Annotated in this window: 46 protein-coding genes and 1 pseudogene (2 of these 47 only partly in view); 28 read left to right on the top strand and 19 right to left on the bottom strand. The window is 66.0% G+C overall.

Annotated features, from left to right (window positions below; all coding sequences use genetic code 11):
• A protein-coding gene (locus BFD71_RS29100) for a mannose-1-phosphate guanylyltransferase/mannose-6-phosphate isomerase (protein WP_069267765.1) crosses the window boundary here: on the bottom strand, positions 1–510 show its 5' end (the start). 1,029 nt of this gene lie to the left of the window's left edge; 510 of the gene's 1,539 nt are visible here — the first part of the coding sequence; it begins with the start codon at positions 508–510; its stop codon lies off the left edge, out of view.
• A gap of 743 nt (positions 511–1,253) precedes the next feature.
• Here BFD71_RS29100 and BFD71_RS29105 point away from each other — a divergent pair.
• Positions 1,254–1,988, top strand: a complete 735-nt coding sequence (locus BFD71_RS29105; RefSeq protein WP_069267766.1) for a Crp/Fnr family transcriptional regulator — start codon at positions 1,254–1,256, stop codon at positions 1,986–1,988.
• Positions 1,989–2,078: 90 nt separating this feature from the next.
• On the opposite strand, the gene tcdA is transcribed toward BFD71_RS29105, so the two are convergent.
• Positions 2,079–2,951 carry a tRNA cyclic N6-threonylcarbamoyladenosine(37) synthase TcdA gene (gene tcdA, locus BFD71_RS29110; protein ID WP_069267767.1) on the bottom strand — a complete coding sequence of 291 codons (873 nt, stop codon included), beginning with the start codon at positions 2,949–2,951 and terminating at the stop codon, positions 2,079–2,081.
• A gap of 175 nt (positions 2,952–3,126) precedes the next feature.
• On the opposite strand from tcdA, the gene pdxH reads away from it, so the two are divergent.
• The 3 genes from pdxH to BFD71_RS29125 all read left to right on the top strand — a co-directional run bounded on the left by pdxH (position 3,127) and on the right by BFD71_RS29125 (position 6,699).
• Entirely contained in the window at positions 3,127–3,768 is a 642-nt protein-coding gene (pdxH, locus tag BFD71_RS29115) for a pyridoxamine 5'-phosphate oxidase (protein ID WP_069267768.1), read from the top strand.
• Positions 3,769–3,951: 183 nt separating this feature from the next.
• Positions 3,952–5,166, top strand: a complete 1,215-nt coding sequence (locus BFD71_RS29120; RefSeq protein ID WP_069267769.1) for an SAM-dependent methyltransferase — start codon at positions 3,952–3,954, stop codon at positions 5,164–5,166.
• 120 nt (positions 5,167–5,286) lie between these two features.
• Entirely contained in the window at positions 5,287–6,699 is a 1,413-nt protein-coding gene (locus BFD71_RS29125; protein ID WP_083245530.1) for a DUF72 domain-containing protein, read from the top strand.
• Positions 6,700–6,740: 41 nt separating this feature from the next.
• Here BFD71_RS29125 and msrA read toward each other — a convergent pair whose 3' ends face one another.
• Positions 6,741–7,289, bottom strand: a complete 549-nt coding sequence (gene msrA / locus BFD71_RS29130) for a peptide-methionine (S)-S-oxide reductase MsrA (protein ID WP_069267770.1) — start codon at positions 7,287–7,289, stop codon at positions 6,741–6,743.
• A 192-nt stretch (positions 7,290–7,481) separates the two neighbouring features.
• Between msrA and BFD71_RS29135 the strand changes: the two genes are divergently transcribed.
• Positions 7,482–7,994 (top strand): flavin reductase family protein, encoded by a 513-nt coding sequence (locus BFD71_RS29135; RefSeq protein ID WP_069267771.1) that lies wholly within the window; start codon positions 7,482–7,484, stop codon positions 7,992–7,994.
• Between the two features lie 31 nt (positions 7,995–8,025).
• Here BFD71_RS29135 and BFD71_RS29140 read toward each other — a convergent pair whose 3' ends face one another.
• Positions 8,026–8,532: an Lrp/AsnC family transcriptional regulator gene (locus BFD71_RS29140; RefSeq protein WP_069267772.1), complete on the bottom strand. Its 507-nt coding sequence runs from the start codon at positions 8,530–8,532 to the stop codon at positions 8,026–8,028.
• 129 nt (positions 8,533–8,661) lie between these two features.
• On the opposite strand from BFD71_RS29140, the gene kynB reads away from it, so the two are divergent.
• The 3 genes from kynB to kynA are packed head-to-tail and all read left to right on the top strand — an operon-like array spanning position 8,662 to position 11,573.
• Positions 8,662–9,303 carry an arylformamidase gene (kynB, locus tag BFD71_RS29145; RefSeq protein ID WP_069267773.1) on the top strand — a complete coding sequence of 214 codons (642 nt, stop codon included), beginning with the start codon at positions 8,662–8,664 and terminating at the stop codon, positions 9,301–9,303.
• A 34-nt stretch (positions 9,304–9,337) separates the two neighbouring features.
• Positions 9,338–10,588: a kynureninase gene (kynU, locus tag BFD71_RS29150; RefSeq protein ID WP_069267774.1), complete on the top strand. Its 1,251-nt coding sequence runs from the start codon at positions 9,338–9,340 to the stop codon at positions 10,586–10,588.
• A gap of 10 nt (positions 10,589–10,598) precedes the next feature.
• Entirely contained in the window at positions 10,599–11,573 is a 975-nt protein-coding gene (gene kynA / locus BFD71_RS29155; RefSeq protein WP_069267775.1) for a tryptophan 2,3-dioxygenase, read from the top strand.
• Between the two features lie 77 nt (positions 11,574–11,650).
• Here the strand turns inward: kynA and purM are convergent, their stop codons facing one another.
• Positions 11,651–12,724, bottom strand: a complete 1,074-nt coding sequence (gene purM / locus BFD71_RS29160) for a phosphoribosylformylglycinamidine cyclo-ligase (RefSeq protein ID WP_069267776.1) — start codon at positions 12,722–12,724, stop codon at positions 11,651–11,653.
• A 283-nt stretch (positions 12,725–13,007) separates the two neighbouring features.
• Here purM and hda point away from each other — a divergent pair.
• The 6 genes and pseudogenes from hda to panB all read left to right on the top strand — a co-directional run.
• Positions 13,008–13,709 (top strand): annotated as a pseudogene (gene hda / locus BFD71_RS29165) (DnaA regulatory inactivator Hda); the annotation flags it as partial.
• 626 nt (positions 13,710–14,335) lie between these two features.
• Positions 14,336–15,022, top strand: a complete 687-nt coding sequence (locus BFD71_RS29170) for an HAD family hydrolase (protein WP_069267777.1) — start codon at positions 14,336–14,338, stop codon at positions 15,020–15,022.
• A complete protein-coding gene (gene pcnB, locus BFD71_RS29175) occupies positions 15,019–16,653 on the top strand; it encodes a polynucleotide adenylyltransferase PcnB (RefSeq protein WP_069267778.1) in 1,635 nt (544 codons plus the stop codon). The genes BFD71_RS29170 and pcnB overlap by 4 nt, the downstream gene beginning before the upstream one ends.
• Positions 16,654–16,725: 72 nt before the next feature.
• On the top strand, positions 16,726–17,271 hold the full coding sequence (gene folK, locus BFD71_RS29180; RefSeq protein WP_069267779.1) for a 2-amino-4-hydroxy-6-hydroxymethyldihydropteridine diphosphokinase: 546 nt from the start codon (positions 16,726–16,728) through the stop codon (positions 17,269–17,271).
• The gene (locus BFD71_RS29185; RefSeq protein ID WP_069267780.1) at positions 17,268–17,960 is read left to right on the top strand and encodes a deoxynucleoside kinase; all 693 of its coding nucleotides are present in this window, start codon (positions 17,268–17,270) and stop codon (positions 17,958–17,960) included. Before folK ends, BFD71_RS29185 begins: the two co-directional genes overlap by 4 nt.
• Before the next feature lie 66 nt (positions 17,961–18,026).
• A complete protein-coding gene (panB, locus tag BFD71_RS29190; protein ID WP_069267781.1) occupies positions 18,027–18,842 on the top strand; it encodes a 3-methyl-2-oxobutanoate hydroxymethyltransferase in 816 nt (271 codons plus the stop codon).
• A gap of 92 nt (positions 18,843–18,934) precedes the next feature.
• Here panB and pabB read toward each other — a convergent pair whose 3' ends face one another.
• The 7 genes from pabB to hrcA all read right to left on the bottom strand — a co-directional run bounded on the left by pabB (position 18,935) and on the right by hrcA (position 28,382).
• A complete protein-coding gene (gene pabB, locus BFD71_RS29195) occupies positions 18,935–20,818 on the bottom strand; it encodes an aminodeoxychorismate synthase component I (RefSeq protein WP_069267782.1) in 1,884 nt (627 codons plus the stop codon).
• Between the two features lie 53 nt (positions 20,819–20,871).
• Positions 20,872–22,008: a molecular chaperone DnaJ gene (gene dnaJ, locus BFD71_RS29200; RefSeq protein ID WP_069267783.1), complete on the bottom strand. Its 1,137-nt coding sequence runs from the start codon at positions 22,006–22,008 to the stop codon at positions 20,872–20,874.
• 294 nt (positions 22,009–22,302) lie between these two features.
• Positions 22,303–24,261, bottom strand: coding sequence for a molecular chaperone DnaK (gene dnaK, locus BFD71_RS29205; protein ID WP_069267784.1), 1,959 nt, complete (start codon positions 24,259–24,261; stop codon positions 22,303–22,305).
• Positions 24,262–24,510: 249 nt separating this feature from the next.
• The gene (gene grpE, locus BFD71_RS29210; RefSeq protein ID WP_069267785.1) at positions 24,511–25,098 is read right to left on the bottom strand and encodes a nucleotide exchange factor GrpE; all 588 of its coding nucleotides are present in this window, start codon (positions 25,096–25,098) and stop codon (positions 24,511–24,513) included.
• A 548-nt stretch (positions 25,099–25,646) separates the two neighbouring features.
• Complete coding sequence (locus BFD71_RS29220) at positions 25,647–26,054, bottom strand: RNA-binding S4 domain-containing protein (protein WP_069267787.1); 408 nt, start codon at positions 26,052–26,054, stop codon at positions 25,647–25,649.
• A 47-nt stretch (positions 26,055–26,101) separates the two neighbouring features.
• Entirely contained in the window at positions 26,102–27,169 is a 1,068-nt protein-coding gene (hemH, locus tag BFD71_RS29225) for a ferrochelatase (RefSeq protein ID WP_069267788.1), read from the bottom strand.
• Between the two features lie 193 nt (positions 27,170–27,362).
• On the bottom strand, positions 27,363–28,382 hold the full coding sequence (gene hrcA / locus BFD71_RS29230) for a heat-inducible transcriptional repressor HrcA (protein ID WP_069267789.1): 1,020 nt from the start codon (positions 28,380–28,382) through the stop codon (positions 27,363–27,365).
• 260 nt (positions 28,383–28,642) lie between these two features.
• On the opposite strand from hrcA, the gene BFD71_RS29235 reads away from it, so the two are divergent.
• The 4 genes from BFD71_RS29235 to BFD71_RS29250 all read left to right on the top strand — a co-directional run bounded on the left by BFD71_RS29235 (position 28,643) and on the right by BFD71_RS29250 (position 32,028).
• Positions 28,643–29,554 carry an NAD kinase gene (locus BFD71_RS29235; RefSeq protein ID WP_069267790.1) on the top strand — a complete coding sequence of 304 codons (912 nt, stop codon included), beginning with the start codon at positions 28,643–28,645 and terminating at the stop codon, positions 29,552–29,554.
• 95 nt (positions 29,555–29,649) lie between these two features.
• Entirely contained in the window at positions 29,650–31,329 is a 1,680-nt protein-coding gene (gene recN, locus BFD71_RS29240; RefSeq protein WP_069267791.1) for a DNA repair protein RecN, read from the top strand.
• A 100-nt stretch (positions 31,330–31,429) separates the two neighbouring features.
• Positions 31,430–31,711: a type II toxin-antitoxin system Phd/YefM family antitoxin gene (locus BFD71_RS29245; protein ID WP_069267792.1), complete on the top strand. Its 282-nt coding sequence runs from the start codon at positions 31,430–31,432 to the stop codon at positions 31,709–31,711.
• The gene (locus BFD71_RS29250) at positions 31,708–32,028 is read left to right on the top strand and encodes a type II toxin-antitoxin system RelE/ParE family toxin (protein WP_069267793.1); all 321 of its coding nucleotides are present in this window, start codon (positions 31,708–31,710) and stop codon (positions 32,026–32,028) included. Before BFD71_RS29245 ends, BFD71_RS29250 begins: the two co-directional genes overlap by 4 nt.
• Here the strand turns inward: BFD71_RS29250 and glnE are convergent.
• Positions 32,025–34,844, bottom strand: coding sequence for a bifunctional [glutamate--ammonia ligase]-adenylyl-L-tyrosine phosphorylase/[glutamate--ammonia-ligase] adenylyltransferase (gene glnE, locus BFD71_RS29255; protein WP_069267794.1), 2,820 nt, complete (start codon positions 34,842–34,844; stop codon positions 32,025–32,027). The genes BFD71_RS29250 and glnE overlap by 4 nt on opposite strands.
• A 319-nt stretch (positions 34,845–35,163) precedes the next feature.
• Here glnE and BFD71_RS29260 point away from each other — a divergent pair, with 319 nt between their 5' ends.
• The 3 genes from BFD71_RS29260 to tldD all read left to right on the top strand — a co-directional run bounded on the left by BFD71_RS29260 (position 35,164) and on the right by tldD (position 42,174).
• Positions 35,164–39,642: a YhdP family phospholipid transporter gene (locus BFD71_RS29260; protein WP_069267795.1), complete on the top strand. Its 4,479-nt coding sequence runs from the start codon at positions 35,164–35,166 to the stop codon at positions 39,640–39,642.
• Positions 39,643–39,730: 88 nt separating this feature from the next.
• Entirely contained in the window at positions 39,731–40,558 is an 828-nt protein-coding gene (locus BFD71_RS29265; protein ID WP_069267796.1) for a carbon-nitrogen hydrolase family protein, read from the top strand.
• A 149-nt stretch (positions 40,559–40,707) separates the two neighbouring features.
• Positions 40,708–42,174 (top strand): metalloprotease TldD, encoded by a 1,467-nt coding sequence (gene tldD / locus BFD71_RS29270; RefSeq protein ID WP_069267797.1) that lies wholly within the window; start codon positions 40,708–40,710, stop codon positions 42,172–42,174.
• A gap of 78 nt (positions 42,175–42,252) precedes the next feature.
• Here tldD and BFD71_RS40835 read toward each other — a convergent pair whose 3' ends face one another.
• Complete coding sequence (locus tag BFD71_RS40835) at positions 42,253–42,537, bottom strand: hypothetical protein (RefSeq protein WP_141710835.1); 285 nt, start codon at positions 42,535–42,537, stop codon at positions 42,253–42,255.
• 64 nt (positions 42,538–42,601) lie between these two features.
• Here BFD71_RS40835 and aroG point away from each other — a divergent pair, with 64 nt between their 5' ends.
• Positions 42,602–43,675, top strand: coding sequence for a 3-deoxy-7-phosphoheptulonate synthase AroG (gene aroG / locus BFD71_RS29275; RefSeq protein WP_069267830.1), 1,074 nt, complete (start codon positions 42,602–42,604; stop codon positions 43,673–43,675).
• A 56-nt stretch (positions 43,676–43,731) separates the two neighbouring features.
• On the opposite strand, the gene BFD71_RS29280 is transcribed toward aroG, so the two are convergent.
• Positions 43,732–44,667 carry a glycosyltransferase family 2 protein gene (locus BFD71_RS29280; RefSeq protein ID WP_256094967.1) on the bottom strand — a complete coding sequence of 312 codons (936 nt, stop codon included), beginning with the start codon at positions 44,665–44,667 and terminating at the stop codon, positions 43,732–43,734.
• Positions 44,668–45,071: 404 nt separating this feature from the next.
• On the opposite strand from BFD71_RS29280, the gene BFD71_RS29285 reads away from it, so the two are divergent.
• Positions 45,072–46,268, top strand: coding sequence for a glycosyltransferase (locus tag BFD71_RS29285; RefSeq protein WP_069267798.1), 1,197 nt, complete (start codon positions 45,072–45,074; stop codon positions 46,266–46,268).
• Between the two features lie 29 nt (positions 46,269–46,297).
• On the opposite strand, the gene BFD71_RS29290 is transcribed toward BFD71_RS29285, so the two are convergent.
• Complete coding sequence (locus BFD71_RS29290; protein WP_069267799.1) at positions 46,298–47,545, bottom strand: oligosaccharide flippase family protein; 1,248 nt, start codon at positions 47,543–47,545, stop codon at positions 46,298–46,300.
• 415 nt (positions 47,546–47,960) lie between these two features.
• Between BFD71_RS29290 and BFD71_RS29295 the strand changes: the two genes are divergently transcribed.
• A complete protein-coding gene (locus BFD71_RS29295; RefSeq protein WP_256094968.1) occupies positions 47,961–49,265 on the top strand; it encodes a glycosyltransferase in 1,305 nt (434 codons plus the stop codon).
• Between the two features lie 63 nt (positions 49,266–49,328).
• On the opposite strand, the gene BFD71_RS29300 is transcribed toward BFD71_RS29295, so the two are convergent.
• Positions 49,329–50,492 (bottom strand): acyltransferase family protein, encoded by a 1,164-nt coding sequence (locus BFD71_RS29300; RefSeq protein WP_069267800.1) that lies wholly within the window; start codon positions 50,490–50,492, stop codon positions 49,329–49,331.
• A 313-nt stretch (positions 50,493–50,805) separates the two neighbouring features.
• Between BFD71_RS29300 and BFD71_RS29305 the strand changes: the two genes are divergently transcribed.
• The 3 genes from BFD71_RS29305 (at position 50,806) to BFD71_RS29315 (ending at position 54,857) form a co-directional block, all read left to right on the top strand.
• Positions 50,806–52,203: a sulfite exporter TauE/SafE family protein gene (locus BFD71_RS29305; RefSeq protein ID WP_069267801.1), complete on the top strand. Its 1,398-nt coding sequence runs from the start codon at positions 50,806–50,808 to the stop codon at positions 52,201–52,203.
• Positions 52,200–53,429: a glycosyltransferase gene (locus tag BFD71_RS29310; RefSeq protein ID WP_176732974.1), complete on the top strand. Its 1,230-nt coding sequence runs from the start codon at positions 52,200–52,202 to the stop codon at positions 53,427–53,429. The genes BFD71_RS29305 and BFD71_RS29310 overlap by 4 nt, the downstream gene beginning before the upstream one ends.
• A gap of 285 nt (positions 53,430–53,714) precedes the next feature.
• Complete coding sequence (locus BFD71_RS29315; RefSeq protein ID WP_256094969.1) at positions 53,715–54,857, top strand: polysaccharide biosynthesis/export family protein; 1,143 nt, start codon at positions 53,715–53,717, stop codon at positions 54,855–54,857.
• A gap of 96 nt (positions 54,858–54,953) precedes the next feature.
• Here the strand turns inward: BFD71_RS29315 and BFD71_RS29320 are convergent, their stop codons facing one another.
• Complete coding sequence (locus BFD71_RS29320) at positions 54,954–55,655, bottom strand: DapH/DapD/GlmU-related protein (RefSeq protein WP_256094970.1); 702 nt, start codon at positions 55,653–55,655, stop codon at positions 54,954–54,956.
• Positions 55,656–55,880: 225 nt separating this feature from the next.
• Between BFD71_RS29320 and BFD71_RS29325 the strand changes: the two genes are divergently transcribed.
• The gene (locus BFD71_RS29325) at positions 55,881–56,522 is read left to right on the top strand and encodes a hypothetical protein (RefSeq protein ID WP_069267803.1); all 642 of its coding nucleotides are present in this window, start codon (positions 55,881–55,883) and stop codon (positions 56,520–56,522) included.
• A gap of 62 nt (positions 56,523–56,584) precedes the next feature.
• On the opposite strand, the gene BFD71_RS29330 is transcribed toward BFD71_RS29325, so the two are convergent.
• Positions 56,585–57,671, bottom strand: partial view of a glycosyltransferase WbuB gene (locus BFD71_RS29330; protein WP_069267804.1) — the 3' portion only. Its footprint extends 278 nt past the window's final position; 1,087 of the gene's 1,365 nt are visible here — the last part of the coding sequence; its start codon lies off the right edge, out of view — the gene reads right to left on this strand; it ends in the stop codon at positions 56,585–56,587.

Below are 57,671 nucleotides of genomic sequence, written 5' to 3' on the forward strand. Positions count from 1 at the left end.
GCCGCGCGCCGCGTGTGCCACGGCTTCTTCGAGCGCGGCAGCAAACGCGGCGCCATCGGCGATCAGATGATCAGCGGGCATGGCAACGAGCACGGGGTCGCCGTCGCGGCTCGCGGCGAGTGCTACCGCCGTCAGCGCGGGCGCCGTGTTGCGCGCGAGCGGTTCGAGCACGAAGCGAGCGGCCAAGCCGCTGCGACCAAGACGGTCAGCGGTCAGATGGCGCAAGTCCTCGCTGCTCACGACGAATGGCGCAGCTTTGCGAACCGCTGTGTGCGCTTCAGGCAGCGGGGCGCCGGCGTGCAGGAACATGCCGTCGAGGCGCCGTACAGTCGCCTCGAGCAGCGACTCGCCATCGAGCAGATCGATCAGTTGCTTGGGACAGTGTTCGCGCGAAAGCGGCCATAACCGCGTGCCGGAACCGCCCGCCAGCACGACGGGCTGAACGACGAGTTCAGCGTCACCTTCGCTGATCGCGGCTATCAGGCTGGCAGATGTCACATCGTTGTTCATTTGTGTCACTCCCCCGAAGTCATGCACCGAGTCTCGTTATTGGTTGGCGTACGGGTGACATTTGAACAATACGTATCGCGCGAATCTGTACGCGCAGCCACATTGAGCGCTCAGTGCGCCAGGAATTTTTTCCTTGCAGCGCAGGTCTGGTCATCGCGTAGTCATCGCGCAGTCATCGTTATGTGCGGCAACGCACGAAGCGCGAAGATGGCCGCGCAAGGTGATGTTTCACATCCGAACGTTTTTGCGACAGTGTCGGTAGCCCCCCAACAGAAGTGGATCAACACCGCAGCGCAACAAAGGCAGGCGCACAACGCGTTCGCGGCGATGGCCCGACGATGTTTCAGCGAGGACTCATTTCCGCGCATCCGTCTGACGAGCGAAAGTCGCTATATAAATCAAGGCGTTGGCAACAACAAACTCTAGCGACTTCGCAAACGGCGCCGTGCGGGCGCAGTACAGAACTGAAACAATAATGCGGCTTTGCGTCGCCCTGGAAATAGCTGGCGCAACGCCAGGCCGCAAGCGTCCTCACTTTCGCGGCTGCTGGCACAACCCCTGCTAAGTAGAGTTCACCGCGCTGGCGTAGATGCCGACAAACGAGATCGCAAAACGCTAGTGGGGCTTATGGGGCCGGCGCAACGAACGTATAGCCGAACGGGTAGCGGCGATAACAAAAAATTCGGCAGCCGGAAGCAGAAAAAACAGGAGGCGGCACACGCCGCTTTACGCGAGGACCGATCATGTTGACCCTTCAATCCGATTTGCACGGCAATCATCTGCTTGGCGCACTTCCGTCAAACGAGTGGCAGGCGTTGGCGCCGCATCTTGAACTCGTTCAACTGCGCACTGAACAGCTGCTCTGCGATTGCGGCCAGCGTATTCATCACGTGTACTTTCCGACGACCGCCGTCATCTCGATGCTCACGACAATGGAAGACGGCAGTTCCGTCGAAATTGCAGCGGTGGGCCGGGAAGGCATGACCGGCGTGCCTGTGCTGACCGGCGGCGAAACGATGCCGAACCGCGTGCAGGTGCAAAGTTCGGGCTTCGCGTACCGCATCAGCGCACAGGCGCTCAAGCAGCAGTTTGCGCGCTCGGACCTCCTGCGTCGCGTTACGCTGCTTTACATGCACGCGCTGCTCACGCAGGTCGCACAGACGGCCGCCTGCAACCGCCACCACTCGCTGAGCAAGCAGCTGTGCCGGTGGCTGCTGATCGAAGTGGATCGCGTCGACTCCAACGATCTGAGCGTGACGCAGCAACTGATCGCCGACATGCTCGGCGTGCGCCGCGAAGGCGTCACGGAAGCAGCCGGCAAGCTGCATGACGAAGGTCTGATCCATCACAGCCGCGGCAAGATCCGCGTACTCGATCGCAAGCGCCTCGAAGCGCGCGCATGCGAGTGCTACGGTCTCGTGCGCCGCGAGTTCGATCGTCTGCTGCCGCGCCTGCACGAAGCGGAAGCGGTCGAATAAGGCGGCCGACGCGCGCGGTTCGTTCGCTTTCCACCTCGATACGAAAGCGTGCCTAAAAGGCACGCTTTCTTGCGTTCCAGGCGCTCGCCTTCAACGCCCGCTGGCTTGATGCGCCAACGCTCGCAGCACGTACGAAGCCGCCGCGAAACCAAAACTCGCCGTCACGCACACGCTCGAGCCGAAGCCCGCGCAGTTCAGCCCCACCGGACCGTGATGCCCCGGCGATGTGGTGACGTGCTCGGCCTCGGCGTCGATATCGCACACAGCCGCCTCGGGATAGATGAGCGGCTCGTCCGAATACACCGCGCTCACCTTGAATTTCGCCTTCGGCCCCCGCGGAAAGCCGTGCTGCTTGCGCAACTGGCCGCGCACCTTGGAGAGCAGCGGGTCCTGGATCGTGAGCGCGAGGTCGTCGATGCGAATCCGCGTGGGGTCGAGCTGCCCGCCCGCGCCGCCCACCGTAATGAGCGGCACGCTATGCTCCACGCACCAGGCGATCAGCGCGGTCTTGGTGCGCACGCTGTCGATGGCGTCGATCACGTAGTCGAAGCCGCCGCCCAGCAAAGCGGCAAAGTTCGACGGCTCGACGAAATCCTCGACGAGACGCACGTCGCAGGCCGGGTCGATGAGCTTGATGCGCTCGGCCATGGCCTCGACCTTGGGCTTGCCGTAGTTGCCGTCGAGCGCGTGGATCTGGCGGTTGGTGTTGCTCTCGGCCACGTTGTCGAGGTCGATCAGCGTGAGCGTGCCGATCGCGCTGCGCGCGAGCGCCTCGGCGGCCCACGAGCCCACGCCGCCAATGCCGATCACGGCAACGTGGGCGCGCTCGAACGCGTCGAGCGCGGGTGCGCCATAAAGCCGCGCGATTCCGCCGAATCGGCGGGCGCGGTCGGCAACATCGTCGGCGGGGCTCGGGGTAAGATCGACGGAGCCGGCGGCAGGGGAAATCGGGGTACTGGACATGACGGTAGCAATCGTAAGCGGACCGGTCGCACGCTGCTGTCGCGGTCCTCGCAAGACCCGTATTTTGCCTGATCGCGCCGAATGAGGCCCGGAGCCCCAGCCGGGCACCCCTGGCCGGGCCCCTGCTTCCTGTCTCTTCGATATACTTGTCCGCATTGAAGCGTCTGCCTAAAAGATGACCTCCCTCGCCGATCTCCGCAAGACCTACTCGCTCGGCTCGCTCGACGCCGCCGACGTCGATCCCGATCCGATCCGCCAGTTCCAGACCTGGTTCGCCCAGGCGCTCGACGCGAAGCTGCCCGAGCCCAACGCCATGACGGTCGCCACGGTCGACGCACAAGGCCGCCCCGCCGCGCGCATCCTGCTCATCAAGGGCGTGGACGAGCGCGGCTTCGTATTCTTCACGAACTACGAGAGCCGCAAGGGCCGCGAGTTGAGCGTGAATCCGCATGCGGCGCTGCTCTTTCACTGGATCGAGCTGGAGCGCCAGGTCCGCATCGAAGGCAAGGTCGAACTCACGAGCGCAGAGGAAAGCGACGCCTACTTCAACTCGCGCCCGCTCGGCTCGCGCATTGGCGCCTGGGCCTCGGAGCAAAGCACGGTGATCGCGAACCGCCAGACGCTCGAAGCCCGCGAGCGCGAAATCGCCGCGCAGTATGGCGAGACGCCGCCGCGCCCGCCGCATTGGGGCGGTTACCGGCTCGTCCCGGAGGCCATCGAGTTCTGGCAAGGCCGCCCGTCGCGCCTGCACGACCGTATCCGCTACACGCGTGAGAGCGCGAATGTGGCCTGGCGCATCGAGCGTCTCGCGCCCTGAGCGCATGCGCGGCGTGACACGCTTACCGCACTTACGCCGCGCCCATCGGGTTTTCGTCTCACCGCTTTCGTTGTATGTCGTTCAGTACTTCGCTGTCGCCGTAACGCTGTTGCCAAAAAACCTGCATCGCAATTCGCTTTTGTCGTTGGGCTTCAATCGTTCATCTGACATGGAGAGAAACGCATGTTCTGGGAGAAAAAACTCGCACAGTGGGTAGAAGAAGTGCGCAGCAAGGCCGACTTGCCCGCCCGCCTCGTGCTCTGGAGCGGCCAGCAATACGACTTCGGCCACTTCGCCGCGCCTCGGGTCACGCTCAAGGTCAATAGCGCGTCGGCGCTGCCGCTTCTTCTCACGCCGAGCCTCGACAACCTGGGCGAGGCCTACGTCAAGGGCAAGATCGACATCGAAGGCAAGCTCGCCGACATCATCAACATCAGCTATTCGCTCGCGCGCAACACCGTCACCAGCGCCAGCAAGCTCGCACGCGTGCGCCGCTATTTCACGCACTCGAAGTCCACGGACAAGCAGGCCATCCAGTACCACTACGACGTCTCGAACGAGTTCTACCAGCTCTGGCTCGACGAGAACATGGTCTATTCGTGCGCGTACTTTGAAAACGGCGACGAAGACCTCGCCACCGCCCAGCTCAAGAAAATCGACCATATCCTCACCAAGATCCAGGTGAACGAAGGTCACACGCTGCTCGACATCGGCTGCGGATGGGGTGCGCTCGTGCTGCGCGCGGCGCAGAAGTTCGGCGCGCGCTGCGTGGGCGTAACGCTCTCGCAGAACCAGTTCGATCTCGCGACGGCGCGTGTGAAGGCGGCCGGCCTCGAAGACCGTATCGAGATCCGCCTGCAGGACTATCGCGACATCCAGGGCGAATTCGACCGCATCACGAGCGTGGGCATGTTCGAGCACGTCGGGCGCAAGAATCTGCCGGGCTATTTCCGCAAGGTCCACGACCTGCTCGCCGACGACGGCGTCGCCATGAACCACGGCATCACCTCGTCGGACGCCGAATCCGGCGAAACGGCGTTGGGCGGCGGCGAGTTCATCGACCGCTACGTGTTCCCCGACGGCGAGCTGCCGCACATCGGCCTTGCGCTCCAGGCGGCGCAGCACGGCGGCCTCGAAGCGGTTGACGTGGAAAGCCTGCGCCGTCACTATGCGCACACGCTCGATTTGTGGACGGAGAATTTCGAGGCGCGCGCCGAGGAAGCGAAACAGCTCGTCGACGACGAAAAGTTCCGCATCTGGCGCGTTTATCTGGCGGGTTGCGCGTACGCGTTCGAGCACGACGACGTGTCGATCTTCCAGATCGTCTGCCGCAAGGCCGGCCGCAGCGCGAGCACGCTGCCGTGGTCGCGCCGGTATATGTACGAGAAGCCGCTCTGACGCAGGCGGCGGCGCGGTTTGCCGCGCCGCCGGCATATCGACTGTTCCCGCAGTTGCGCACGGTCCGGGCGGCTTCGCCCCAACGACCGCCATCACGACGCCACAGCGCGACGCCACTGCATGAACGAACGCGACGAAGGCCACGACCTGTTTGGCGACAGCACACGCGGGTCGGCCAACGACCCCAGCCCCAACGCGGCCCAGGCGGGCGCGCATCAGGCCGTCCGCCCGGCTGCGCGCCGCAACACGCCGAAAGCCGAAGCCGCCGCCGAACCGCAGCCTGACTTGTTCGGCTTCGCGGCGCCGGCGAGCGCGCCTGCGACGAAGCCTGCTACCCAGCGCCCTGCCCGCGCCACGCGCGAGAACGACGGCGAAATCGAAGCGCGCGAAGATGGCCTGCCGCGCGAACAACGGCCGAAAAAGCCGACGCCCAACCCCGACGCTCCCAAACGCCGCGGCCGCGGCGTGCTGCCCGCCGTAGCCACGCAAGACACGCTCGACGTCGCCGCCGCGCTGCCTGCGAGCGTGCGCCTTGGCACCTCGTCGTGGTCGTTTCCGGGGTGGCGCGGCATCGTCTATGGAGAGGATTACAGCCAGTCGAAGCTTGCCCGTGACGGCCTCTCGGCCTACGGCGCGCATCCGCTGCTGCGCTCGGTGAGCATCGACCGCTCGTTCTATGCGCCGCTCACCGTCACCGATTACCTGCGCTACGCGCAGCAGGTGCCGGACCACTTCCGCTTCATCGTGAAGGCGCCGGCGCTCGTCACCGACGCCAGCGTGCGCGGCGAGCGTGGCGAACCTGTTTCCGCGAACCCGTGCTTTCTCAACGCGGAACTGGCCGCGCGCGAATTCGTCGAGCCTTGCCTTGCGGGCCTCGGCAGCAAGGCCGGCGCGCTCGTGTTCCAGTTCCCGCCGCTGCCCGATCAGCTGCTGGCCGACCCAGCGGCGTTCGTCGAGAGGCTAACCGCCTTCCTCGCCGCGCTGCCGCCGCTGCCCCGATCGTCCGATCCGGCCGCAGCCGGCGACGGTCCCTACTACGCCATCGAGATCCGCGACGCCATCCTGCTCACGCCGCGCTTCGTACGCACGCTGCGTGCCGCGGGCGTGCGCTACTGCGTAGGCCTGCACGCCCGCATGCCGGACCCGTTGCGCCAGGCCGCCGCGCTCGCGCTGATGGACGGCGAAACCCCGGCCGGCCCGCTGATCGTGCGCTGGAGCCTGCACAGCGGCTTCAGGTACGAGCAGGCGAAGGCGCGCTACGAGCCGTTCGACAAGCTGGTGGACGAAGACCCGCACACGCGCGTCACGCTCGCGGAACTGGCCGCGCGCTACGCGATGGCCGGCCAGCCCGTGCTGATCACGACGAACAACAAGGCGGAGGGATCGGCGCCGCTCACCTGCGCGAAGCTCGCGCGGGCGATTGCGGACGAGATGGAACGCTTGCGCGGGGAATTGGCGCCGCACGCCGCATGTGATGCGACGCCGGACGAAACGCCGCCCGGCGCGCAAACAGAAGAAGAAAAGGAAGACTGAGGCGCGCAACGGCAACGAAACCGCCGCGCGCCACTTGAAGCTTATTCAGCCTTGAGCCGGTGCGCGAACTTCTGGCGGAATTTCGCGACCTTCGGCGCCACCACGAACGAGCAATAGCCCTGGTTCGGGTGCTGCGCGAAGTAGTTCTGGTGATACGCCTCGGCGGGGAAATAGTTGCCGTCGAGCGGCAGCACCTGAGTGACGATCTTGCCGTCGTACACGCCTTCAGCGGCCAGCTCACGGATCGCCTGCTCGGCCGTCTCGCGCTGCGCCTCCGAGTGCGTGAAGATCGCCGAGCGGTACTGCGTGCCCACGTCGTTGCCCTGGCGGTTCAGCTGCGTCGGATCGTGAATCGCGAAGAAGATGTCGAGAATCTCGCGATACGCGATCTTCGCCGGATCGAAGTCCACCTTCACGACCTCGGCGTGGCCGGTGTCGCCGTCGCAGACCTGCTCGTAGCTCGGGTTCGCCACGTGGCCGCCGGCGTAGCCCGATTCCACCGCGCTCACACCCTCCACGCGCAGATACACCGCCTCCAGGCACCAGAAGCATCCGCCGCCCAGGGTGGCCGTTTCGACTGTCTGACTCATGCTGTTCGCTCCTTAGATCGTGACTGCGGACGCCATCGCGGACCTCATTGCGGACACCACTGCCCGGTGCCCCGCGCGACCCGCCATCCGCCGCTTCCGCTAAAATTGTGACAATTCGCCGAATTTCCACATGACGTTGATCCCGATTTCCGCTCCCGCCGCCACGCGCGCGGCCCGTGAAGGCCTGCACCGATGACCCGCCGCGCCAGCCCGCCCAATTTCGACGACGGCGCATTCCGCCGCGCGCTTGGCCAGTTCGCCACCGGCGTGACCGTGATCACGACGCGCGCGCCCGACGGCACGCTCATCGGCATCACGGCCAGCTCGTTCAACTCGGTTTCGCTCAATCCGCCGCTCGTGCTGTGGAGCCTCGCCACGCGCTCGGCATCCATGCCCGTGTTCCGCTCGAACAGCCATTATGTGATCAATGTGCTCGCCGCGTCGCAGCTCGACCTGTGCAAGCGCTTTGCGACGGTGAAGGGCGACCGTTTCGAGGGCGTCTCGCACGCGGCCGGCGACACCGGCATGCCCGTGCTGGACGGCGCGATCGCGTGGTTCGAGTGCCACAACCGCAGCCGCTACGACGAAGGCGACCACGTGATCTTCGTCGGGGAAGTGGAGCGCTGCGGCGTGCGCGAGGACGGCACGGACGCTTCGCCGCTCGTGTTCCACGGCGGCGCGTTCCACCAGCTCCAGTCGCTCTGATACGGCGGGGCGCGCGCCCCGTCTTTCCCGATTACGCCGACGCGCTCTTCGGCTCGCGCTGCGCGATCAGGTCCACCGGCACGCCCACTTCCACCTTGAGCGTCGTGAGCACGATGTTCGAGCGGATGTCCATCACGCCCGGCGCCTTGTACAGCTTGTTGAGCACGAAGTCCGAGTAGTGCTTGAGGTTGTGCGCGAGCACGCGCAGCAGGTAGTGCGTCTCGCCCGTCACCACATACGCCCCCACCACCTCCGGCCAGTCGCGCAGCGCCGTGACGAAGCGCTCGTGCCAGCTCTCCTGGTCGTTGCGCATCGACACCTGCACGAACGCCTCCATCTCGAAGCCGAGAATCTCCCGGTTCAGGCTCGCGCGGTAGCGCTCCACCACACCTTGCTCCTCGAGCAGCCGCAAACGGCGCAGGCACGCCGACGGCGAAAGCGAAATGCGCTCCGCCAGATCGAGATTACTGATCCGCCCCTCGTTCTGCAGCACGGCGAGAATACGGCAATCGGTAGCATCAAGCGAGATTGCGTTCATATTTGGTCTCCATTCCCGTCTTAAGCCAAATTATGTGCCAACAACCGAAGTTTGCGGCGTTTTTTTGCAAGCACATTTCGCGCAGGGTTGCCTATCATTCGAAGCATCAGGAGACGAGACAACTTTGAGATGAGACAGATCAAAGACATTTCCCCGCCGATTCACCCCGAAACGCCCGTCTGGCCCGGCGATACGCCCGTTGGCGTCGAGCGCGTGTGGCGCATGGAGGCGGGCTCGCCGGTCAACGTCGCGCGCGTGACGCTGTCGCCGCACACCGGCGCGCACACCGACGCCCCGCTGCACTACGACGCCCAAGGCGCGCCGATCGGCGAGGTGCCGCTCGACACGTATATCGGCGCGTGCCGCGTCATTCATTGCGTGGGCGCCGCGCCGCTCGTGCTGCCCGAACACGTGGAAGGCGCGTTGCCCGGCATCCCGCCGCGCGTGCTGCTGCGTACCTACGCGCACGCGCCGCAGGACCGCTGGGACAGCAAGTTTTGCGCCGTCGCGCCCGCAACGATCGATGTGCTCGCCGCGCATGGCGTGCGTCTCATCGGCATCGACACGCCTTCGCTCGACCCGCAGGAATCGAAGTCGATGGACGCGCATCATCGCATCCGCGCCCATGGCATGGCGATCCTCGAAGGCGTCGTGCTCGACGACATCGCGCCCGGCGACTACGAACTCATTGCACTGCCGCTGAAGTTCGCGACGCTCGACGCCAGCCCCGTGCGCGCCGTGCTACGCGAACTGCCTTCGGCCGCCGACTGAATCCCTTGAATTAGCCAAACCAAGAAACGTAGACATGAACGACCGCAACGAAGCCCTGGCAGCCGATCGCGCCGATCCGCTCGCCGCCCTGCGCGAGCAATTCACGCTCGCGGCCGGCACCATCTATCTCGACGGCAACTCGCTCGGCGTGCCGCCTTCGGCGTCGGCTGCGCGCGCGCAGGCCGTGATCGGCGGCGAATGGGGCGAAGGCCTGATCCGCAGCTGGAACACGGCGGGCTGGTTCGCCATGCCCAAGCGTCTGGGCAACAAGCTCGCGAAGCTGATCGGCGCGGCCGACGACGAAGTCGTCGTCACCGACACCATCTCCATCAACCTCTTCAAGGCGCTCTCCGCCGCGCTGCGCGTGCAGAACGCCCGCGACCCGAAGCGTCGCGTGATCGTTTCCGAGCGCTCGAACTTTCCGAGCGACCTGTACATCGCGCAAGGCCTCATCGAGCAGCTCGACCGCGGCTATGAACTGCGCCTCGTCGACGATCCGTCCGAGTTGCGTGCCGCGATCCGCGAAGATGTGGCCGTCGCGATGATCACGCACGTGAACTACCGCACGGGGGAGATGCACGACATGCGCGCGCTCACCGAGCATATTCACGCGCAGGGCGCGCTCGCGCTGTGGGATCTCGCGCATTCGGCAGGCGCCGTGCCCGTGGACCTGAACGGCGCGAACGCCGACTACGCGGTGGGCTGCACGTACAAGTACCTGAACGGCGGCCCCGGTTCACCCGGTTTCGTGTGGGTGCCCAAGCGCCATCAGGATGCGTTCTCGCAGCCGCTTTCGGGCTGGTGGGGCCACAAGTCGCCGTTCGAGATGAACCCTGTCTATCGTCCGGACAACGGCATCGGCCGCTATCTGTGCGGCACGCAGCCGATCGTTTCGATGGCGCTCGTCGAGTGCGGTCTCGACGTGTTCCTGCAAACCGACATGCAGGCGATCCGCCGCAAGTCGCTCGCGCTCACCGATCTCTTCATCGAACTGGTCGAGACGCGCTGCAAGGCATACGGCCTCACGCTCGTCACGCCGCGCGCTCACGCGGAGCGCGGCTCGCACGTGAGCTTCGAGCATCCGCACGGCTATGAGGTGATGCAGGCGTTGATCGCGCGCGGCGTGATCGGCGACTATCGCGAGCCACGCGTGCTGCGCTTCGGCTTCACGCCGCTGTATCTGCGTTACGTCGATGTGTGGGACGCCGTGGAAACGCTGCGTGACGTGCTCGCCACCGAGTCCTGGCGCAAGCCCGAATTCGCCGAGCGCGGCGCGGTGACCTGAGGAGCGGCAGATGAACGATCACATGCAAATCCCGGGCATGCCCGACGCGGGTGAAACCACGAGTGAGACCCACAGCGCAGCACGTGGCGGCTGCCCGTTCGGACACGGCGCCGCCGCGCCCGCTTCCGCTGCGCAAGCGCCCGCGGCACAAGGCGAAGGCGAAGGCGAAGGCTGGCACGACGCACAGCTCGACTTCTCGAAGTCGATGAGCTACGGCGACTACCTCGCGCTCGACGCGGTGCTGGGTGCGCAGCATCCGCTCTCGCCCGACCACAACGAGATGCTGTTCATCGTGCAGCATCAGACGAGCGAGCTGTGGATGAAGCTCGCGCTCTACGAGTTGCGCGCGGCGCTCGCCAACGTGCACCGCGACGCGCTGCCGCCCGCGTTCAAGCAACTCGCGCGCGTCTCGCGGATCATGGAGCAGCTCGTGCAGGCGTGGAGCGTTCTCTCGACGCTCACGCCCTCCGAATACACGGCCATGCGGCCGTATCTCGGTGCGTCGTCGGGCTTCCAGTCGTATCAATACCGGCAGATCGAGTTCCTGCTCGGCAACAAGAACGTGCAGATGCTCAAGCCGCACGAGCATCGGGGCGAGATTTTCGAGCAGGTGAAAGCGACGCTCGAAGCACCCTCGTTCTACGACGAAGTGATTCGCCTGCTCGCGCGGCGCGGCTTTGCGATCGCGCCCGAGCGCCTGAACCGCGACTGGACCCTGCCGACCGAACACGACGCGACGGTCGAGGCGGCGTGGCTGGAGGTGTACCGCAATCCTTCGGAGTACTGGGATTTGTACGAGATGGCCGAAGAACTCGTCGATCTCGAAGACGCGTTCCGTCAATGGCGTTTCCGCCACGTGACGACGGTCGAGCGCATCATCGGCTTCAAGCAGGGCACGGGCGGCACGAATGGCGCGCCGTATCTGCGCAAGATGCTCGATGTCGTGCTCTTTCCCGAGCTGTGGCACGTGCGCACGGTGCTGTAACGCCGAACGCGGCGCCGAAAAGCAAAAATGCCCGCCAGTCGATGGCGGGCATTTTTTTGCGCGGCAACGCGCGAGGTTTAGACCACCACGGTCTGTGCTTCGCCTTCCTTGCTTTCGCGCACCACGCCGATCTTCCACACCTGCTCGCCCGCGGCGGCCAGCAGCGAGGCAGCGGCGTCGGCTTGATCCGCCGCCACGACCACGGCCATGCCGATGCCGCAGTTGAACACGCGGTGCATTTCCGCATCGGCCACGCCGCCATGCTTTTGCAGCCACGTGAAGAGCGGCGGCAGCGGCCATGCCGCGTGGTTCAGTTCGGCCGTGAGGCCTTCGCGCAGCACGCGCGGAATGTTCTCGACGAGGCCGCCGCCCGTGATGTGCGCCATGCCCTTGACCGTGATGGTTTCCATCAGCTTGAGCAGCGGCTTCACGTAGATGCGCGTGGGCGCCATCAGCGCGTCGGCGAGCGAGCGGCCGTCGAAGTCGGCGGCGAGGTCCGGCTGCGCGCGCTCGATGATCTTGCGCACGAGCGAGAAGCCGTTGGAGTGGATGCCGCTCGAGGCGAGACCGAGCACCACGTCGCCCGGGGCGATCGTGCTGCCGTCGATGATCTTGCTCTTTTCGACCGCGCCCACCGCGAAGCCGGCGAGATCGTATTCGCCGTCGGGGTACATGCCCGGCATTTCGGCCGTCTCACCGCCGATCAGCGCGCAGCCCGACAGCTCGCAGCCTTGCGCGATGCCCTTCACGACCGTGGCCGCCGTATCGACGTCGAGCTTGCCGCAGGCGAAGTAGTCGAGGAAGAACAGCGGCTCGGCGCCCTGCACGAGGATGTCGTTCACGCTCATCGCGACGAGATCCTGGCCGACCGTGTCGTGTTTGTTCAGATGAAACGCGAGGCGCAGCTTGGTGCCCACGCCGTCGGTGCCCGAGACGAGCACGGGCTCCTTGTACCTCTTCGGTACTTCGAAGAGCGCGCCGAATCCGCCGATGCCGCCCATCACACCCTCGCGCAGGGTCTTCTTCGCAAACGGCTTGATGCGATCGACGAGCGCGTCGCCCGCGACCATGTCGACGCCAGCGTCGGCGTAGGAGAGGCCTTGGTCCTGCGACTGTGCCTGATTAGCGGGGCCGGATTTCGGTTGATTCATGGGGAAGCGCCAGAAGGTCGGTAAAATGCGATTTTAACCGATTGACGGCGCCCCGCCGCCGCGGGTGGAGCGAGATTTGGAACGCGCCTCGCCTGTGCCCCACAACCGGAAACCGAGTTTTGCCGCACAACACACCGTATTACGCACCGTACCAGCGTCGGGCCGTTATCGGGACCGGGATCGCGCTCGCCTTCGGCATCGTGCTGCGGCGGCCGCGGCCCAGTGACCTCCGTGGTTCTCACGAGAGCACGCTTTACTAGAACCGACTCCGTCCAGACACACCGTGCAGCGACAGTTAACGCTCGATCTCGGCACCCCGCCGCCATCGACCTTCGACAACTTCCATATCGGCGCCAACGCCGAGCTGGTCGCGCGCCTGCGCGGTCTGGACGCGGCGCTCATGGCGGGCCCGATCGCCGATCGCACGTTCTATGTCTGGGGCGAGCCCGGCAACGGGCGCAGCCACCTGCTGCACGCACTCGCCGACGAAGCGCCGCCGGGCCATGTGCGGTATCTGGGCCCGCAAAGCGCGCTGGCGGCGTTCACGTTCGATCCGCGCGTGACGATCTATGCGGTGGACGACTGCGATTCGCTCTCGGGCGCGCAGCAGATCGCGCTCTTCAACCTGTTCAACGAGGTGCGCTCTTACCCCGCCTGCGCGCTCGTGGCGACGGGCAACGCGCCGCCCATGGGTCTCGCCGTGCGCGAGGACCTGCGCACGCGCCTCGGCTGGGGCCTCGTGTTCCACCTTGCGCCGCTCTCCGACGAAGGCAAGGCGGCCATCCTCAAGCTCGCGGCGCGCGAGCGCGGCATTGCGCTCGCCGACGACGTGCCCGCCTACCTGCTCACGCATTTCCGGCGCGACATGCCGAGCCTGATGGGCTTGCTCGACGCGCTCGACCGCTTTTCACTCGAACAGAAGCGCGCGGTCACGCTGCCGCTGTTGCGCGCGATGCTCGCGAAGGGCGTGGGCGATCTGGTGAGCGTCGCGAGCGCATTGCCGACGGACGAAGAATTGTCCGCTGAAGAGCCGGCAGAAACGGACGACGCGAGTGACGCGCGCGAAGATGAGCCCAGCGGCAACGCGATGGCCCCCACGCCATCCGCAGAAGGCGAGGAGCCGTCGCTCTTCCCCAGCGAGCCGGAAGCCCCCGCCGCCGGGCCCGACGACGCCCAGCCCTACGAGGCGCCGAAACCGCCGGCGTTGCAGGCGCGCCCGCCAACGCCCGTGCCCTTCGACAAGCCGACCGACAACGTCGAAGGCGAATTGGGGGCCAAATATCGTCATGTCGTCCACAAGGAACTGGGCACTGAACTCAAGGGCGAAGTCGATGCCGACGTGAGCAACGAGATGACCGGCGAGTTGCGCGGCGACCTCGATCCGCCCGCCGGCACCGCTGCACCCGAGACAAACCCGGGCGAGACGCCGGGACAGCCACCGTCGACGCCCGATACGTCGGAGACGTCGGAGACGTCGCGATCGCAAGAGAACAAGGCGCCCGCCCAGAACGACGCGCCTGCAGGCCCCGAATCCCCCGCGGACCCCGCCGCGCCGACGCCGCCCGCCGGCGGCGGCAACGGCGTCTCCCGCTTCAAGTAAAATGAGCGCCCATGGCTAACCTTGCACTTTTTGATCTCGATCACACCCTGATCCCCACCGACAGCGACCACGAATGGGGCCGCTTCATGGTGAAGCTCGGCATTGTCGACGGCGAGCGCTTTGCGGAGCAAAACGACCGCTTCTACGCCGACTACAAGGCCGGCAAGCTCGACATCCACGCTTACCTCGTCGCCATGCTCACGCCGCTCGCGAAATATTCGCGCGCGCAGTTGAAGGAATGGCACGACCAGTACATGCACGAGGTGATCAAGCCGACCATCCTGCCAAGCGCAGTCGAGCTCGTGAAAAAGCACAAGGAAGCGGGCGACCTCTGCTGCGTGGTCACGGCCACCAACGAATTCATCACGGCGCCCATCGCCGAGGTGTTCGGCGTGGACAAGCTGATCGCGTGCGAAGTCGAAACCGTGGACGGCCATCCGGCCTCGGCCTTCACCGGCCGCCCGACGGGCACGCCGAGCTACCGCGAAGGCAAGATCGTGCGCGTCGAGCAATGGCTCGCCTCGCTCGGCAAGCGCTTTTCGGACTTCGAGCACAGCTACTTCTATAGCGACTCGCACAACGACATTCCGCTGCTCGAAAACGTCACCGACCCGATCGCCACCAACCCCGACGACACCCTGCGCGCTCACGCGCAACAAGCGGGCTGGCGCATTCTCGATTTGTTCCAAGCCCAGTGATCAAGAAACTCATCCGCAAGCTGTTCGGCCAGGACGACGCCGAAGCGGCGCAAGACACCGAAGCCCCCGCCGCAGATCCGGACACGGCCTCGCATGAAGGCGCAACCGCGCTCGCCGGCAGCACCCGCGCGCGCCGCAAGCCGGCCAGCGCGCAGAAGACTTCGAAGCCGCGCGCCGGCGAGGGCGCGCCCGATCCGGCCACGCCCGTCATCCTTTCCGCCGACGTCCACGGCATCAATCCCGCGCTCATCTCGCGCAACGCCGTGCGCGTGACCGAAGGTCTGCAGCAGGCGGGCTTCCGCGCGTTCATCGTGGGCGGCGCGGTGCGCGATCTGCTGCTCGGCGTGGCGCCCAAGGACTTCGACGTCGCCACCGACGCCACGCCCGACCAGGTGCAGAAGCTGTTCCGCCGCGCGCGCATCATCGGCCGGCGCTTCCAGATCGTGCACGTGCAGTTCGGCCAGGAGATCATCGAGGTCTCGACGTTCCGCGCGCTCGTGGATGCGCCGCCTGCGGACGCCGAAGCGCCCGCTCCGGCGCCCGCAAAGCGCATGCGCCGCGACGAGCTCGACCGCAAGACGCACCACGTCGATGCGAGCGGCCGCGTGCTGCGCGACAACGTCTGGGGCGAGCAGCACGAAGACGCCACGCGCCGCGACTTCACGATCAACGCGATGTACTACGATCCGGCCACGCAAACCGTGCTGGATTACCACAACGGCATGGCCGACATGCGCGCGCGCCTGCTGCGCATGATCGGCGACCCGGCCACGCGTTATCGCGAAGATCCGGTGCGCATGCTGCGCGTAGTGCGTTTCGCGGCGAAGCTCGGCTTCGAGATCGAGGAGCACACGCGCGACCCCATCGTGAAGCTCGCAGACCTCATCAACAACGTACCGGCCGCGCGTCTTTTCGACGAAATGCTCAAGCTGCTGCTCTCGGGCCACGCGCTCGAGTGCCTCAAGTGGTTGCGCAAGGAAGGGCTGCATCACGGCCTGCTGCCACTGCTCGACGTGGTGCTCGAACAGCCGCAAGGCGAGCGCTTCATCACGCTCGCGCTGTCGAACACCGACGCGCGCGTACGTGCAGGCAAGCCGGTCTCGCCGGGCTTCCTGTTCGCCACGCTGCTGTGGCACGACGTGCAGCAACGTTGGCAGCAATACACGGCCGAAGGCGAATTGCCCGTGCCGGCGCTGCATCGCGCGATGGACGACGTCATCGACGCGCAAACGGAAAAACTGGCGATTCACCGTCGTTTTTCGTCGGATATGCGCGAGATCTGGGGCCTGCAGCTGCGCCTCGAAAAACGTGGGCGCGGCGCGATCAAGCTGCTGGAACACCAAAGATTTAGAGCGGGGTATGATTTCCTCCTGCTGCGCTGCGAATCGGGCGAGCTGGACGCCGAAGTCGGCCAATGGTGGACGGACTTCATTTCCGGCGACAACGCCGAGCGCGAGACGCTTCTCGCGCAGGGCGGCAAGGAGCGCTCGCCGCGCAAACGCCGCCGCCGCGGCGGCGCGAAGAGCCGCAGAACGGGCGAAGGTGCTGTATCGGAAGCCGGCGCTGCCGGTGATGTGCATGAAGCCAGCAGTGCGGACTATGACGGCCACGCCGGTCCGCACGAGGACTGACGCCGTGCGGCGTCGCGGCTTGCCGCGGCGCACATGCGTCGAACCGCAACAAAAGTCGCAGGAAGTGAAGCCATGACGGTTGCCTGGCTGGGAATTGGCGCGAATCTGGGGGATGCGCGCCAAACCCTCAAAGACGCGGTGGTGTGCCTTGCACAACAGCACACCCTCACCGTCGTCGCCAAATCGAGTCTGTACCGCACCGCGCCCATCGACGCGGGCGGCGACGACTATTACAACTGCGTCGTGAAGATCGAGACGAGTCTCGACGTTCACGCGCTGCTCGGCCTGTGCCAGCGCGTCGAACATCATTTCGGCCGGGAGCGCCCCTTTCGCAACGCGCCCCGCACGCTCGACATCGATATCCTGCTTTACGGCGACGCCACCATCGACGAAACCGACCTCGTCGTGCCGCATCCGCGCATGACGGGCCGCGCATTCGCGCTCGTGCCGCTCGTCGAGGTCGATCCCGAACTCGTGATTCCGGGCCAGGGGCCCGCCAGCGCGTTCCTCGCCGCCGTGGCCGCCCAGCGCATCGAGAAGGTCAAGCCGTTGTGCCAGTGCATGGGTGTGGCGCCAGCACCGGACACGCCGCCCTCCGGCTCCGGCAACTGCCGATGAGCACGACACCCCTGCCCGTCGTCAGCGCGCGCGCCACGCGACCGGCCGCGCTCCAGTACATCGTGATCGAAGGGCCGATCGGCGCGGGCAAGACGACGCTCGCGACGCGTCTGGCCGAACGCTGGTCGATGCAGACGCTGTTCGAATCGAACGCCGAGAATCCGTTTCTCGAGCGCGTGTATCGCGATACCGCGCCCTCGTCGCATGCACTCGCGGCGCAGTTGCATATCGCCTTGCAGCGCGAGCAACTTTCGCGCGACGTCGCCGCGCGCCGCGAAGCGGGCGTGCCGCTCGTGACGAATTTCCTTGCCGAACGCAACGATCTGTTCGCACGTCTCACACTCGCCGAAGACGAACTGCCGCTCTACCGCGCGCTCGCCTCGCGTCTGACCTCATCGGCGCCCACGCCCGACCTCGTCGTCTATCTGCAGGCGAGCCCCGAGGCGCTGTACGCGCGCATCCAGAAGCGGGCATTGCCGCGCGAGCTGGCTATTTCGAGTGCGTTCCTGCGGGCGCTCTGCGACAGCTACAACGATTTTTTCTATCATTACGATCATGCGCCGGTGCTCACCGTCGGCGCGGAGCATCTGGATCTGCCAGGTTCCGATGCGGACCTCGCGCTCGTCGCCGAACGTATCGAGACGATGCGCGGCCGCAAGGAATCCTTCGTCAAGGGCACGTCGCTATAACCGCCTCATCGGCGCGATCGCGCGGCGCAGCCCCCCCCCCGTTTTCCCTTTCCCAACGGATTTCCCATGACTTACCTGCAGGAAACGAGCCGCAGCGCGGTCACCGTGCCCAAACTCCAGGCCATGCGCGATGCAGGCGAACGCATCGCGATGCTGACGTGCTATGACGCGAGCTTCTCGGCGCTGTGCGAGCGCGCGGGCGTCGATACGGTGCTGATCGGCGACTCGCTCGGCAACGTGCTCCAGGGGCACACCACGACGCTGCCCGTCACCATCGACGACATCGCCTATCACACGGCCTGCGTGGCGCGCGCGCAGACCAAGGCGCTGATCATCGCCGATCTGCCGTTCGGCACCTTCGGCACGCCCGAAGACGCGTTTGCGAACTCGGTGAAGCTCATGCGCGCCGGCGCGCAGATGGTGAAGATCGAGGGCGGCGAATGGCTCGCGCCCACGGTGAAGATGCTGGTGGAGCGCGCCGTGCCCGTGTGCGCGCACATCGGCCTCACGCCGCAATCGGTGCATGCGTTCGGTGGCTTCAAGGTGCAGGGCAAGAGCGATGCGGCCGCGACGCAGATGATTCGCGACGCGCTGGCGCTGCAGGATGCCGGCGCGCAGCTCGTGGTGATCGAAGCCGTGCCCGCGGCGCTCGGCGCGGAAGTGACGAAGCAGTTGCGCATTCCGACCATCGGCATCGGCGCGGGCGTGGACTGCTCGGGCCAGGTGCTCGTGCTGCACGACATGCTCGGCATTTTCCCCGGCAAGCGGCCGCGCTTCGTGAAGGACTTCATGACGGGCCAGCCCGATATCGAATCGGCCGTGCGCGCGTATGTGCAGGCCGTGAAGGAGGGCACGTTCCCGGGGCCCGAGCACGTGTTCTGATTGGGCAGCTTCGCTTCGCAGAATCAACAAAGCGCGCTCCGTTGGGAGCGCGCTTTGTTTTTGTGGTGCGCCGGTGGTGCGCTACGCGAGCTTCATCGAATCAAGCGCGCCGGCACCGCGCCGCGCAGCGCGTTCGTGAGCATCAAGGCCTCGGCGTCGAGCACATCGTCGCGCGTGAGCACGCGCTCCTGTGCGCCGAATGCATCGTCGTCGAGCAGCACGCCGCGCATCACGCCCGGCAGCACGCCCGAGGCGAGCGGTGGCGTGAACCACTTGCCGTCGCGCTTCACGAACACGTTCGAGCGGCCGCCTTCGGTCAGTTCGCCGCGCTCGTTGAAGAACAGCATGTCGAAGCCGCCCTGTGCTTCGGCCTCGCGCCACGCACGATCGAATTCTGCACGGCGCGTGGTCTTGCGCAGCAACAGCGCGTCGGCGGATTCGACCGGCGCAAAGCCGTAGTCCGATGCCAGCAGCACGCCTACGGTGTCTTGCGCGAGCGGCGCAAGCGGTGCGCTGGTAATCGTCGCTGCCCCGCTCTTGCCGAGCGCGAGACGCAAACGGTGTGGCGCGTTTTGGTCAGCAAATTTGGCCAAGGTTTCGTCGATGCGCGCTCGCAACGCTTGAACGTCGCACGGGAAGCCGAGCCACGCCGCGCTCGCAGCGAGCCGCGTGAGATGGCGCTCCACGTGCCGCACGCCACCAGCGCGCGTCGCGTACATCGTTTCGAAGCATTCGATACCCGGATCGGCATCGGTCAGAAAACGGGCTTTCAAGCGGCACTCCTCGTATTCGTCGGCGGCCACGCTGTCGAGCACAATGCCCGCGCCGACGCCCATTTCGCCGCGCCGAGTGGCGCCCGTGCCCCCGGACGGCGCGTCGAGCGTCAACGTGCGGATCACGACCGAAAGGCAAAAGTCGCCGCAAACCTCGCCTGCCGAGGGCGCCTCGAGCCAGCCTATCGTGCCTGTGTAAAGCCCGCGCGGCGCATGCTCGAGCGCTTCGATCAGCTCCATCGTCCGGTGCTTGGGCGCACCCGTGATCGAGCCGCACGGGAAAAGCGCGCGCATGACGCCGGCGAATGTCGTACCTTCGCGCAGCGTCGCTTCCACGGTCGAAGTCATCTGCCAGACGGACGCGTAGGGCTCGACACTGAAGAGCGCCGGGACGCGCACCGAGCCGGTTTGCGCGACGCGCGAGAGGTCGTTGCGCAGCAGGTCGACGATCATCACGTTCTCGGCGCGGTTCTTGGGGTCGTTCGCGAGAAAACGCGCGGCGGCGGCGTCCTGCTCCGCATCGGCGCTGCGCGCGGCCGTGCCCTTCATCGGTTTCGCGCGCAACGTTTGGCCGCGCTTCTCCACGAACAGCTCCGGCGAGCACGAGAGCACCCAGCGGTCGCCCGGCAACGCGATCAGCGCGCCGTAACGCACGCGCTGACGCTCGCGCAAGCGCCTGTAAAGCGCGAGCGGCGAACCGTACGCCTCGAAGCCGAGCCGGTAGGTGTAGTTGATCTGATACGAGTCGCCCGTGCGCAAGGCATCCTGCACGGCGGCGATGTCATGCTCGAAGCGCTCGCGATCGACACCGATCGTCACGCCCGCCACGCCTGCAGGCGCAGACGCTTCAGCGCCCTCTTGCGCCGCGAGCCAAGCATCGGCTTCCTCGCGCGAGAGCGTTTTGCAGCGTTCGAACAATAAAAAACGCAGCGCGGCGTGGCCGTGCTGCGTTTCGTCGGATGAGGTCGTGTCGCGCCTGGCGAATTCGAGCGTGCGTCCAAACTCGTAGTCGCCGATCACGAGGGCGTGAAGTCCCTTGCCCAGTTCGGCATTCGCCTGCGCGCACACCGCGTCGAGATCCGCCGCGCGTTGGCACGCAAGCTCGCGCACGAACCCCGTATAGAGGCGGCTCGAGCGGCTCACCGCCGTCGAGTCGCCATCGTCGAGCAGCGCGAAAGTCGCGCCGCCAGGATTGACTGCCATTGCTGATCACTACCTGCTGCTTACCTGCTGCATGGTGACGCCGGAAAAGCGCGTCAGTCGAAGAAGCTCTTCACGCGGTCGAACCAGCTCTTGCTTTGCGGGCTGTGGCGCGAACCGCCTTCCACGAGTGACTTCTCGAACTGCTGCAGCATCTCGCGCTGGTGTTCGGTGAGCTTGACCGGCGTTTCCACCTGAACATGCACATACAGATCGCCGGCGATGCTCGAACGCAGACCCTTGATGCCCTTGCCACGCAGACGGAAAGTCTTGCCCGACTGCGTGCCTTCGGGCACCGTGAACGAGGCGCGGCCCGCCAGCGTCGGCACTTCGATCTCGCCGCCCAGCGCCGCCGTGGTGAACGGAATCGGCATCTGGCAGTGCAGGTCGTCGCCGTCGCGCTCGAACACCGCGTGCTGCTTGATGTGGATCTCGACATACAGATCGCCCGACGGCCCGCCGTTGATGCCAGGCTCGCCGTTGCCGGCCGAACGGATGCGCATGCCGTCGTCGATGCCCGCCGGAATCTTCACTTCGAGCGTCTTGGTTTCCTTGACCTTGCCTGCGCCGTGGCAGTTCGTGCAGGGTTCAGGAATGTACGAGCCCGTGCCGTGGCACTTAGGGCAAGTCTGCTGGATGCTGAAGAAGCCTTGCGACATGCGCACCGAACCCGAACCATGGCAGGTCGGGCAGGTTTCGGGCTTCGTGCCGGGCTTCGCGCCCGAGCCGTGACAGACTTCACAGCCGGTCCAGCCCGGCACGCGGATCTGCGTCTCGTAGCCGTGCGCCGCCTGCTCCAGCGAGATTTCCATGCTGTAGCGCAGGTCCGCGCCACGATACACCTGCGGGCCGCTGCGCTGGCCACCGCGGCCGCCGCCAGCGGCCTGGCCGAAGATATCGCCGAAGATGTCGCCGAAAGCGTCCGCGAACCCGCCGAAGCCCTGCGCGCCCGCGCCGCCCATGTTGGGATCGACGCCGGCGTGGCCGTACTGGTCGTAAGCCGCGCGCTTTTGCGAGTCCGACAGCATTTCGTAGGCCTCTTTGGCCTCCTTGAAATGCTCTTCCGCATCCTTGTTGTCCGGATTGCGGTCGGGGTGATACTTCATCGCGAGCTTGCGATACGCCTTCTTGATTTCGTCGTCGCTCGCGTTCTTCGCGACGCCCAGAACCTCGTAGTAATCCCGTTTCGCCATATCGGTTCAACGCCGGCCTCGCGCTTCACGGCGCGCGCCGGCTCCTCTTGAATGCTGGATCTCGTGACCCGTTTGCCGTTCCCCTGAACATCCGCACAGGCGCTTCTCACGCCGCGGCGGCCCCTGAAAGAGAACGGCCTCCATAAAACAAATGTGCCCGGAGAGCCGGATGGCTCGCCAGGCGCTGCAATGCTGACACGCATCGTAACCGATGCGGCCGCTTTCGTAGTCGCTTTCATCGGATCACGACCGTTCGCTGATCAGGCAGAACGGTCATGACCGCCACGAACCGGCTTAGTCCTTCTTGACTTCCTTGAACTCGGCGTCGACCACGTCGTCGGCGTCGTTCTGCGCACCCTGCTCGGCCGCACCGGCACCTGCGGCACCCGCGCCGGCGGCACCGGCCGCGCCTGCCTGCTGCGCCTGCATGTCGGCGTACATCTTCTCGCCGAGCTTCTGCGACGCTGCCGACAGCGCCTCCACCTTCGCCTCGATCGTCGCCTTGTCGGCCGACGAGCTCTTCAGCGTTTCTTCGAGGTCCTTCAGCGCGGCTTCGATCGTTTCCTTTTCGCTGGCTTCGATCTTGTCGCCGTACTCGGCCACGGCCTTCTTCGTGCTGTGAACCAGCGCGTCGCCCTGGTTGCGCGCGTCGGCAATCTCGCGCAGACGGTGATCTTCTTCCGCGTTCGCTTCGGCGTCCTTCACCATCTTCTCGATTTCGGCTTCCGACAGACCCGAGTTCGCCTTGATGGTGATCTTGTTTTCCTTGCCGGTGGCCTTGTCCTTCGCGCCCACGTGCAGAATGCCGTTCGCGTCGATGTCGAAGGTCACTTCGATCTGCGGCACGCCGCGCGGTGCGGGCGGAATGCCTTCGAGGTTGAACTCGCCGAGCAGCTTGTTGCCCGCTGCCATTTCGCGCTCGCCCTGGAACACCTTGATCGTCACGGCCGACTGGCTGTCGTCCGCCGTCGAGTAGACCTGTGCGTGCTTGGTCGGGATCGTGGTGTTCTTGTTGATCATCTTCGTCATCACGCCGCCGAGCGTCTCGATACCGAGCGACAGCGGGGTCACGTCGAGAAGCAGCACGTCCTTGCGGTCGCCCGAGAGCACCTGGCCCTGGATCGCGGCGCCAACGGCCACGGCTTCGTCCGGGTTCACGTCACGGCGCGGGTCCTTGCCGAAGAACTCCTTCACCTTCTCCTGCACCTTCGGCATACGCGTCTGGCCGCCGACGAGAATCACGTCGTCGATGTCGCCGACTTTCACGCCTGCGTCCTTGATCGCCATGCGGCACGGCTCGATGGTGCGCTCGATCAGTTCCTCGACCAGCGCTTCCAGCTTGGCGCGCGTGAACTTGAGGTTCAAGTGCTTCGGACCCGACGCGTCTGCCGTGATGTACGGCAGGTTGATGTCGGTCTGCTGGCCCGACGACAGTTCGATCTTGGCCTTTTCAGCGGCTTCCTTCAGGCGTTGCAGCGCGAGCACGTCCTTCGAGAGGTCGACGCCCTGCTCTTTCTTGAACTCGCCGATGATGTAATCGATGATGCGCTGGTCGAAGTCTTCACCGCCGAGGAACGTGTCGCCGTTGGTCGAGAGCACTTCGAACTGCATTTCGCCGTCGACATCCGCGATTTCGATGATCGAGATATCGAACGTGCCGCCGCCCAGGTCGAACACGGCGATCTTGCGGTCGCCCTTTTCGGCCTTGTCCAGACCGAACGCGAGTGCGGCTGCCGTCGGCTCGTTGATGATGCGCTTGACTTCCAGGCCGGCGATGCGGCCGGCGTCCTTGGTGGCCTGACGCTGGCTGTCGTTGAAGTACGCGGGAACCGTGATCACGGCTTCGGTGACCGGCTCGCCGAGGTAGTCTTCAGCGGTCTTCTTCATCTTGCGCAGCACTTCAGCCGAAACCTGCGACGGCGCGAGCTTCGCGCCATGCGCTTCGACCCAGGCGTCGCCGTTGTCGTGCTTGACGATCTTGTAGGGCATCAGGCCGATGTCCTTCTGCACTTCCTTCTCTTCGAAGCGGCGGCCGATCAGGCGCTTGACTGCGTACAGCGTGTTCTTCGGGTTCGTGACCGACTGGCGCTTGGCCGGTGCGCCGACCAGCACTTCGTTGTCGTCCATGTAGGCGATGATCGAAGGCGTCGTACGGGCGCCTTCCGAGTTCTCGATCACCTTGACCTGATTGCCTTCCATCAGCGCCACGCACGAGTTGGTGGTGCCGAGGTCAATACCAATGATTTTGCCCATTTTTGTCAAATCTCCAGAATTTGGTCGCTGTGCGGACGCCGCTTTCGCGCTGCGCAGGTAACTACATGCTCGAGCCGCGTTTTCCCTTGTGCGCGGCTGGCGTCCACTTCAATACGGAACTACTGCCCAAATAAGTGCCGCTACGGCGATTTCAAGGGGTTTGGGCTATGCGTTCCATCATTTTTTTTAATCGCAGGGCCTTTGGGTTCCTTTGGGTTCCTTCAGGCCACCGCATTACTTACATCTTTCTTACTTCGGTGCCGAAACGGTCACGAGCGCCGGACGCAGCACGCGGTCGGCGATCACATAGCCCTTTTGCAGCACGCTGACCACCGTGTTCGCTTCCTGCTCGGACGGGACCATCGAGATGGCCTGGTGACGGTGCGGGTCGAACTTCTCGCCGACGGGGTTGATGGCGAGGACCTTGCCCTTCTCTAGCGCGCCGGTGAGCTGCTTGAGCGTGAGTTCGACGCCTTCGTTGACCTTGGCGAGGTCGTCGGAGTTATGGGCGAGAGCGGCTTCGAGGCTGTCCATCACCGGCAGCAAATGCTCGGCGAAGTTTTCGATCGCGAACTTGTGCGCCTTGGCGACGTCTTCCTGCGCGCGGCGGCGTACGTTCTCGGTCTCGGCCTTGGCGCGGACGAAGGCGTCCTGCAATTCGGCGACTTTCGCTTGGGCTTCGGCCAGTGCGGCCTCGGCAAGCGCCGCTGCGTTCTGGTCCACGCCGCCTTGGGCTGCCTGCTCGGCCGCTTCAGCCGTCTGGGGCTGGGCTGCCTGCGACGCCTCGTCCGCGGGCGTGGGGTTCTGGCTCGTCGGGTTCTCTTGCGTGTTTTCCATGTCGCTGAACGTCGTTGAATAGTGAAAAAGGGAACAAAGCTTCGGGCGCCATGACGCCGGCCGCTCTACTGCGCCTGGGCCGTTGCGCCGACGCGACAGAGGCTTCGGACATCGCGAGAGCACATGGGTGCCGGATCGCTTGTTTCAAGAGGCGCTTGCGGCTTTTTTATACAGAAAATCAAGCCACGCAATCGCCCGTAACAATCATTACTGCAGCGCCGCAAAAATGAAATTGAGTAAGGGACATCCCTGACCTACACTCAGGAACAGGTGCTGCTCATGACGCGTTTACCCTGAGCCCGGCACCGCACCGAATGGGCCCACGGACAGCACTTTTTTAGCAGCATCACCGCACATAAAAACGCTATCCGGGCCTCGAGACTGGCTGTTTTGCTGCGATCCCAAGGGGAGTACCGTGAAACTGACCTTTGCCATATCGGTGGTCGCGCTGGTACTCATCGCCGGGACTACGACCATCTGCATGTCGGGCGCCGTGAACGAAAACACGACGGAATACGGGGGCGTGCACGCTACGATGGAAGCGCTCTTCAACCCTCACGCGAAAATTTGTCGATAGTGCGGCGGTCGCGCTTGGTCGGCCTGCCCTGTAACACGGCAGCCGGTTCGCGAAAGAGCCGGCGCCGGTCCTGCTCCGCCGCGCGCCGCTCGCGCCCGGCTTCAGTTTCCGCATAGAGCGTCTGCGCGATGCTGGCGGGCCCGCGCATCTCGCAAATGCCCAATACCTGCACTTCCCAGACCACGTGATCGATCTCGATTTCGACGAGGTCGCCCACGCGCACGTCCTTCGATGCCTTCACGGCGTCGCCGCCAATGCGCACGCGCCCCTTGCCCACGGCGTCCGAGGCGAGCGAGCGCGTCTTGAAGAAACGCGCCGCCCATAACCATTTGTCGATGCGCAGCCGCGCGCCAGGTTCGGTCGAAATCTTGTAGTTCATCAGAAGCTTTCCGGATGCGCCGCGCAGTTCACGCTCAGTTCACTGGGTCAGGCCACTGCGCCAGCCGGCGCCGCGGCTTGCACGGGCCAGCCCTGCAGGTGCTGCGCAACAATCTCGCCCAGCGCCGCGATCCACGCCGGCGAGGCATTCAGGCATGCTATGCGGTGAAACTCCTTGCCGCCGCCGTGCAGGAACTCGTCGCGCACTTCCATGCCGATTTCCTCGATGGTTTCCAGGCAATCCGCCGTGAAACCAGGGCAGAACACGTCCGCACGGTGCACGCCGCCCGCGCCCAGTTCCCGCAGCGTGGGCGCCGTGTATGGCTGGAGCCATTGCGCCCGCCCAAAACGCGACTGGAAGGTCACCCGGCATTCGACCGGCGTTAGCTCCAGCGCGTGCATGAGGAGCGCGGCCGTTTGCTGGCACTGGTCGTGGTACGGGTCGCCCAGATCGAGCGTACGGCTCGGCACCCCGTGAAAACTCAGCACGAGGCGGTCGCCCGCCGCGAAATTGGGTTTGCCGTGCGCGTGCCAGTACTGGTGCACCTGCGCCGCGAGCGCCGCGATATACGCCGGATGGTCGTGATAGCCGCGCACCGTGCGGATTTCCGGCTGGTTGCGCATGCGGCGCAGCGCGGCGAAGGCCGCGTCGAACGCCGTGGCCGTGGTCGACGCCGAGTACTGCGGATACATCGGCATGAGCAGGATGCGTTCCGCGCCCGCGAGCTTGAGCTGGTTCAGCATCGCCGGGATGTCGGGCGTGCCGTAGCGCATCGCGTAATCGACGAGGACCGTGTAGTCGTTGATTTGCAGCAGATGGCGCAGGCCGTCGGTCTGCTTCTGCGTATGCACGCGCAGCGGCGAGCCTTCGGGCGTCCAGACCGCCGCGTACTTCTTCGCCGACGACCGGCCGCGAAACGGCAGGATCAGCGTGCGCAGGATGACCTGCCAGATCGGCGCCGGAATCTCGACCACGCGCGGATCGGACAGAAACTGCGCGAGATAGCGGCGCACGGCGCGCGGCGTGGGCGCGTCCGGCGTGCCCAGGTTGATGAGCAGCACGGCGACGCGATGCGCCGCGGCGGACTGCGAAGGCCGCTCCAGGTCGAAACGCATAGGCGATCTGTGGCGCCGCGCGAATGCGCAGCAACGGTTGCATGAAACAAGCATTATAGCGGGCGGTCCTGGCGGGCCAAACCGGACCCGCGACGCGGCGAGTGACCACCGCGCGTTGGCCATTCGGCCGATGGCGCGCACCACGCCTTTCGAGGGATGATCGTCGGAAAGGCCGGGGTGCCCGATGCGGCGCTCAGTTCTGGCTGAGCGTGAGCGAGAGCAGGCGCGCCGTGATGTCGACGATCGGAATCACGCGGTTGTACGCCATGCGCGTCGGTCCGATCACGCCGAGCGTGCCGACGATCTTGCCGTTCACCTCGTAGGGAGCCGTCACCACGCTCATTTCCTCGATCGGCACGAGTTGCGACTCGCCTCCGATGAAAATCTGCACACCCTGCGCGTGGCTCGAGACGTCGAGCAGCTGCAGCAGGCTGGTTTTCTGGTCGAATACGTCGAAGAGCTTGCGCAGGCGCGCCATGTCCGAGGAAAGGTCGGCCACTTCGAGCAGGTTGCGCTCGCCGGAAATGAGCAAGGTGTCGCCGCTTTCGGGCTCTTCGGTGCTCGCGGTCACCGCCGCGTGCATGAGCGAGGTCATGTCGCCGCGCAGCGCGTCGATTTCCTCGCGCAGGCGGCGGCGCACCTCGTCGAACGACAGGCCCGCGAAGTGCGCGTTGATGTAATTCGAGGCTTCGATGAGCTCGGAAGGCGTGAAGTCGCGCTGCGTCGCCATGATGCGGTTCTGCACGTCGCCTTCGGGCGTCACGATGATGAGCAGGATGCGCTTGTCGGACAGGCGCATGAACTCGATCTGCTTGAACACGTGGCTGCGCCGGGGCGTCAGCACCACGCCCGCGAACTGCGAGAGGTTCGAGAGCACGCTGGCCGCCGCCGCCACCACTTTCTGCGGCTCGCCGGGGCGCAGCGTGGTCTTTACCGCCCGCGTGAGCGCGTCGTCGTCCGAACTGGGCTCGACGGTGAGCATGGTGTCGACGAACAGGCGATAGCCGCGCGGCGTGGGCACACGCCCGGCCGAGGTATGCGGGCTGGACACGAGACCCAGCTCCTCGAGGTCCGACATGACGTTGCGGATCGTCGCCGGGCTCAGTTCCAGGCCGGAATAGCGCGACAGCGTGCGCGAGCCGACCGGCTGACCTTCGGCGATGTAGCGCTCGATCAGCGTCTTGAGGAGGGTTTGTGCGCGGGGATCTAGCATGACTCAAAATTTTAGCCTAATGGCGGGTTGGCCGCGAGTGCGCCGCCAGGTCGGGCCCGACGGGCAGGCCCGCAGCGCGGGGCGGCCCGGTTTCGGCCGTTACCGCCGGGCATGTTGCATGGCACATCGTCTGGCACATCGCGCGTTGTCATCGCCGTGTCACCGGCTTAGGGCGGGAGGGCGCGGCGCGCAAGGCCTGGCGGGCCGCGCCCGGCTTGCGCCAGGTTCTTTTCGTGACCTGACTATGGTGTAATGCCGGCATGCAGATCCAGAAGATCCAGAGCCAGTTCAAGACGGTTGCGCTCGTTGGGCGCAGCAATACGCCGGGCATTGCCGAGCCGCTGACGGCGCTCGCCCAGACCATTTCGAAGCGCGGCTTCGAGGTCGTGTTCGAAGCGCAAACCGCAGAGGAAATCGGCGCGCAAGGCTATCCCGCGCTGCAGCCGTCCGAAATCGGCGCGCGCGCGGACGTGGCCGTCGTGCTCGGCGGCGACGGCACGATGCTCGGCATCGGCCGCCAGCTCGCGCCCTACCGCACGCCGCTCATCGGCATCAACCACGGGCGGCTCGGCTTCATTACCGACATCGCGTTCTCCGAGATGCAGGAGGTCGTGCCGCAACTGCTCGCGGGCTCGTTCGAGCGCGAGGAGCGCTCGCTGCTGGAGTCGCGCATCACCCGCGACGGCGACCCGATCTACCACGCGCTCGCCTTCAACGACGTGGTCGTGAACCGTAGCGGCTTTTCGGGCATGGCCGAACTGCGCGTGAACGTGGATGGCCGCTTCATGTACAACCAGCGCTCAGACGGCTTGATCGTCGCGACGCCCACGGGCTCGACCGCCTACGCGCTCTCGTCGCAGGGGCCGATCCTGCATCCGCAGCTGCAAGGCATCGTGCTCGTACCGATCGCGCCGCACGCGCTCTCGAACCGCCCGATCGTGCTGCCCGACGACTGCAAGGTGAGCATCCAGATCGTGGCGGGCCGCGACGTCAACGTGAACTTCGACATGCAGTCGTTCACGGCGCTGGAGCTGAACGACGTGATCGAGGTGCGCCGCTCGCGCCACACGGTGCCTTTCCTGCACCCGGTCGGCTATAGCTACTACCGCACGCTGCGCAAGAAGCTGCACTGGAACGAGCACCCCTCGCTGCAGGGCGATCCGGAGGACTAAACCCGCGTCTTAGCGTGAAGCGCGCGCGTGCGTTGCCATGCAGCCAGCAGTCCCACGGTAGTCAAAGCCAACCCAAAAAAGCAGAACCAGACGCCATGCTTCGCCATCTCTCGATTCGCGACTTCGTGATCGTCGCCGCGCTCGACCTCGAATTCGATAGCGGTTTCACCGTGTTTTCCGGCGAAACCGGCGCGGGCAAGTCGATCCTGATCGATGCCCTCGCCCTCACGCTCGGCACGCGCGCCGACGCGAGCGTCGTGCGCACCGGCGAGGCCCGCGCCGACATCACCGCCGAGTTCGACGTGCCCGCGCATGCCGCGCTTTGGCTCGACGAGCAGGCGCTCACGAACGGCGACGGCGAGCACACGGTCATGATGCGCCGCGTGGTGGACAGCGGCGGGCGCTCGCGCGCCTTCATCAACGGGACGCCCGCCACGCTCGCGCAACTGCGCGAGCTGGGCGAAATGCTGGTGGACATCCACGGCCAGCATGCTCACCAACTGCTCATGCGCCCCGACGCGCAGCGCGAACTGTTCGACACGCACGCGGGCCTCACGGATCTCGCCGCCACCGTCACGCGCGCGTGGCGCGAGGCACGCGACGCGCGTCTCGCCCTGCAGAGCGCCATGTCGCGCGACCGCGAGCTGCAGCTCGAGCGCGAGCGCCTCGCGTGGCAGCTCGCCGAGCTCGACAAGCTCGCGCCGCAGCCGGGCGAATGGGAGGAAGTGAACGCGGAGCACGTGCGGCTTTCGAACTCGGCCAACCTGATCGAAGGCGTACAAGGCGCGCTCGCGGCGTTATCGGAATCCGACGAGGCGATGCTCTCGCAGCTGAACTCGATCGTCTCGAAGCTGCGCTCCCTCGCCGAAGTCGACGCCGAACTCAACGACGCCCTCGCCGCGCTCGAACCGGCCGCGATCCAGATCCAGGAAGCGGCGTACTCGCTCTCGCACTACGCGCAACGCCTCGATCTCGATCCGCAACATCTCGCGCAGGTCGAACGGCGCCTCGACGCGCTGCATTCGACGGCGCGCAAGTTCCGCCTGCCGGCCGAAACGCTACCTGAGGAACACGCGTCGCGCCGCCAGCAGCTCGCGGCACTCGACGCCGCATCCGATCTCGACGGCCTGCGCGCCGCCGAGCAGAAGGCGCAGGAAGCCTATCTCGCACAGGCACGCCAGCTCTCGAAGGCGCGCGCCAAGGCGGCGAAGGCGCTCGGCTCGGCGGTCACGCAAGGCATGCAGGAACTGTCGATGGCCGGCGGCAGCTTCGAAGTCGCGCTCGTGGCGCTCGGCAGCAGCTCGACCGGCGAGCCGATCGGCGGGGCCCATGGTCTGGAGCAGATCGAATTCCGCGTGGCGGGCCATGCCGGCGTGCCGCTGCGCCCGCTCGCGAAGATCGCTTCGGGCGGCGAGCTCGCACGTATCAGTCTCGCGCTTGCCGTGATCGCGAGCGCGGCGAGCCCCACGCCCACGCTGATCTTCGACGAAGTGGATACGGGCATTGGCGGCGGGGTCGCCGAAGTGGTGGGACGTTTGCTGCACCAGCTCGGTCGCGCGCGCCAGGTGCTGTGCGTGACGCACTTGCCGCAGGTCGCGGCACGCGGCGATCACCACTTCCAGGTGGCGAAGTCCGGCGACGGCAACGGCGGCACGGTCTCGGCCGTCACGCCGCTCGACAGGGGCGGCCGGGTGGAGGAAGTCGCGCGCATGCTAGGCGGGCTGGAGATTACCGCGACGACCAGGCGGCATGCGAAGGAGATGCTAGCGGCTTGAGCTTCCCTGCCTCGTTGATACAACCCTAAATATTGCCTCCAATCAGTCCGAATTTAGGTCTATATTTAGTCCTATTGACATGCCAGCCCGAGGAACGGAGATGAAGCCCAGCCAGGTGAAGCCCATTAGCTATCTGAAGAGCCACGCCGCTGAGATCGTCCGCGAGATCACGGAAAGTGGCGAGCCGATGCTGATCACCCAAAACGGTGAAGCTCGGGTCGTCGTGCAGGACGCACAATCCTACGAGGATATGCAACAAACGTTAGCACTTCTGAAGATTCTGACGCTGGGGCGCAAGGACATCGAAGCCGGTCGTTACATTCCGGCGAGTGATGTTTTCACTGAACTGGAGCAGATGGACAAGGACGACGGTATTGCATGAAGGCCGTCTTCCTCCAGTCGGCGCGGACCGACATGCAAGACATTCGACGTTACGTGATCGCCAAATTCGGCCCGAAGGCCTGGCGTGAAACATCGGCGAAGATTCGCGACGATATTGAACAACTCGAGGCATTTCCCCGAAATGGGCACGTTCCCCCTGAGCTCGCGGAACTGGGCTCTACGAACTATCGGCAGATAGTAAGCGGCATGAACCGCATCATCTACGAGATTGACGATCCGATGATCTATATCCATTTGATCGTCGACACCCGCAGAGACCTGAAGGACGTTCTGGCCAGGCTTTTGCTGCGGCCCTAAGCCTCCCCGCGCTCCCCGAACACGCGCTTCCACAACGCCAGCACGGCCTCGCGCTCGCGCTCCACACGCGCCGGATCGACACGCGCCTTCTCCATCCCGTCGAGCCGCAACTGATGCTGCAGCTTGCGATACAGCCGGTACGCCGAGCCTATCGTCTCGGCCTCCTCCTCACTCATGAGCCCGAAGCGCGACACCTCGCGCAGCAACGCGATATTGCCCGTGTTGCGGATCAGCTCGGGGTCCTGCGCCGCATGCAGCAGCACCCAGTACTGCACGAGAAACTCGATGTCCACCATGCCGCCGCGGTCATGCTTCAGGTCGAAGAGTTCGGTGCGGTTCGGGTGGCCGTCTTCCACGCGCTGGCGCATCTCCACGATTTCCTTCGCGAGCGGCGCGGCGTCGCGCGGCGTGGTCAGCACCTGCACGCGGATCGCCTCGAAGGCGCTGCCGATCGCCACGTCCCCGGCCGAGAAGCGCGCACGCGTGAGTGCCTGGTGCTCCCAGACCCACGCCGTGTTCGCGGCGTCGCCCTCGCGCAGCTGGTAGCGGCGGAACGCATCGAGGTCGGTCACGAGCAGCCCGGACTCGCCGTTCGGCCGCAGGCGCAGATCGACGTCGAACAACGTGCCCGCGCCGGTGGCCGTGGTGAGCCACGTGATGAGGCGGCGCGCGAAGGTCGCGTAGATCTCCGAGGCGCGCTCGTCCTCGTCTTCGTACAGAAAGATGATGTCGAGGTCCGACGCGTAGCCCAGCTCCTTGCCGCCCAGCTTGCCGTAAGCGATCGCCGCGAAGCGCGGCACCTCGCGATGGCGTTTGGCGAACTGCTTCCACACGGTCTCGATGGTCACGTCGAGCACGGCGTCGGCAAGCTCCGAGAGCCGGTCGCTCACGTGCTCCACCGAGAGCCGCCCCGCCAGGTCGTTGAGCAGGATGCGGAACACCTCGGCCTGGTGCGCGTGACGCAGCAGGTCCATCTGCTGTTCGACGTCGGCGGCAGCGGCGAGCCGTGCGCGCAACAGACGCGAGAATTCAGGCCAGTCGAAGGGCGATGCAACTGCCTCGTCGTCGAGCAGTTCGTCGAGCAGTTGCGGATGGCGGATCAGATAGCCCGCCGCCCAGCGAGAGCCGCCCAGCACCTTGAGCACGCGGCTGAGCGCATCCGGATATTCGCAGAGCAGCGCGAGATACGCGCCGCGCCGGATCACGGCTTCGAGCAGGTCGAACATGCGCGCGAGCGTGTCGCCGCGCCGCTCGCGCGGCTCGAGCGTGCGTGCAGCTTCGAGCGCGCGCTGCGCGACGCTATCGAAGCGCTCGCGGCTCTTCTCGGGCAGCCCCGCGTAACGCGCCGACTGCCAGAGTCCGCGCAGGCGCGCGAGCAGCGGCGCCGGGTCGTCGATACCCAGTTCCGTGAGACGTTCGAGCAACGAGTCTTCGGCGCCCTCTTCCATGAGCGCACCGCTCCAGACCCATGCCGCCGCGCCGTCTTCCGAGGCGCCGCAGCCGCCCTCGCCGCCCATCTTGTCGGAGAAAATCTGCACGAACTGGCGCTCGACGTTGTCGCGGTGGCCGTCGAGCGTCGTCATCAGCGCGGCGTAGTCGGCAAAGCCCATCGACTTCGCGAGCGCCGCGCGCTCCTCGGCGTCGACAGGCATGGCGTGCGTTTGCGCATCGTCGCGGTATTGCAGGCGATGCTCGAGGTCGCGCAGGAAGTTGTAGGCGCGCGCGAGCTCGCCGCACACCTCCGGCGCGATCAGTCCACGCGCGGCGGCGTAGCCGAGCACCGCGAGCGTCGGGCGCACGCGGAAACCCGCGTCCTGACCGCCGCGAATGAGCTGGAACACCTGGGCGCTGAACTCGATCTCACGAATCCCGCCGCGCCCGAGCTTGATGTCGTCGGCCTTGTCGGGGCGCATCATGGCGCGCCGCTGCGCTTCCTGGCGAATCTGCAAGTGCAGCGAGCGGATTGCGCTGATCACGCCAAAGTCCAGGTAGCGCCGGTAGACAAATGGCTTCACGAGCGAATCGAGCTGACGGGCAAGACGCAGCGCGCTGTCGCTCTCGTCCTCGGAAACGAGCCGCCCCTTGATCCACGCATAGCGCTCCCACTCGCGGCCCTGCACGTAGAAGTACTCTTCGAGCATGCCGAGGCTGCACACGAGCGGCCCGGAGTCGCCGTTCGGGCGCAGACGCATGTCCACGCGAAACACGAAGCCATCGGCCGTCACGTCGGAGAGCGCGGCGATCAGGCGTTTGCCCACGCGCGTGAAGAAGTCCTGCGTGGCGATGGGCGCGCGCTGGCCTCCCGTGGTTTCGCCGTCGTCCTCGTAGACGAAGATCAGGTCGATGTCGGACGAAACGTTCAGCTCGCGTCCGCCCAGCTTGCCCATCCCCACCACGCCGAGCGTGAGGCGCTCGCCGCCCGGGCCGCGCGGCTCGCCGAAGAGCGTTTCGAGGTCGGCGCTCACGCAGGCGAGCGCGCGCTGGATCGTGACTTCGGCGAGATCGGTCATGCTGCCGGTCACTTCGGCGACGTCGGCCACGCCGCCGAGATCGCGCTCCATCACCGCGCAGATCACTTCCACGCGCAACTGGCGCAGGACCTTCTTCAACTGCTCGTCGTTGAGCGCTGCGCCAGGTGCGGCGTTTGCTTCGGCGAGCAGTTCCCCGCTCAACGCGTCGAGCCGCGCGACGATGCGTTCGCGCGAGAGCGGTGCCGCGGCGAGCGCCTCGACCTGCGCCGCGAGGCCAGGGCGCGCGGCGTAAGCCCGTGCTGCATAGCGGGAATAGCTGGAACTCAGAAGAGGGATGTCAGTCATGAAGTGCTGCTTGCCGGGAAGGCTCGCTGTTCGCTGTTGTGTCGCTGCGCGCGCCTGGGTTGATGACGGTGTCGATGCGACGATGCCGATCTCGACGGTTCGACCGCGAGGGTTCGCCCCGCGCCACGCATGCACCGCCCACGGGCTCTCGAGGTCTGTCTCGCCGATGCGTCCGGCATAGCCGCCACTGCAGTGCAAAAAATCATGCGTGTCACGCGCCGAGCGGCCATCCCGGCTTCCCCGGATGGGCCTTCTGACGGCCCTCTGTGATACATTTCGTCGTTAGAACGCAACGCTACCATACCCCACCCGCCGCAGCATGTCCGAGCGAAACGATCACGCCGGCCTACCCCAATCTGGACATGCCAGCCAGGCTACCGAGCCAGGGGGTCCGCACCATCATCACCCGGTCCTGCGCCACACACTGCGCGTGCTGGCGATCATCGCGCTCGTCCTGTATTTCCTTGTCTCTGTCCTGCTGCTCGGTCTGCGCTATGTCGTGCTGCCATACGTGGACAACTTGCGTCCGCGCATCGAGCAGCTCGTCTCCTCGAAGATTCACGCCGAATTGCGCATCGGCAAGCTCGCGCCGCACTGGTCAGGCTTCCAGCCCGGCATCGACGTCACTGATCTGACGATTCGCGACCGCCACGGCAACATCGCGCTCGACGTGCCGCACGCCACGGCTTCGGTGTCGTGGCGCTCGGTCGTGCTGCTCGAACCGCTGCTCTCGAGCATTGTGGTCGAGCAGCCCGACGTGCACATCGCGCGCGAGGACGACGGCACGCTCACCGTGGCGGGCGTGCCGGTGCCCACCGCACACACGGGCAACGCCACCTTCACGACGTGGCTCATGCGCCAGCAGGCCGTCGTGCTGCGCGGCGGCACGCTGCGCTGGCACGACGCCACGCGCGACGTGCCCGACCTCGCGTTCTCGCACATCCGCCTCGCGATCCTCAACGACGGGTACGATCATCGCGTCGCGCTCCAGGCGCCGGCCGAGGGCACCGTGCTGCACGGCCCGCTCGACTTCCGCGCGCACTTCACGCACGCGCGCTACGCACAGGCCGGCAAGCCGATCAGCTGGACGGGCGACACCTATCTCTCGACCGGCCCCGTCGATCTGCCCACGCTCGCGCGCTACATCAACTTCCCGATCGCCACCTACGCGGGGCGCATCGACAACTCGATCTGGGCGCACTTTTCGAACGGACGCATCCTCGAAGCGAGCGGCGCGCTGGAAGGCGCAAACATCTCGCTGCGCACGCGGCCCACGCAGCCGCTGCTCGACATGCCGGTCGCGAGCTTCCACTGGAGCCTCGGCATCCAGCCCGACGACTACGCACTCAAGCTGCGCGACTTGCACGCGGAACTGGGCCAGCCGCCGCTCGACGACGGCACGCCGCTCACGCGCTCGCTCGCGCTCACGACGCTCGATGCGCGCTTTCGCCAGCAAACGCTCCAGCATGGCCAACTCATGAGCGTGCGCGGCGATCGCATCGATCTCGGCATCCTCGCCGAGTTCATGCGCGCGCTGCCGCTGCCCGGTCGCGTGCAGGGCGCGCTCGTGCGCTTCGACCCGCGCGGGCTGGTGGCAAACTACGACCTCTCCCTCGAGCGCGCGAAGCCCGAGTCGGGTGAAGCGGCTGCCGAGCAGCGCTCCACCAGCGTCGAGCCGGTCACCCACTATCGCTTCAGGGGCGACCTGCAGGGCATCAGCATGAATGCGCAGGAGCCGGGGCCGGGCCTCACGCCGCGCGGCCACCCGCGCGCGGGCCTGCCGGGGGTCGAGAATCTCTGGGGGCACATCGACGCCGACGAGTCGCACGGCACCATCGACCTCGACACGAACAGCGTCGCCATCACGCTGCCTGGCGTGTTCGACAATCCCCGCCTTACGTTCGACCGGCTCTCGGGCGCGGCCAGATGGACCGTGGCCGCTGAGCGCGAGCCCGGCAACCGGCTCAAGGCATTCACCGTCGATGTCGCGAACCTGGGCATCGAGAACGCCGACGCGCGCGCGAAGATGACCGCGCACTACACGAACCCCGGCAAGGGACGCGGCTCGCTCGACCTCGTCGCGCATTTCGACGAGGCCAAGGTCAAGGCCATCCCGCGTTACCTGCCCACCGCCATCAGCGAGAAGACGCGCATCTATCTCGGCCACGGCCTGCAGGCGGGCCTGTCGAAGGGTGCGACGATCGAGATCCACGGCGACCTCACCAAATTCCCCTACTCGCGCGACCCCGACGCGGGCCAGTTCCGCATCGTCGCGCCGTTCACGGGCGGCCGCTTCGACCCGTCGCCGTTCCCGCCGCGCACGATGCGCAACGGCGCGCCGAACGTCTGGCCGGCGTTCGACGGCATCGACGGCGTGTTCAAGCTGCATGAGAACAAGCTGCGCTTCGACGTCGATCGCGGCCACTACCGCAACTTCGTGCTGCGCAACGTGAGCGGGCGCATCGAGGAACTGGGCATCAAGGGCTCCGATATCGTGATCGAGGGCAGCGGGCGCGGGCCGCTCGCGGACCTGCTCGACTACGCGGACAACAGCTCGATCGGCTATATGTCGAAGCACGCCACCGCGAAGGTGCGTGCGCAAGGGCAGTCCACGCTCGCACTCAAACTCACGATCCCGCGCCATCCGATGCCGAAGGTGCTGCTCGCGGGCGCCATCGGCTTCGAGAACAACACGCTCACCGCGAAGAACGTGCCGCCGGTCTCGAAACTCACCGGGCAGGTGCGCTTCACGAACCACAGCGCCAATGTCGACCGGCTCACGGCGCGCTTTCTCGGCGGCGACCTGCGCGCGAGCGGCGGCATGCGCGACGACGGGCACTATAAGGTGGACGTGGCCGGCGACGTCGCGGTCGATGCGGCGCGTGGCCTGAACCTGCATGGCATGGCGGCGGCGGCGCTCGGACGCCTGTCGGGCGCGGCGCCCTACTCGCTTTCAGTAGCCGGCCAGCGCGGGCGCCTGCCCGACGTGAAGGCGAACGCCGATCTCACCGGCCTCGCACTCGACCTGCCCGCGCCGTTCGGCAAGGCCGCCGGCACGCCGATGCCGCTGAACTTCGAATTGCAGCCGGGCACGGGCACGCCCGCCGAATCCGCCGTCGGCGCCGATGCCAGGGCCGACGACGCCGCGTTCGAACATGCAGAACTCACACTCGGGCCGCTTGCCGCGCGCTACGTGATGCGCCGCCATCCGGGTCACGTACCGGAAGTCGTGCGCGGCGCGATCGGCATGAACCGCCCGGCCGATCTACCCTCGGAAGGCGTGGCCGCCGCCGTCGACCTGCCCACCTTCGACGCCGACGCCTGGCGCGCCGTGGTGCAGCAGCTGCGCGGGACCGCGGCGGCCCAGGCCCAGGGCGCGACGCCTGCGAGAGCGGCGGCAAGCGGCGCGCGGGCGGCGGTTCCCCCGCCGCGAACCGCCGCAGAAAGAGCGGCCGAGCGGATGGCTCAAAATCAAGACGCGGCCCCGGGCGCAACCTCCGAATCTGCCGTGCCCAGCGCCGCGGCTGCCGCGCCGCAAAGCCCGGCATCGGCCACTACGGCCACCACGGCGGCCGCGCCACCCGCCGCCTCGTCGCCGCTCGCCCCCAACGGCGCGGTCGGCCAGTTCCTGCCTTCGCGCTTCGCGGTCCACGTCGGCACGCTCACGCTGCTCAAGCGCCACTGGGAGAACGTCGTGCTCGGCGCATCGCGCACCGGCGAGCGCGGCAACGAATGGCAGGCCAACGTCGCCTCCAACCAGGTCTCGGGCCACGTCTCGTGGAAGCCCGGCGCCGTGCCGGGCGCACCGGGCACGCTCGAAGCGCGGCTCGCGCGCCTCACCGTGCCCGCTGCCACCGAAAACGACCTGCTCGGCCAGGCGATGTCGCAGCCCGCGCAGAACATGCCGTCGATCGACCTCGTCGTGAACCAGCTCATCGTGCGCGATCGCGACCTCGGCCGTCTCCAGGTCAACGCGCACAACTTCGACGACAACGGCGTGCCGGTCTGGCAGCTCGATCAGCTCGACATCAGCAACCCGGACGCGCACCTCACCGCCACGGAAAACTGGCGCGCGGTGGGCGACACGGCAGCCAGCGAGGATTCGGCCGCAGCCGGCATGTACACGGCGCGCCGCACGGCGCTCGATTTCCATCTCGACATCAAGGACGCCGGCGCCCTGCTCCAACGCGCCGGCCGGCCGCATGTGCTCAAGAACGGCTCGGGCACGCTCGCGGGCAACCTGGAATGGCAAGGCGGCCCCACGCGCATCGACTTCCCGTCGCTCAACGGCAACCTCGCCCTTGACCTGCGACACGGCCAGATCCTCAAGGTCGATCCGGGCGTGGCAAGGCTGCTCGGCGTGCTGAGCCTGCAAAGCCTCGCGCGCTTCCTCACGACGGACTTCCGCGACGTCATCGGCGAAGGCCTGCCCTTCACGAGCGCGACGGCCACCGCGCGGATCCAGAACGGCATTGGCAGCACCAACGATTTCAAGCTCGTCACCGCCCCCGGGCGCGCGACGATGGCGGGCAGCGTCGACCTCGCGCACGAAACCCAGGACCTGCACGTGCACGTGGTGCCGACGGTCAGCGCGGGCGCGGGCGTGGTCGCGGCGGCCATCATCAATCCGCTCTTCGGCCTCGGCGCGCTGATCGGCGACGTCGTGCTCTCGCAAACGCTCGAGCACGCCTTCGCGATGGACTTCGCGATTACGGGCCCGTGGGCCAAACCGCACATCGAGCGGCTGCATGGCGATCAGGGTAAGATGGACGCGCAGGCGCCGGCCGCAGTGCACTGATTTGCGCACTGAGTTGCCGCCAGGTGCGCCGCGTCGTGGGCACGCGGTATGCGTGCCATGCATCCCGAAACTCAATCAAGATCTGCCGATGAGCGCTCCCCCCCTCGACCCGTTTCGCGTCGCCGCGCTGCAGATGGTCAGCACGCCCGAGCGCGAGCGCAATCTCGCCGAAGCGGACCAGTTGATCGCCGAAGCCGCCGCCGCGGGCGCGCGCCTCGTGTTGCTGCCCGAATATTTCTGCTTCATGGGTCACAAGGACAGCGACAAACTGGCGATCCGCGAGCCCCACGGCGACGGCCCCATTCAGCGTTTTCTCGCCGATGCCGCGAGGCGCCATGACGTGTGGGTGATCGGCGGCACGTTGCCGCTGAATGCGCCCGAGGAAACCCGTGTGCTCAATACCACGCTCGTGTTCGACCCGAGCGGCGAGGAGCGCGCGCGTTACGACAAGATCCACCTCTTCAATTTCGAAAAAGGCGCCGAATCGTTCGACGAAGCGCGCACGATCCGGCCCGGCGCCGAGGTGCGCACGTTCGAGGCCCCGTTTGGCCGTGTCGGCCTGTCGGTCTGCTACGATCTGCGCTTTCCCGAGCTGTACCGGCGCATGGGGGACTGCGCACTGATGGTCGTGCCTTCAGCGTTCACTTACACCACCGGCCGCGCCCACTGGCAGCTCCTGCTGCGCGCCCGCGCGATCGAGAACCAGTGCTACGTGCTCGCCGCGGCGCAAGGCGGCACGCACGAGAACGGCCGCCGCACATGGGGCCACAGCATGCTGGTCGACCCGTGGGGCGAGATCGTCGACGTGCGCGACGAAGGCCCGGGCGTGGTGGCCGGCGACATCGACCTCGAGCGCATCGCCAGCGTGCGCGCGAGCCTTCCGGCGTGGCGTCACCGCGTGCTCGACTGCGCATGACGCACGTAACGCATGCAACGCACGCGACGACTGGCCCCGCGAATGAACCCCATCGAATTCCACGCGAGTTCTCCGTTTAAGGCGCTTGATTTAGCAGCACCGCGCCCGAATCTCCATTGACAGACTTTATCGTTGATCCCACAGAGCGCATGAACATCATCGAACCCGGCATCCGCAATCTGGCGACCGCGAAGGACCTGCTCCTCACGCCCTACGGCCTCGACGAGGCAGTGCTCACGCGCACGCTCGGCGAGATCTTCACGCATCGCATCGACTACGCCGATCTCTACTTCCAGACCACGCGCAGCGAGGCCTGGAGCCTCGAGGAAGGCATCGTCAAGTCGGGCAGCTTCAGCATCGACCAGGGCGTCGGCGTGCGCGCCGTGTCCGGCGAGCGCACCGCTTTCGCCTACTCCGACGACCTCTCGCCCGAAGCGATCCGCCAGGCCGCCATCGCCACGCGCTCGATCGCCAAGGCGGGCGGCGGCAAGCAGAAGATCCAGGTGGCGAAGTCGCTCACGGGCATTACGGGCCGCGACCTGTACCTGCCCTCCGACCCGTTGAGCTCGCTCGACGCCACCGAAAAAGTGAAGCTGCTCGAGCGCATCGAAGAGATGGCGCGCGGGCGCGATCCGCGCATCACGCAAGTCATGGCCGCGCTCGCGGGCGAGTACGACGTGGTGCTCGTGGCCCGCAGTGACGGTGCGCTCGCCGCCGACATCCGCCCGCTCGTGCGCGTCTCGGTCACGGTGATCGCCGAGCAGAACGGCCGCCGCGAGATCGGCAACGGCGGCGGCGGCGGCCGCTACGACTATGGCTATTTCACCGACGACCTCCTGTCGAAGTACGTGGACGACGCCGTGCATGCTGCGCTCGTGAACCTCGAAGCGCGCCCGGCACCCGCCGGCGCGATGACCGTCGTGCTCGGCCCGGGCTGGCCCGGCGTGCTGCTGCACGAGGCGATCGGCCACGGCCTCGAAGGCGACTTCAACCGCAAGGGCTCGTCGGCGTTCGCCGGGCGCATTGGCGAGCGGGTAGCCGCGAAGGGCGTGACCGTGGTCGACGACGGCACGCTGCCCAACCGCCGCGGCTCGCTCAATATCGACGACGAAGGCAACCCCACGCAGTGCACGACGCTGATCGAGGACGGCATTCTCAAGGGCTACATTCAGGACTCGCTGAACGCGCGCCTCATGAAGATGCCCGTGACGGGCAACGCGCGCCGCGAGTCGTACGCCGCGCTGCCCATGCCGCGCATGACCAACACGTACATGCTCAACGGCGACAAGGACCCGCAGGAAATCATCGGCTCGGTGAAGAACGGTCTGTATGCCGTGAACTTCGGCGGCGGTCAGGTGGACATCACGAACGGCAAGTTCGTGTTCTCGGCCTCCGAAGCCTACATGATCGAGAACGGCAAGATCACCTACCCCGTGAAGGGCGCGACGCTCATTGGCAGCGGCCCGGAATCGCTCAAGTACGTGAGCATGATCGGCAACGACATGCGCCTCGATTCGGGCGTGGGCGTGTGCGGCAAGGAGGGGCAGAGCGTGCCGGTGGGCGTGGGTCAGCCGACGCTGCGCATCGACCGCATGACGGTCGGCGGCACGGTTTAAGCGTTTGGCCTGCGCGCATTCCATGCACGGCGATGCGGGAATTCCGCATCGCTATGCGGATTTTCTGCACATGAGTCGTTATTTGCGCAGATAATCCGCTTTTTTACCGCACCCTGCTTGCCAGCCACGAGACGGCCGGGTTATAAAGGCAATCACCCTTTCGACGTAACGAACGTTCAGACAAGACCCGCCATGTTCGCCACGAAGTTTTATTTTTACTTCTTTTGGTATCTCAGACCGCTGGCGGATCGAGAGGGTTGATAGTACGCGCAGGACCCCGAACACACGAGAAACCGCCAGCCAAGCCTGGCGGTTTTTTTTTCGCCCCGCAGTTTCGACAACAGTTGCGAGCCGCACCTTCATCTAACCGAATTTGAAGCACCGTCCGAACGACGCACGCTACGCACAGGATCAGGAGAAAACGACCATGCCCCCGCACAACACCGACGATGTCCGCATTCGCGAACTCAAGGAACTCACGCCGCCCGCTCACCTGATCCGCGAATTCCCCTGCTCGGAAGCGGCCTCCACGCTGATCTTCGAATCGCGCCGCGCCATGCACCGCATCCTGCACGGCATGGACGACCGCCTGATCGTCATCATCGGGCCGTGCTCGATTCACGACACGAAGGCCGCGGTCGACTACGCGAAGAAGCTCGTCGAAGAGCGCAAGCGCTTCAAGAACGAACTCGAAATCGTGATGCGCGTGTACTTCGAGAAGCCGCGCACGACGGTGGGCTGGAAGGGCCTCATCAACGACCCGTTCCTCGACAACAGCTTCAAGATCAACGACGGTCTGCGCACCGCGCGCGAATTGCTCGTCTCGATCAACGAGCTGGGCCTGCCCGCCGGCACCGAATATCTCGATATGATCAGCCCGCAGTACATCGCCGACCTCATCTCGTGGGGCGCGATCGGTGCGCGCACAACGGAATCGCAGGTGCACCGCGAGCTGGCTTCGGGGTTGTCGTGCCCGGTCGGCTTCAAGAACGGCACGGACGGCAACGTGAAGATCGCCGTGGACGCGATCAAGGCCGCCTCGCAGCCGCATCATTTCCTTTCGGTGACGAAGGGCGGCCACTCGGCTATCGTCTCGACCGCGGGCAATGAGGACTGCCATGTGATTCTGCGCGGCGGCAAGACGCCGAACTACGACGCGGATAGCGTAAACGCCGCGTGCAGCGATATCGGCAAGGCGGGTCTCGCCGCGCGACTCATGATCGACGCGAGCCACGCAAACAGCTCGAAGAAGCACGAGAACCAGATTCCGGTGTGCGCCGACATCGGCCGCCAGGTGGCGGGGGGTGACGAGCGCATCGTCGGTGTGATGGTGGAGTCGCACCTCGTGGCGGGCCGCCAGGACCTGAAGGAAGGCTGCGAGCTGACCTATGGCCAGAGCATCACCGATGCGTGCATCGGCTGGGACGAAAGCGTGGGCGTGCTCGAAGGGCTCGCGCAAGCGGTGAAGCAGCGTCGCATTGCGCGCGGTTCGGGCAACTGAGCGCCGCACGCATCGGAGCGCGCGGTGCGGTCATTTAATGCCGCGCTGCGCGTGAATCAAAGCCGCTCTGCGCGCTCGGGCCGCACCGCGCCGATGCACAGATCGGCAATCCCGATCACGTTGCCGATGAGCCTGCCGCGCCGGTCGAGATGCGCCTCCGGGCGCACCGACTTCACGCAGTTCATGCTGAGCGCACGCAGGATGTTGCTGGTCGCTTCCTTGCGCGACATCACGCCCTTGTTGCACAGGTACATCGCGTTGACCACCTGCGAATAGCCGAAGCGGCGGCCCGAAACGCGCCCGCCTCGCAGCCCGAGGTGCACGCCGAGCAGATAGTCGCAGTACACGAGCCCGCCACGGCGCGCGAGGCGCCGCGAGAAGTCCTTGTCTTCCAGCCAGCCGTACAGCACGAGACGCTCGTCGAAGCGCAGATCGGCGATGGCCTGCGCGCGGCACGCCATGTTGCAGCCATACAGCTCCACGCAGGGCCGCAGCGGCGGACGCCGCATCACTTCGGCTTGCGCGCCATCCACGAGCGCGATGGCTTCTTCCCATGCGATCGGTTGCGTGTTCGCGCCGTCGCGCAGCGTGCGGCCCGAGACGCCCACGAGATTCGCGTCGCTCTCGAACAGCTCCACGCACAACTCGATCCAGTGACACTCGGGCGCGAAGTCGTCGTCGAGGAAAATCACGATGTCGATGTCCGGCGCAAGCGCGTCGAGCGCGCGATTGCGCTGCACGCTCGAACCCGCCGTGCCGATGATTTCGTCCACGCGCAGACCGTTGGCATCGTAAGGTCCGATATCGTCTGCGCTGCTGCCCGAAAGGATGATCTGATCCGGCCGCACGGTTTGCCGCGCGAGCAGGCGCACGACCCATGCGGTGGCGGTTGGACGGCCCTTGGTCGCGATCACCACCGCGGCACGCATGCGCGCCTTCGCGCCGTTCGCGGCCACGGAAGACGCGAGATCATCGGTAGCGAGCGTTGTCATCGGTTTCTCCGCATTCCGGTGGTCGTTTCGACTCGAACCGAGGTTAGCACGAGGCCCTCGCGCCGCCAGTCGGGCCGGATTCAAGTTGTCCGAAACGATCTATTCAACGACCGATTCCAACTGTTTGTGAACAAGCACGCATGCGGGGCGTAGTGCGCCGTGTCTGCATGGCCGCGTACGGGCGAACCTTTTACCGCTTCTTTTTTCGTCAATAAAATCCGCATTTATTGCACTTTTTCTGCGCATTTATCGATTACGCATCACCCATAGCGCAGCACCCCCCGGTAAATTCGTCCAATAGCAATTTTCGGATTCCTCTTTTGATAAGACTCGCCTACAACTGCTAAAAGAGATTCGCGCAAATATGACCGACTAACCCGCTCCACCGGAAAGATCCTCTCAACATGACTGCGTCGACACGTCAGAGCCAGCCAGTGGAACACGAGATCATCTCTTCCGGGACAACCGTTTGCGAAACCGAATCCGGCGCGCGGCTCAAACGCCCCGTGGTCTTCTACGTGCAGCCGTTGATCGCGCGCTATCGCATCGAAGTCATCGAGTCGCTCAACCGTCTTTTCTCCGTCAAGGTGTTCGCGTGCTCCGAGGGCGTGGAGGCCAACGGCTTTTCGCGTGAGAAGCCCGAGTGCGACGAATTCGTCGAAACGCATATCGCGAGTTTCGCGGGCCTGCCCTCGCGGCGGATTCGCCTGCAAAGCCGCGTGCTGAGCCGCATCGTTTTCGAACGTCCCGATGCAGTCCTGATCTTTGCAGACGTTCGCTATCTGTCGCTGTGGCTCGCGCTCCTCGCCGGACGCGTCATGCGCGTGCCTGTGCTCATTCACGGCCAGGGGCTCTACCGGCACGAGAGCGCAGGGCTCGTGCGCACGGTCTGCTACCGCCTCGCGGTCGCGCTCGCCGTGCGCTACGTATGCTATACCGAGGCTTCACGGCGCTCGCTCGTTGCCATCGGCTGCCCGCTCGCCAAGCTCGTCGTCGCGAACAATGCCCTCACGGTCTCGTGCGGCGTGGAGCCTGCCACCAAGACGGGCGCCGAGAGCGGCGTGCTGTTCATCGGCAGGCTGCGCGAAGGGTCGGAGATCGAACCGCTCATCGACGTGGTCGGGCAGCTTCATGCCGATGGCAACGACATCACGCTCCACGTGATCGGCGACGGCGAGCACGGCGAGCGCCTGAAACGCAAGTACAGCGATCGCAACTACGTGGTCTGGTATGGCGCGGTGTTCGACGACGACGCCATCGCGACCATCAGCCGGCGCTGCCGCGTGGGCTGCTATCCCGGCTCGGCGGGCTTGAGCGTCGTGCACATGTTCGCGTTGAGCCTGCCGCCCATCGTGCACGACCGGCTGCCGCTGCACATGGGCCCGGAGCCGGGTTATGTCGAGGACGGCCGCAGCGGCTTTTTCTTCGCGCGCGACGGCGGCAAAGGAGCGCTTGCCGCCACGCTGCGGCGCATCTGGTCCATGCCGCCCGACGAAATGCGCGCAGCCGCGACCGCCGCGCACGCGGTGTACTGCCAGCTCAACTCGCCTACGCTCGGACAACAGCTCGCGGAGATCGTCGAAGCGGCGCTGCGCGCCTGAATCCCGCTTGAGTCCCTCTGCGCTCAGGCTTATTTCTGCCGCGAGACGCGATACAGCATCCATGCCGCGCACGAGGCCAGCCCGACGGTCATCGACCATGCAACGCCCGTCACACCCCACAGGTGCAACGAAGGCGGCACGGACAGGACAAGCGCCACGACCTGAAGCAGCGACGCCACCGTGACAGCGCGCGCGTCGCCAACCGCGCGCAGATACGAAGCGAGCACCGAGTTGAGCGCGCTGATCGCCATGTTGATGACGAAGATGCGAAAGAGCGGCACGGCCGACAGCCACGCGGCGCCGAGCACGAGCGAAAAGAGCGGCTCGGCGGCGAAGCGCAGTACGATCACCACGCACGCCAGCCCCGCCACGGCGATCATGAGGTAGAGACGAAAAAGCCGTGCGGCCGATTGCGGACCGCCGCGATGATGCGCGGCGAACGTGGGGAAAAGATACTGCGACAGAGCGAGCGCGGCGTCGGCGAGCAGCATTTGCGCGAGCTTCGAGGACATCTGCCAGGCGCCCAGCTGCGTCGGCCCGAGCAGCTTGCCCACCACCACCTTGTCGAACTGGTTGGTGATGAGAATGATCACGCTGCTCGCCCAGATCCAGCGGCTGAAGCCCACGTAATGGCCGATGCCCGACCAGCGCAGCCGGATCGGCGGACGCGGCGAGAGCGCGATCCACGTGACGACACTCTTGAAGGCCTCGCCGATCATCATGCCGAGCAAGAGCGAGTACGGACCCGCCCCCGCGAGTGCGAGCCCGATGCCGAAAGCGCAGTCGAGACACGAGGACGAGATTTCGATCGCCGCAATGTGCTGGAAGTGGCGCTCGCGCTGCGTGATGAAATACGCGGGCGAGGCGAGCCCGCGCAGGAGCGGGAGCAGCGCGGCGAGTTGCACGAGGCCGATCGCGCCGCCCAGGTGGAACTGCGCGTCCATGAGCGGCGCGCTCGCGACGAGCAGCAAACCGATCAGCAGGCCCCGCGTGGCAAGCGTGGTCCAGACGGCGCCGGCCTCCGCGCGCGTGGGCGGCGACTGGCCCTGTATGACGGCCTGCGCGAGGCCGGTATCGGAGAGCGCTTCGGCAATCGCGACCGCGAGCAACGCGACGCTCGCGAGACCGATTGCGGACGGCCCAAGAATGCGCCCGATCACGAGGAACTTGACGGCCACGAGGCCGCGCACGACGACCTGCTGCAGCAACACCCAGGTTGCTGCGCCGGGTCCGAAGCCGGCCTTGATCGGTATGGCTGGCAGCCGCATTACGCGCAAAATGCCTCTCCTGTTGTCGATCTCTGAGTCGGAGCTTTCGCCCCTTTTCCCAGTTCCTTTAAACATGTTTGGGAACGCGTTTTTGCCACCCGTTCTGGACCTTACCGCGCGGCGGCGTACACGACGCGCCATCTACCAGGTGGAATCAGACGGGACGGCCATCCGTGGGACGGCCATCCGTGGGACGGCCATCCGCGGGACAGCCATCCGTGGGACGGCTATCCGCGGGGCGGCCAACCGCGGGGCGGCCTCTCATGGAAAGCCAATGCGCGCGGCAGCAATTCACGAGTTTTCAGGCAATCGGCATATCCCCAGGTTTTTTCGGCCACTCTGCCCCGCAATCTGGCGCATGCCGCTTGCGCACGGCTGCTATTTTGTTCGTAATAATGCTCATCGGGCCGCCCGCATGGAAAACGTGTCGATCGCCAGATATCGCAATGCCGCCCCTAACAGCCCGGACTCCGCCGCACTGTGCGACGTCGAGGCCGATACACTCGTGACGTCCGCGCCTGCGGACACCCGCGCGTCGGTTGGCGGCGACTGGATCGCCGTCATCGAGCCGAACTTCACGGGGCACCGCTGGCGCTACGTCGAGTGGATCGCGCAGGCGTGCGTGGAAGCCGGGCACCGCTGCCTCGTCGTGACTGATAACGAGTACGCGGACCATCCGCTCGCGCAGCGCATCGTGCGCGAAGCGCGGCCCGATCTGCGCCTCGTGCTGCTCGACCTGCATACGGTTCCGCCTGGCCCGCATTTCGCCGCGAGCGTGTACATGCGCTTTCGCAACTTCTATGCGCGCGCGTTGCGTGAGGTGAGCAAAACGATGCACGTGCGGCTCGTCATCGCGCCCTACGCCGACTACTTCTTCTACACGCTCGCGGGGTTCGACTCGCCATTCGGCGAGACGCCGTGGATCGCGATCGTCATGGGCATGACGTTTCATCAGGCGCGCATCGGCTTGCGCACGCCGCGCCGACGCTTCGTCGACCTGGCCAAGTCGGCGCTGTTTCGCCGTGCCATGCGCTCGCGCGGGCTGCGCGAACTCTTCACGATCGACCCGACGCTGCCCGACTGGTTCGCGACCACGAAGCCGCAGCGCGCGGCGCCGCTCAGCTACCTGGCCGACCCGTTTCCCGAAATCGAAGCGATGGACCCCGTGTTCGCGCGCGAGCAGCTGAAGCTCGGCGCGCATACGCGCTACCTGCTCGTGTACGGCGCGATCGGCGAACGCAAGGGCATTCGCGAACTGATGCTCGCGCTCGAGCACAAGCCCGACGCGCCGTGCCTCGTGATCGCGGGCCAGCAGGACGACGAAACGCGCGCGTTCATCGACGCTCACGCACCGCGGCTCGCGAGCGCGCCGGTGATCTACAACCAGTTCATCTCCGACGAGATGGAGCGCGAACTCTTTTCCGCCTGCGACGCCGTGTGGCTCGGCTACAAGCAGCACTACGGCATGAGCGGCGTGCTGGTGCAGGCGTACCGCTTCCGCAAGCCCGTGGTGGCGAGCGCTGACGGCCTGATCGGCTGGTATTGCCGCGACGGCGCGCTCGGCCCATTGCTCGACGACCTCGAGCCGGCCACGATCGCACGCGCGCTCGATGTACTCGCCGAGCGTTGGCGCGCAGGTGCGCACGCCGTGCAGCCCACCGGCGAACACCTCCTTTCGTGCAATACGCTCGAGCAGTTCAAGCGCACGCTTCAGGCCGCGATAGCGTGAACGCTCGCAGGAACGCCGTTAAATATTGAGCAACCCGAACCAGTCCGATCCAGTCACGAAGGATCACGCAATGCCTTCGACCTTGTTGTCGGCCGCGCTCGTGTCGGGCCGCTCGGCGGGGACGGCTCCGCGCATGTCGGGGAACATCGCGTCGCGCAGACGCAGGAACGGGAACTCGACGGCTCGCGTGGTGAGATAGCCCAGCACCGAGGCGATGAAGAACTGCGCGACGATCACGACGGGCCAGGCGGCGAGCGGCGGCACACCGAGCGCGCTGGCCTTGTGGATCAGATAGTCGCCGGGCGCGAGCGCGAGCGAGTGCCAGAGGTAGATGCCATAGGAGTACACGCCGAGCCACGCGAGCCCGCGATACACCCACGTCGTGCGCAATCCGCCCGAATGTTCGAGCACGAGCATGATGAGCGCGCAAAAGCCCACGGCCTGTATCGTGTAGCCCACGCTCTCGTCCAGCGCGACGTCGGGCGTCGCGAAGATGAGCCAGGCGAGCAGCAGCCCCACCACGCCGAACAGCCAGCGCTTCTTCGCGACGAGCAGGCGCCAGAGATCGGGCTTCATCCAGTAGACGGTCGCGAGAATGACGCCGACGAGCAGGCTGTCCATGCGGTACTGCGTGTAGTTGAACGCCCCAACGAGGTCGCCATGGGATACCGCAATGCAACGCGCGCTGAGGACGACTACGCAGAGGCTGGCCATCACGGCGATCAGCGCATTCGCGCGCAGCCGGAAGTGCGCGAGCAGGATCAGGAGCGCGGGCAGGAACAAATAGAAGTGCTCTTCGACAGCGAGGCTCCACGTTTGCGCGATGGAGGTGCCGAAGTAATTCTGCATGTGGGTGAGGTTCTGCCAGAGGAACGTATCGGACCGATGGCGGCCGGCAAGCAGGTGAAAGAAAATCAGCGCGTAATACGCGGGCCAGATCTTGAAGATCCGTCGCACGATGAAGCGGCGCGCGCCTATGCGGCCCGTTTGCGAATATTGGCGCAACAACAGCCCGCCCACCAGGAAGCCGCTTAGTGTGAAGAATAGATTGACGCCTTCGTGGCCGAAGCTCTTCAGCGGGTACTCGAGCACTTTCACCCAGGGATGGCCCGTGTGCACCGTGTGGAAGTGATAGCCCATCACGACGAAGATCGCGACGCCACGCACGAAGTCGAGCTCGACGGAACGCCCTTTCGTCGACAGTCGCACTCCGTGTAGCAGCTTCATGACCCTTCCCTCGCTACGTCCATGCCGGATTCTTACGCAAGGCAGACGATGAAAAATTTACTCCTGCCGGCCCCATCATGGACACAGGCGCCGTGCAGCGTGCGCCAAGTTCCCTTCCTTGTCGGCCAGGTGTGTGGGCGAAACCACACGTGAAATCAGAATTTTTTTCCTGCCGCCACAACCCTGCCGGTTCCCGCCACGCGCATGCGCAAGCCACTTGCGGCGTTTTATATTGAGTCGAGCCAACGCGTGCGGCGCGCATGTATTTTGCGCAACGTATGCGACCCTATGCACCGCACCGGGAGAAACGCCGATGCGAAACAAACATGCTGCACTCTGGCTCTGGGTGTGCCTCGTGCCTCTTGCTTTCGACTATAAGGCACCGGACTCCCAGTTCGGCCACAGCGCGCAATGGCTGGCCGTCGTTCCGGCCCTGGCTGGCGCGCTCATTCTCGCGTTGATCGGCCCGCGCTTCGCGCGTCCGACGCGGCTGCGCTCGTTCGTGACGGGCGCGCTCGTCGCCAGCCTCGTCGGCAGTCTCATTGCGCAAATGCTGCAGCACAATCCTGTCGGGCAGTACCTGCGCGTGATGCTGCCGTTCCTGCTGTTCGCGCTCGGGTACTGGGCCATGTGCCGCCCGTGGCACATCATGCGCGTCATGCAGATGCAGCGTGCGCTTTATTACGCGATGGTGATGGGCCTCGTGTTTACCTTCTTCTTCGGCTTGCTGGCAGTCGGCGGGCCGCTGGCCGACATTCGGTTTCGCATCGTCTCGCCGACCATGCTCGCGCTGCAGGCCATGCTGCTGCACCAGTTCATCGTCGCCCGGCGCTTCAACATGACGATGGTACTCGTGTTCCTCGCCACGCTCGTCGTCGAATTGTTGAGCGTCACGCGTAGTTTGCTGATCGCGACCATCCTGCTCGCCATGTTTGCGGCGTGGCTCGCCTCGCCGTCGCTCAGTCATCTGATCAAATCGTTTTTCCGCACGGGCATCGCGCTTTCGTTCGTTGTCGCGCTGGGCGTGGGAACGGCGTGGCTCTTCCCGTCCATCACCGAACACTGGACGCAGCGCGTGACGGCCGCGCAGAACGCGGAGTCCGACCGCGATCCGACCACGGTCACGCGTATTGCGGAGATGCGCGACCAGTACGACCAGGTCACCGAGTCGGTGGATTCGGTCCTGTTCGGCAAGGGTTATGGACACCTCTACCGCTATTCGCCGATTTACTACCAGTACGTGAACCAGACCTTCAGCAAGGACGATTACTTCAACACCAGCGACTGGGTGGCGGGCCACAACTTCTGGGTCTACCAGCTCTACGCCGAAGGTATCGTGTTCGGAGGCTGCATGCCGCTTGCGGTGATCGTCGCGCTCATCGTCGCGGGCCGCGCGTTCAGACGCTGGCGCCGCATCGCGCCGCGTCACCCGATGCTCATGCCGCTCAGCATGGCGCTGCTCGTGCTCGCCGCGCTGCCGGGCGCGTCGATCGGCGGCAATCCGCTCGGCACGCGTTTCTCGGGCCTCGTCTACGGCCTCGCGCTCGGGCTCATCGTCGCGCTGTATTCGCAGCTTCATTACCGCATTGACCTTCAACGCAAGCGCCAGCGCCTGCATCCGTCCTACGGGCGCGAACCGGCCTTCCAACCCACGGCGCCCGCGGCGGCGCCGGTGCCGCTCAACACGTATGCGACTCCGGAGCCCCGATGAAAATCCTGCACCTCGTTTCCACGGTCGACCCCCGCTCGGGCGGCCCGATTGAGGGCGTTCGCCAGAGCGGTCTCGCGATGACGGCGCTCGATCACCAGATCGAAGTGGCGTCGCTCGATCCGATCGACGCGCCCTATGTGCGCGAATTTCCGCTCCCGCTGCACGCGCTGGGGCCGGGCCGCGGGCACTACGGATACTGCCCCGGCTACGTGTCGTGGCTGCGCGCGAACGCGACGCGCTTCGACGCGGCGATCGTGCACGGACTCTGGCAATACCACGGCTTCGGCGCGTGGCGCGCGCTGCGCCACGCGCAGGTGCCGTATTACGTGTACACACACGGCATGCTCGATCCGTGGTTCAAGGCCACCTATCCGGTCAAGCATCTGAAGAAGTGGGCGTACTGGCCATGGGCCGATTTCCGCGTGCTGCGCGACGCCTGCGCCGTGATCTTCACGACCGACGAAGAACGCCTGCTTGCGCGCGAATCGTTCTGGCTGTACCGCGCCAATGAGCGCGTCGTGCCGTTCGGCACCAATGCGCCCAGCGAGGACCCGGAAACGTTGCGCGAAGCCTTCCTGCAGGAGTCGCCGCATTTGCGCAACAAGCGCATCGTCCTGTTTCTCGGGCGTCTGCACCCGAAGAAGGGTTGCGACGTGCTGGTTCACGCGTTTGCCGAACATGCGCGCGAAACGCCGGATGCGCATCTGCTGATCGCGGGGCCCGACAAGGGTAACTGGCAACCCGCGCTGCAGGCGATCGCGCAGTCGCACGGCATCGCACATCGCATCAGCTGGCCGGGCATGCTGCAGGGCAACCTGAAGTGGGGCGCGTTTTTTGCTAGCGACGTGTTCGTGCTGCCGTCGCACCAGGAGAACTTCGGCGTTTCCGTGGCGGAGGCGCTGGCGTGCGGACTGCCCGCACTGGTTTCGGACAAGGTCGGCGTCTGGCGCGAGATCGACGAGGACGGCGCGGGGTTCGTTGCGCCCGACACGGTCGCCGGCACGCAGCGCAACTTTGCCTCATGGCGGGCGCTCGACGAGCGCGCGCGCGACGCGATGCGCGCTCAGGCCCGGCGCACGTTCGACGCACGCTTCGCGATGGATGGCATGGTGCGCTCGCTGCTGGGCTTGTTGCAGGAACATCCTTTACACGCTGGCGCGCGATTTCGCCCAGGGCGCCCGATGAGCGCCATGGCGCAGGGCGAGCCCGCGGAACAGGCTGAATAAATTGAAAAAAGCGGCATCAAATTCAGATAGCGGAAATGGTAGGGATTGGCAGGGGTGACGAAGCAACGCAGCTGAAGCGTCATAACGAGTCGAACGATGAACCCGCGTTGCACTTTCGTGGCGATGTGCGAATCCTGTGAGTAAGGGGGCAACACTATGTTAAACAGCAGACCTGATTGTTCGGGCGGCGAGACCGTCGACGTAACCGCGGCGCAGCCTGTGAAGCAGCCCGCGCGCAGTTTGCGCAGATTATCGGCGGGCCGCGCACGGGCGGCCCTGGCGGCGATGGCGACCATGGTGACGGCTGCGGCCCTGCTGGCGGGCTGCGCGCTCTCGCCTGGCATGCAGGCGCCGTCGAGCGTCACGCAGGCGAAGGCCGCGACCGACGCCGCCCGTTCAGGCGGAAAGGGTGATCAACCGCCGCCAGGCGCGCTCATCGAGATCAACAACGAACTGGTCGCGAAGGAAGCCGCAGCGAGACCGTCGAATGTCCCGGCAAACGTCGAGACGCTGTTCGGCACGCCCAAGCCCTACACGCTCGGGCCCGGCGACGTGCTGAGCATCGTCGTGTGGGATCACCCCGAGATGAATCTGCCGACGAACGGCGGCGGCGGCGGTGGCAGCGGGCAGCAGGACCAGAGCGCGAGTCAGGTGCAGTCGGGCTATACCGTCGACTCGTCGGGTGCGATCCAGGTGGCGTACGTGGGTCCGATCCACGTGGCGGGGCTCACCGAGATGCAAGCCCGCGACCTCGTGTCGAAGAAGCTCGCCTACTACCTGAACAAACCCCAGGTGACGCTGCGCATCGAGTCGTACCGCAGCCGGCGCGTATACGTGGATGGCGAAGTGCGCACGCCCGGTCTCATGGTGCTCAACGACATGACGATGTCGCTGCCCGAGGCGATCAACCGCGCGGGCGGCTTCACGGCGAACGGCGACCGCTCGCGGGTTAGCGTCACGCGCGGCGACAAGACGACCATGGTGAACATTCCCGACATGATCAAGAAGGGCGTGAACCCGGACAAGATCCTGCTGCAGAACGGCGACCTCGTGCGCGTGTATTCGGCGAACGAAAGCCGCGTGTTCGTGCTCGGCGAAGTCGGACACCCGGGGCCCTTGCCGTTCGATAACGGCCACCTCTCGCTGAACGACGCGCTAGGCAACGCAGGCGGCGTCAGCCAGGGTTCGGGCGACGCCTCGCAGGTGTACGTCGTGCGCGGGCAGAAGGAGGGACACCGTCAGGTCTTCCACCTCGACGCGTCGTCGCCGGAAGCCATGGCCACGGCCGACGAGTTCGAGTTGCAGCCGAACGATGTCGTGTTCGTCGACGCGTCGGCGCTCGTGAAGTGGAGCCGCGTCATCAACCTGATCCTGCCGAGTACGCAGGCGGCCGCAGCGGGCCGGGCGGTGGGTTACGGCGGATACTAGCCGGCGGGCTTCGTATGAGTATGAGCATGAGCAGGCCTTCGGGCCTGCTCGTGCGTTGAATGAATCTGCTTGAAACGAGCCAGCTTCGCGCGGCCCTTATGCCTTGGGCGGCTTGCCCTCCTCGAAACGCCAGCGGATAAAGCGGCACGGATTGCCGCCATACACGCCGCCGGCTTCCAGCGAACGATGCACGACCGAGAGCGGCGTCACGACCGCCGAGCGCCCGATCGTCACGCCCATCTGCACCACGCATTTCGACGAGACCCACGCACCGTCCTCGATCACGATCGGCGCGACGTGCAGGTCCATGTTCGTGCGCATGTCGTGCGAGCCGGCGCTGAGAAACGCGCCCTGCGAAAGGCAGACGTTCGAGCCGATGCGGATGGGCGCCTGGTTGTAGATCCAGACGTCCACGCCGATCCAGCAGTTGTCGCCCATTTCCAGATTCCACGGCGCCTTCACGCGCATGGGATGGACGAGGCGGCAGCCCTGGCCGACCTTCGCGCCGAACAGGCGCAGCAGGCCTACGCGCAGCGCGGAGAGCGGCAGCAGACGGTTGTCGAGCACGCAGGCCTCGACCAGGTACCACGCGGCCTGCACGAGCTTGCCCCGGCGCGCGACGAAGTTGCCCTTGCCCGCACGACTCAAATCGATCACGCGGATTTCCGCGGCTCGCGCGTCGTTTGCGGCTTGTGGCGGCACGACGCCTGCGGGCGGCGCTTCGCCCGCTCCATCCCTACGGCCGGCCGCGCCGCCGTTCCCTTTGCGGGCCCCTAGACCTTCGACCGCTTCCGTCATGAACGCTCCTTGCCCATCCGGGTCGGTTCCTGTTGGCTTCCTGCGGATTGCGCCTGGCGGCCCGCATAACGGGACGCATCAGGCCACGATTTCATTATCGGGCGGCCACCGCATCGCCCCCTACGCGTGGCCGACACGGCAGGGGTTTTGGCGCAGCGGCGCGACGCGCGGTAGGCAACATGAAGGCTTGACGCCGCATCGTTCGCGGCGCGCGGGATCAATGCTATGTCCAGTTTTTCTCATCATCGATTTGCGCCTTATGTACTCGCCGCCGCGCTGCAAGCTGCGTGCGCCGCGTGGCCGTGCGCGGCATTTGCGCAGAACGCCCCGTACGGCGCCGGGGGCTCGCCCGCTACCGTGAGTGACCAGAGTCGCCAGGGCAGCCAGGGCGACACCCGCACGGGCGCCGTGCAGCGCCAGCAACAAGACGAACAGCGCCTGCTCGGCGGTCCGGGCACTTCCGACAACCCGTACAGCAGCAATGGCGCTTCGCCAGACGACGCGCGAGACGCGCTCACGAACGAAAAGCACATGCACGTCGTGACGCCTGGCGATTACGCGGCGAGCGCGGTGAGCGCCAACGGTGGCAGGGGCGACAGAAGCAGCACTTCGAGCGCAGGCGGCAGGGGCGCCGCGAACCACAGCAGGATCGGCGCGAACGGCATGTCGCGCGCCGGCAATGCGGTGGCGAGGAGCACCGGTGGGGCCGGTGCGGGGGGTCCTGCGGGGAAAGGCCGCTCGACGGCTGGCTATGACTACGGCGCCAGCCAGACCTCGCCAACTGCGCAGGTCTATGGCAATCCGTATGGCAGCCCGTACGGGTCGCCGGATCAGTCCAACTCCGAACTCTACAAGTCGCCCTGGTAAGCCTCCGCCAGCGGTCCGGGACAGCCCGAGGCCACCATCATCGCGGCCTTGGGCGCAGTCGCTCATACATCGGACTGCTCGACCTCCGGCAACGTCGATCCGCCTTTGCCTGCCTGACGCGCAGGTTGCTGCGCCGATGCAGCGCCACTTGCCGCGGTCTGCGGCTCGACCTGCGTCTGGCCAGCCGGCTCGGCGACTTCACCTGCCAGACCGGCAAGCCTCGCCTCGAGCACGTCGAAGATCGCTTGCGGTGACAGCATGCGCTTCGCGTAGCGACGCGCGGCATGGCCAAGCTCGGCGCGGCGCGCGGGGTCGCCGGCCAGATCGACGATCGCCGCAGCGAGCGCCCCGCTATCTTCGGGCGGCACCACAATCCCGTGGTCCGAGACCACGTCGAAGAGACTCGTGCCGGGCCGCGCCATGGCGACCACCGCACGGCCGCTCGCGAGCATGCCGGTGAGTTTCGAGGGCATCACGAGGTCGGCAGCGTCGGCGCGCTGCGGCAGCACATGGATATCCGCCACGTTCAGCAGTTCGTTGAGCATCGAAGACGGCTGCAGCGGCAGCACATGACAGTTCGGGAGCGGCTCGCAACGCGCCATCAGCTCGCGCTTGGCCGCGCCGTCGCCGCAGAACACGAAGCTGATGTCGGGCCGCGCGGCGAGCGCCGTTGCGACGTCCGCGAGAATTTCGATGCCCTGCTTCGCCCCCATGTTCCCCGAGTAGAGGACGACGGTGTTGTCCTGCGGGATACCGAGGCGACGCCGGAACGCGCTCGGATACGGCAGCGGGAAGATCGTCTGGGTGTCGACCCAGTTCGGCAGGCACACGGCGCGCGCGGCGTCCACACCCTTGTCGATGGCGCGCTCGACCATGCGCGCGGAAATCGACGAGACGACGTCGAAGCGCCGCAGCAGCCAGCGTTCGCCGGCAAGGGCCGCGCGCCCGAGACGCGACCCCTGGCCGCCGCGCAGCAGCCCGAGGTCGAATGCCGCATCGACTTCGAAGTCCTGAATATGCAGCCAGCTGCGCGCGCCGACGGCACGTGCGAGCATGAGGGCGCCGGGCGCGCAGAAGAGCGTCGGCACGATCAGCATGACCGCCTCGGGCCGCCACGCCGCGAGGCGCGCGAGAAGCGGCAGCGACGAG

Origin of the sequence: Paraburkholderia nodosa (assembly GCF_001718195.1) — a bacterium.
In the GTDB taxonomy this organism is placed as follows: Bacteria; Pseudomonadota; Gammaproteobacteria; order Burkholderiales; family Burkholderiaceae; genus Paraburkholderia; species Paraburkholderia nodosa_A.

Bases quoted from the DNA above. Each gene is read 5' to 3' on its own strand.
- grpE (WP_069267785.1), bottom strand. From the start codon at position 25,098: ATGGAAAACACGCAAGAGAACCCGACGAGCCAGAACCCCACGCCCGCG.
- folK (WP_069267779.1), top strand. From the start codon at position 16,726: ATGACGGTTGCCTGGCTGGGAATTGGCGCGAATCTGGGGGATGCGCGC.
- BFD71_RS29105 (WP_069267766.1), top strand. From the start codon at position 1,254: ATGTTGACCCTTCAATCCGATTTGCACGGCAATCATCTGCTTGGCGCA.
- kynB (WP_069267773.1), top strand. From the start codon at position 8,662: ATGAGACAGATCAAAGACATTTCCCCGCCGATTCACCCCGAAACGCCC.
- purM (WP_069267776.1), bottom strand. From the start codon at position 12,724: ATGAATCAACCGAAATCCGGCCCCGCTAATCAGGCACAGTCGCAGGAC.
- kynU (WP_069267774.1), top strand. From the start codon at position 9,338: ATGAACGACCGCAACGAAGCCCTGGCAGCCGATCGCGCCGATCCGCTC.
- BFD71_RS29285 (WP_069267798.1), top strand. From the start codon at position 45,072: ATGACTGCGTCGACACGTCAGAGCCAGCCAGTGGAACACGAGATCATC.
- hrcA (WP_069267789.1), bottom strand. From the start codon at position 28,382: ATGCTAGATCCCCGCGCACAAACCCTCCTCAAGACGCTGATCGAGCGC.
- BFD71_RS29265 (WP_069267796.1), top strand. From the start codon at position 39,731: ATGAGCGCTCCCCCCCTCGACCCGTTTCGCGTCGCCGCGCTGCAGATG.
- BFD71_RS29140 (WP_069267772.1), bottom strand. From the start codon at position 8,532: ATGAACGCAATCTCGCTTGATGCTACCGATTGCCGTATTCTCGCCGTG.
- aroG (WP_069267830.1), top strand. From the start codon at position 42,602: ATGCCCCCGCACAACACCGACGATGTCCGCATTCGCGAACTCAAGGAA.
- recN (WP_069267791.1), top strand. From the start codon at position 29,650: ATGCTTCGCCATCTCTCGATTCGCGACTTCGTGATCGTCGCCGCGCTC.
- panB (WP_069267781.1), top strand. From the start codon at position 18,027: ATGACTTACCTGCAGGAAACGAGCCGCAGCGCGGTCACCGTGCCCAAA.
- BFD71_RS29170 (WP_069267777.1), top strand. From the start codon at position 14,336: ATGGCTAACCTTGCACTTTTTGATCTCGATCACACCCTGATCCCCACC.
- BFD71_RS29305 (WP_069267801.1), top strand. From the start codon at position 50,806: ATGCGAAACAAACATGCTGCACTCTGGCTCTGGGTGTGCCTCGTGCCT.
- tldD (WP_069267797.1), top strand. From the start codon at position 40,708: ATGAACATCATCGAACCCGGCATCCGCAATCTGGCGACCGCGAAGGAC.
- hemH (WP_069267788.1), bottom strand. From the start codon at position 27,169: ATGCGTTTCGACCTGGAGCGGCCTTCGCAGTCCGCCGCGGCGCATCGC.
- BFD71_RS29185 (WP_069267780.1), top strand. From the start codon at position 17,268: ATGAGCACGACACCCCTGCCCGTCGTCAGCGCGCGCGCCACGCGACCG.
- BFD71_RS29310 (WP_176732974.1), top strand. From the start codon at position 52,200: ATGAAAATCCTGCACCTCGTTTCCACGGTCGACCCCCGCTCGGGCGGC.
- BFD71_RS29135 (WP_069267771.1), top strand. From the start codon at position 7,482: ATGACCCGCCGCGCCAGCCCGCCCAATTTCGACGACGGCGCATTCCGC.
- BFD71_RS29320 (WP_256094970.1), bottom strand. From the start codon at position 55,655: ATGACGGAAGCGGTCGAAGGTCTAGGGGCCCGCAAAGGGAACGGCGGC.
- BFD71_RS29315 (WP_256094969.1), top strand. From the start codon at position 53,715: ATGGCGACCATGGTGACGGCTGCGGCCCTGCTGGCGGGCTGCGCGCTC.
- dnaK (WP_069267784.1), bottom strand. From the start codon at position 24,261: ATGGGCAAAATCATTGGTATTGACCTCGGCACCACCAACTCGTGCGTG.
- BFD71_RS29280 (WP_256094967.1), bottom strand. From the start codon at position 44,667: ATGACAACGCTCGCTACCGATGATCTCGCGTCTTCCGTGGCCGCGAAC.
- BFD71_RS29260 (WP_069267795.1), top strand. From the start codon at position 35,164: ATGTCCGAGCGAAACGATCACGCCGGCCTACCCCAATCTGGACATGCC.
- pabB (WP_069267782.1), bottom strand. From the start codon at position 20,818: ATGGCAGTCAATCCTGGCGGCGCGACTTTCGCGCTGCTCGACGATGGC.
- BFD71_RS29245 (WP_069267792.1), top strand. From the start codon at position 31,430: ATGAAGCCCAGCCAGGTGAAGCCCATTAGCTATCTGAAGAGCCACGCC.
- BFD71_RS29220 (WP_069267787.1), bottom strand. From the start codon at position 26,054: ATGAACTACAAGATTTCGACCGAACCTGGCGCGCGGCTGCGCATCGAC.
- BFD71_RS29125 (WP_083245530.1), top strand. From the start codon at position 5,287: ATGAACGAACGCGACGAAGGCCACGACCTGTTTGGCGACAGCACACGC.
- BFD71_RS29235 (WP_069267790.1), top strand. From the start codon at position 28,643: ATGCAGATCCAGAAGATCCAGAGCCAGTTCAAGACGGTTGCGCTCGTT.
- BFD71_RS40835 (WP_141710835.1), bottom strand. From the start codon at position 42,537: ATGAAGGTGCGGCTCGCAACTGTTGTCGAAACTGCGGGGCGAAAAAAA.
- tcdA (WP_069267767.1), bottom strand. From the start codon at position 2,951: ATGTCCAGTACCCCGATTTCCCCTGCCGCCGGCTCCGTCGATCTTACC.
- BFD71_RS29300 (WP_069267800.1), bottom strand. From the start codon at position 50,492: ATGAAGCTGCTACACGGAGTGCGACTGTCGACGAAAGGGCGTTCCGTC.
- msrA (WP_069267770.1), bottom strand. From the start codon at position 7,289: ATGAGTCAGACAGTCGAAACGGCCACCCTGGGCGGCGGATGCTTCTGG.
- BFD71_RS29120 (WP_069267769.1), top strand. From the start codon at position 3,952: ATGTTCTGGGAGAAAAAACTCGCACAGTGGGTAGAAGAAGTGCGCAGC.
- dnaJ (WP_069267783.1), bottom strand. From the start codon at position 22,008: ATGGCGAAACGGGATTACTACGAGGTTCTGGGCGTCGCGAAGAACGCG.
- BFD71_RS29250 (WP_069267793.1), top strand. From the start codon at position 31,708: ATGAAGGCCGTCTTCCTCCAGTCGGCGCGGACCGACATGCAAGACATT.
- BFD71_RS29325 (WP_069267803.1), top strand. From the start codon at position 55,881: ATGTCCAGTTTTTCTCATCATCGATTTGCGCCTTATGTACTCGCCGCC.
- glnE (WP_069267794.1), bottom strand. From the start codon at position 34,844: ATGACTGACATCCCTCTTCTGAGTTCCAGCTATTCCCGCTATGCAGCA.
- pdxH (WP_069267768.1), top strand. From the start codon at position 3,127: ATGACCTCCCTCGCCGATCTCCGCAAGACCTACTCGCTCGGCTCGCTC.
- kynA (WP_069267775.1), top strand. From the start codon at position 10,599: ATGAACGATCACATGCAAATCCCGGGCATGCCCGACGCGGGTGAAACC.